The organism is Paraflavitalea sp. (assembly GCF_059502485.1).
Genome location: NZ_JCACET010000010.1, coordinates 2,595,220 through 2,652,890, shown reverse-complemented (window position 1 = coordinate 2,652,890; position 57,671 = coordinate 2,595,220). Strand labels below are relative to the sequence as shown.

Annotated in this window: 54 protein-coding genes (2 of these 54 only partly in view); 35 read left to right on the top strand and 19 right to left on the bottom strand. The window is 46.6% G+C overall.

The window, feature by feature from the left end; translation table 11 throughout:
• The 8 genes from AC5JBY_RS27780 to AC5JBY_RS27745 all read left to right on the top strand — a co-directional run.
• Positions 1 to 924: the 3' portion of an OmpA family protein gene (locus AC5JBY_RS27780; RefSeq protein WP_495907942.1), read on the top strand. Its footprint begins 723 nt before the window's first position; 924 of the gene's 1,647 nt are visible here — the last part of the coding sequence; the start codon falls outside the window, past its left edge; it ends in the stop codon at positions 922 to 924.
• 138 nt (positions 925 to 1,062) lie between these two features.
• Positions 1,063 to 1,890: an outer membrane protein assembly factor BamD gene (locus AC5JBY_RS27775; RefSeq protein ID WP_495907941.1), complete on the top strand. Its 828-nt coding sequence runs from the start codon at positions 1,063 to 1,065 to the stop codon at positions 1,888 to 1,890.
• Positions 1,865 to 2,206, top strand: coding sequence for a DNA-directed RNA polymerase subunit omega (locus tag AC5JBY_RS27770; RefSeq protein ID WP_495907940.1), 342 nt, complete (start codon positions 1,865 to 1,867; stop codon positions 2,204 to 2,206). The genes AC5JBY_RS27775 and AC5JBY_RS27770 overlap by 26 nt, the downstream gene beginning before the upstream one ends.
• Positions 2,207 to 2,282: 76 nt before the next feature.
• Positions 2,283 to 3,482, top strand: a complete 1,200-nt coding sequence (coaBC, locus tag AC5JBY_RS27765) for a bifunctional phosphopantothenoylcysteine decarboxylase/phosphopantothenate--cysteine ligase CoaBC (protein ID WP_495907939.1) — start codon at positions 2,283 to 2,285, stop codon at positions 3,480 to 3,482.
• Complete coding sequence (gene porD, locus AC5JBY_RS27760) at positions 3,472 to 4,395, top strand: type IX secretion system protein PorD (RefSeq protein ID WP_495907938.1); 924 nt, start codon at positions 3,472 to 3,474, stop codon at positions 4,393 to 4,395. Before coaBC ends, porD begins: the two co-directional genes overlap by 11 nt.
• A 68-nt stretch (positions 4,396 to 4,463) precedes the next feature.
• A complete protein-coding gene (locus AC5JBY_RS27755; protein WP_495907937.1) occupies positions 4,464 to 4,787 on the top strand; it encodes a DUF4296 domain-containing protein in 324 nt (107 codons plus the stop codon).
• 45 nt (positions 4,788 to 4,832) lie between these two features.
• Entirely contained in the window at positions 4,833 to 5,528 is a 696-nt protein-coding gene (locus AC5JBY_RS27750; protein WP_495907936.1) for a CoA transferase subunit A, read from the top strand.
• A gap of 96 nt (positions 5,529 to 5,624) precedes the next feature.
• Positions 5,625 to 6,284, top strand: a complete 660-nt coding sequence (locus tag AC5JBY_RS27745; protein ID WP_495907935.1) for a 3-oxoacid CoA-transferase subunit B — start codon at positions 5,625 to 5,627, stop codon at positions 6,282 to 6,284.
• 2 nt (positions 6,285 to 6,286) lie between these two features.
• On the opposite strand, the gene AC5JBY_RS27740 is transcribed toward AC5JBY_RS27745, so the two are convergent.
• From AC5JBY_RS27740 to AC5JBY_RS27720, 5 genes are all read right to left on the bottom strand, one after another.
• A complete protein-coding gene (locus tag AC5JBY_RS27740; protein ID WP_495907934.1) occupies positions 6,287 to 6,910 on the bottom strand; it encodes a hypothetical protein in 624 nt (207 codons plus the stop codon).
• A 223-nt stretch (positions 6,911 to 7,133) separates the two neighbouring features.
• Positions 7,134 to 7,790 (bottom strand): response regulator, encoded by a 657-nt coding sequence (locus AC5JBY_RS27735; RefSeq protein ID WP_495907933.1) that lies wholly within the window; start codon positions 7,788 to 7,790, stop codon positions 7,134 to 7,136.
• Between the two features lie 182 nt (positions 7,791 to 7,972).
• Positions 7,973 to 8,812, bottom strand: a complete 840-nt coding sequence (locus AC5JBY_RS27730; protein WP_495907932.1) for a sensor histidine kinase — start codon at positions 8,810 to 8,812, stop codon at positions 7,973 to 7,975.
• Between the two features lie 33 nt (positions 8,813 to 8,845).
• On the bottom strand, positions 8,846 to 9,430 hold the full coding sequence (locus AC5JBY_RS27725) for a hypothetical protein (RefSeq protein ID WP_495907931.1): 585 nt from the start codon (positions 9,428 to 9,430) through the stop codon (positions 8,846 to 8,848).
• A 172-nt stretch (positions 9,431 to 9,602) separates the two neighbouring features.
• On the bottom strand, positions 9,603 to 9,977 hold the full coding sequence (locus AC5JBY_RS27720) for a hypothetical protein (protein ID WP_495907930.1): 375 nt from the start codon (positions 9,975 to 9,977) through the stop codon (positions 9,603 to 9,605).
• Between the two features lie 890 nt (positions 9,978 to 10,867).
• Here AC5JBY_RS27720 and AC5JBY_RS27715 point away from each other — a divergent pair.
• Positions 10,868 to 11,527 carry a response regulator gene (locus tag AC5JBY_RS27715; protein ID WP_495907929.1) on the top strand — a complete coding sequence of 220 codons (660 nt, stop codon included), beginning with the start codon at positions 10,868 to 10,870 and terminating at the stop codon, positions 11,525 to 11,527.
• A gap of 135 nt (positions 11,528 to 11,662) precedes the next feature.
• Here AC5JBY_RS27715 and aspS read toward each other — a convergent pair whose 3' ends face one another.
• Positions 11,663 to 13,492 (bottom strand): aspartate--tRNA ligase, encoded by a 1,830-nt coding sequence (gene aspS / locus AC5JBY_RS27710; RefSeq protein ID WP_495907928.1) that lies wholly within the window; start codon positions 13,490 to 13,492, stop codon positions 11,663 to 11,665.
• 223 nt (positions 13,493 to 13,715) lie between these two features.
• On the opposite strand from aspS, the gene AC5JBY_RS27705 reads away from it, so the two are divergent.
• The 9 genes from AC5JBY_RS27705 (at position 13,716) to AC5JBY_RS27665 (ending at position 22,613) form a co-directional block, all read left to right on the top strand.
• Positions 13,716 to 14,555, top strand: coding sequence for a zinc-dependent peptidase (locus AC5JBY_RS27705; protein WP_495907927.1), 840 nt, complete (start codon positions 13,716 to 13,718; stop codon positions 14,553 to 14,555).
• Between the two features lie 218 nt (positions 14,556 to 14,773).
• On the top strand, positions 14,774 to 15,577 hold the full coding sequence (locus AC5JBY_RS27700; protein ID WP_495907926.1) for a zinc-dependent peptidase: 804 nt from the start codon (positions 14,774 to 14,776) through the stop codon (positions 15,575 to 15,577).
• Positions 15,578 to 15,758: 181 nt separating this feature from the next.
• Positions 15,759 to 16,112, top strand: coding sequence for an S-adenosylmethionine decarboxylase family protein (locus AC5JBY_RS27695; protein WP_495907925.1), 354 nt, complete (start codon positions 15,759 to 15,761; stop codon positions 16,110 to 16,112).
• 12 nt (positions 16,113 to 16,124) lie between these two features.
• Positions 16,125 to 18,029: a hypothetical protein gene (locus tag AC5JBY_RS27690; protein ID WP_495907924.1), complete on the top strand. Its 1,905-nt coding sequence runs from the start codon at positions 16,125 to 16,127 to the stop codon at positions 18,027 to 18,029.
• Positions 18,026 to 18,184 carry a hypothetical protein gene (locus AC5JBY_RS27685; protein ID WP_495907923.1) on the top strand — a complete coding sequence of 53 codons (159 nt, stop codon included), beginning with the start codon at positions 18,026 to 18,028 and terminating at the stop codon, positions 18,182 to 18,184. Before AC5JBY_RS27690 ends, AC5JBY_RS27685 begins: the two co-directional genes overlap by 4 nt.
• A 17-nt stretch (positions 18,185 to 18,201) precedes the next feature.
• Positions 18,202 to 18,405, top strand: coding sequence for a DUF350 domain-containing protein (locus AC5JBY_RS27680; protein ID WP_495907922.1), 204 nt, complete (start codon positions 18,202 to 18,204; stop codon positions 18,403 to 18,405).
• A gap of 18 nt (positions 18,406 to 18,423) precedes the next feature.
• Positions 18,424 to 19,926: a polyamine aminopropyltransferase gene (locus AC5JBY_RS27675; protein ID WP_495907921.1), complete on the top strand. Its 1,503-nt coding sequence runs from the start codon at positions 18,424 to 18,426 to the stop codon at positions 19,924 to 19,926.
• A 3-nt stretch (positions 19,927 to 19,929) separates the two neighbouring features.
• Positions 19,930 to 21,543, top strand: a complete 1,614-nt coding sequence (locus AC5JBY_RS27670) for a flavin monoamine oxidase family protein (RefSeq protein WP_495907920.1) — start codon at positions 19,930 to 19,932, stop codon at positions 21,541 to 21,543.
• Positions 21,540 to 22,613, top strand: coding sequence for a hypothetical protein (locus AC5JBY_RS27665; RefSeq protein ID WP_495907919.1), 1,074 nt, complete (start codon positions 21,540 to 21,542; stop codon positions 22,611 to 22,613). The genes AC5JBY_RS27670 and AC5JBY_RS27665 overlap by 4 nt, the downstream gene beginning before the upstream one ends.
• Here the strand turns inward: AC5JBY_RS27665 and AC5JBY_RS27660 are convergent, their stop codons facing one another.
• The 3 genes from AC5JBY_RS27660 to AC5JBY_RS27650 form a co-directional block, all read right to left on the bottom strand.
• Positions 22,614 to 23,054, bottom strand: a complete 441-nt coding sequence (locus AC5JBY_RS27660; protein ID WP_495907918.1) for a hypothetical protein — start codon at positions 23,052 to 23,054, stop codon at positions 22,614 to 22,616.
• Positions 23,055 to 23,163: 109 nt separating this feature from the next.
• A complete protein-coding gene (locus AC5JBY_RS27655; RefSeq protein ID WP_495907917.1) occupies positions 23,164 to 24,219 on the bottom strand; it encodes an NAD(P)/FAD-dependent oxidoreductase in 1,056 nt (351 codons plus the stop codon).
• Positions 24,220 to 24,281: 62 nt separating this feature from the next.
• A complete protein-coding gene (locus AC5JBY_RS27650) occupies positions 24,282 to 30,416 on the bottom strand; it encodes an alpha-2-macroglobulin family protein (protein ID WP_495907916.1) in 6,135 nt (2,044 codons plus the stop codon).
• Between the two features lie 210 nt (positions 30,417 to 30,626).
• On the opposite strand from AC5JBY_RS27650, the gene AC5JBY_RS27645 reads away from it, so the two are divergent.
• Entirely contained in the window at positions 30,627 to 31,421 is a 795-nt protein-coding gene (locus tag AC5JBY_RS27645; protein WP_495907915.1) for a proline and serine-rich protein 1 family protein, read from the top strand.
• A gap of 144 nt (positions 31,422 to 31,565) precedes the next feature.
• Here AC5JBY_RS27645 and sucD read toward each other — a convergent pair whose 3' ends face one another.
• A complete protein-coding gene (gene sucD, locus AC5JBY_RS27640; protein WP_495907914.1) occupies positions 31,566 to 32,441 on the bottom strand; it encodes a succinate--CoA ligase subunit alpha in 876 nt (291 codons plus the stop codon).
• 204 nt (positions 32,442 to 32,645) lie between these two features.
• On the opposite strand from sucD, the gene AC5JBY_RS27635 reads away from it, so the two are divergent.
• Entirely contained in the window at positions 32,646 to 32,963 is a 318-nt protein-coding gene (locus AC5JBY_RS27635) for a winged helix-turn-helix transcriptional regulator (protein ID WP_495907913.1), read from the top strand.
• Positions 32,964 to 33,033: 70 nt separating this feature from the next.
• On the top strand, positions 33,034 to 33,513 hold the full coding sequence (locus tag AC5JBY_RS27630) for a GNAT family N-acetyltransferase (RefSeq protein WP_495907912.1): 480 nt from the start codon (positions 33,034 to 33,036) through the stop codon (positions 33,511 to 33,513).
• Here AC5JBY_RS27630 and AC5JBY_RS27625 read toward each other — a convergent pair.
• The 3 genes from AC5JBY_RS27625 to AC5JBY_RS27615 all read right to left on the bottom strand — a co-directional run bounded on the left by AC5JBY_RS27625 (position 33,506) and on the right by AC5JBY_RS27615 (position 37,561).
• Positions 33,506 to 34,315, bottom strand: coding sequence for an ABC transporter ATP-binding protein (locus AC5JBY_RS27625; RefSeq protein ID WP_495907911.1), 810 nt, complete (start codon positions 34,313 to 34,315; stop codon positions 33,506 to 33,508). The genes AC5JBY_RS27630 and AC5JBY_RS27625 overlap by 8 nt on opposite strands.
• A gap of 7 nt (positions 34,316 to 34,322) precedes the next feature.
• Positions 34,323 to 35,063 carry an MlaE family ABC transporter permease gene (locus AC5JBY_RS27620; RefSeq protein ID WP_495907910.1) on the bottom strand — a complete coding sequence of 247 codons (741 nt, stop codon included), beginning with the start codon at positions 35,061 to 35,063 and terminating at the stop codon, positions 34,323 to 34,325.
• Positions 35,064 to 35,221: 158 nt separating this feature from the next.
• On the bottom strand, positions 35,222 to 37,561 hold the full coding sequence (locus AC5JBY_RS27615) for an NADP-dependent malic enzyme (protein ID WP_495907909.1): 2,340 nt from the start codon (positions 37,559 to 37,561) through the stop codon (positions 35,222 to 35,224).
• Positions 37,562 to 38,098: 537 nt separating this feature from the next.
• Here AC5JBY_RS27615 and AC5JBY_RS27610 point away from each other — a divergent pair.
• From AC5JBY_RS27610 to AC5JBY_RS27555, 12 genes are all read left to right on the top strand, one after another.
• On the top strand, positions 38,099 to 38,932 hold the full coding sequence (locus AC5JBY_RS27610) for an ABC transporter ATP-binding protein (RefSeq protein WP_495907908.1): 834 nt from the start codon (positions 38,099 to 38,101) through the stop codon (positions 38,930 to 38,932).
• 9 nt (positions 38,933 to 38,941) lie between these two features.
• Positions 38,942 to 39,796, top strand: a complete 855-nt coding sequence (locus AC5JBY_RS27605; protein WP_495907907.1) for a hypothetical protein — start codon at positions 38,942 to 38,944, stop codon at positions 39,794 to 39,796.
• 19 nt (positions 39,797 to 39,815) lie between these two features.
• The gene (locus AC5JBY_RS27600; protein WP_495907906.1) at positions 39,816 to 40,196 is read left to right on the top strand and encodes a GntR family transcriptional regulator; all 381 of its coding nucleotides are present in this window, start codon (positions 39,816 to 39,818) and stop codon (positions 40,194 to 40,196) included.
• Between the two features lie 9 nt (positions 40,197 to 40,205).
• Positions 40,206 to 40,931 carry a hypothetical protein gene (locus AC5JBY_RS27595; RefSeq protein WP_495907905.1) on the top strand — a complete coding sequence of 242 codons (726 nt, stop codon included), beginning with the start codon at positions 40,206 to 40,208 and terminating at the stop codon, positions 40,929 to 40,931.
• 1 nt (position 40,932) lies between these two features.
• Positions 40,933 to 41,844 (top strand): ABC transporter ATP-binding protein, encoded by a 912-nt coding sequence (locus tag AC5JBY_RS27590; RefSeq protein WP_495907904.1) that lies wholly within the window; start codon positions 40,933 to 40,935, stop codon positions 41,842 to 41,844.
• 2 nt (positions 41,845 to 41,846) lie between these two features.
• Positions 41,847 to 42,617 (top strand): ABC transporter permease, encoded by a 771-nt coding sequence (locus tag AC5JBY_RS27585; RefSeq protein ID WP_495907903.1) that lies wholly within the window; start codon positions 41,847 to 41,849, stop codon positions 42,615 to 42,617.
• Between the two features lie 31 nt (positions 42,618 to 42,648).
• Complete coding sequence (locus AC5JBY_RS27580; protein ID WP_495907902.1) at positions 42,649 to 42,867, top strand: hypothetical protein; 219 nt, start codon at positions 42,649 to 42,651, stop codon at positions 42,865 to 42,867.
• Between the two features lie 16 nt (positions 42,868 to 42,883).
• Entirely contained in the window at positions 42,884 to 44,038 is a 1,155-nt protein-coding gene (locus AC5JBY_RS27575) for a redoxin domain-containing protein (protein WP_495907901.1), read from the top strand.
• 230 nt (positions 44,039 to 44,268) lie between these two features.
• Positions 44,269 to 44,697: a hypothetical protein gene (locus AC5JBY_RS27570; RefSeq protein ID WP_495907900.1), complete on the top strand. Its 429-nt coding sequence runs from the start codon at positions 44,269 to 44,271 to the stop codon at positions 44,695 to 44,697.
• Positions 44,698 to 44,774: 77 nt separating this feature from the next.
• On the top strand, positions 44,775 to 45,206 hold the full coding sequence (locus tag AC5JBY_RS27565) for a hypothetical protein (RefSeq protein ID WP_495907899.1): 432 nt from the start codon (positions 44,775 to 44,777) through the stop codon (positions 45,204 to 45,206).
• A 184-nt stretch (positions 45,207 to 45,390) separates the two neighbouring features.
• Positions 45,391 to 45,909 carry a DUF1569 domain-containing protein gene (locus AC5JBY_RS27560; RefSeq protein ID WP_495907898.1) on the top strand — a complete coding sequence of 173 codons (519 nt, stop codon included), beginning with the start codon at positions 45,391 to 45,393 and terminating at the stop codon, positions 45,907 to 45,909.
• A gap of 52 nt (positions 45,910 to 45,961) precedes the next feature.
• On the top strand, positions 45,962 to 47,323 hold the full coding sequence (locus tag AC5JBY_RS27555) for an aldehyde dehydrogenase (protein ID WP_495907897.1): 1,362 nt from the start codon (positions 45,962 to 45,964) through the stop codon (positions 47,321 to 47,323).
• Between the two features lie 4 nt (positions 47,324 to 47,327).
• Here AC5JBY_RS27555 and AC5JBY_RS27550 read toward each other — a convergent pair whose 3' ends face one another.
• Together AC5JBY_RS27550 and AC5JBY_RS27545 are read right to left on the bottom strand one after the other, a co-directional pair.
• Positions 47,328 to 48,041 carry a LytR/AlgR family response regulator transcription factor gene (locus AC5JBY_RS27550; RefSeq protein WP_495907896.1) on the bottom strand — a complete coding sequence of 238 codons (714 nt, stop codon included), beginning with the start codon at positions 48,039 to 48,041 and terminating at the stop codon, positions 47,328 to 47,330.
• Positions 48,038 to 49,153 (bottom strand): sensor histidine kinase, encoded by a 1,116-nt coding sequence (locus tag AC5JBY_RS27545; protein WP_495907972.1) that lies wholly within the window; start codon positions 49,151 to 49,153, stop codon positions 48,038 to 48,040. The genes AC5JBY_RS27550 and AC5JBY_RS27545 overlap by 4 nt, the downstream gene beginning before the upstream one ends.
• Positions 49,154 to 49,446: 293 nt before the next feature.
• Here AC5JBY_RS27545 and AC5JBY_RS27540 point away from each other — a divergent pair, with 293 nt between their 5' ends.
• Entirely contained in the window at positions 49,447 to 50,796 is a 1,350-nt protein-coding gene (locus AC5JBY_RS27540) for a vanadium-dependent haloperoxidase (RefSeq protein ID WP_495907895.1), read from the top strand.
• A gap of 29 nt (positions 50,797 to 50,825) precedes the next feature.
• Here the strand turns inward: AC5JBY_RS27540 and AC5JBY_RS27535 are convergent, their stop codons facing one another.
• The 4 genes from AC5JBY_RS27535 to deoC all read right to left on the bottom strand — a co-directional run bounded on the left by AC5JBY_RS27535 (position 50,826) and on the right by deoC (position 55,127).
• The gene (locus tag AC5JBY_RS27535; RefSeq protein ID WP_495907894.1) at positions 50,826 to 52,643 is read right to left on the bottom strand and encodes a CocE/NonD family hydrolase; all 1,818 of its coding nucleotides are present in this window, start codon (positions 52,641 to 52,643) and stop codon (positions 50,826 to 50,828) included.
• A 101-nt stretch (positions 52,644 to 52,744) separates the two neighbouring features.
• Entirely contained in the window at positions 52,745 to 53,938 is a 1,194-nt protein-coding gene (locus AC5JBY_RS27530) for a M20 metallopeptidase family protein (RefSeq protein ID WP_495907893.1), read from the bottom strand.
• A gap of 59 nt (positions 53,939 to 53,997) precedes the next feature.
• Positions 53,998 to 54,420 carry an SPOR domain-containing protein gene (locus AC5JBY_RS27525; RefSeq protein ID WP_495907892.1) on the bottom strand — a complete coding sequence of 141 codons (423 nt, stop codon included), beginning with the start codon at positions 54,418 to 54,420 and terminating at the stop codon, positions 53,998 to 54,000.
• Between the two features lie 32 nt (positions 54,421 to 54,452).
• Positions 54,453 to 55,127: a deoxyribose-phosphate aldolase gene (gene deoC / locus AC5JBY_RS27520; protein ID WP_495907891.1), complete on the bottom strand. Its 675-nt coding sequence runs from the start codon at positions 55,125 to 55,127 to the stop codon at positions 54,453 to 54,455.
• A gap of 159 nt (positions 55,128 to 55,286) precedes the next feature.
• On the opposite strand from deoC, the gene AC5JBY_RS27515 reads away from it, so the two are divergent.
• On the top strand, positions 55,287 to 57,671 hold the 5' portion of the coding sequence (locus AC5JBY_RS27515) for an amidohydrolase family protein (protein ID WP_495907890.1). 696 nt of this gene lie beyond the right edge of the window; 2,385 of the gene's 3,081 nt are visible here — the first part of the coding sequence; the start codon lies at positions 55,287 to 55,289; its stop codon lies off the right edge, out of view.

Sequence of the window (57,671 nt, the reverse complement as noted above, 5' to 3'; positions counted from 1 at the left end):
GAGCCTTTCCGTCCTAACGTGAACTTTGGTCTTGGTATAGCGTTCAAACTCAACAAGACTTTGAGCCTTGCTATCGAAGACAAAGTTACACTGCCCAAAACCGATCTTTTGGATGGTAACCAATGGCAAGAGAACGGTACCGCTGCTATTGCGCAAACACGCGATCAGGATCTGTACAATTTCTTCTCAGTTGGTCTGAACTTCGCTATCGGTGGCAGCAAGTCTGTTGAACCACTGTGGTGGCTGAATCCTTTGGATTATGCTTACAACGAGATCAACAAGCCCCGTCACATGAAACTGCCTAAGCCAGTATTGGATGACGCAGACGGTGATGGTGTTACTGATCAATTTGATACTGAACCCAATACACCAGCCGGTGCACCAGTTGATTCTCATGGTGTTAGCCGCGATACTGATGGTGATGGCGTTCCTGATTACAAGGATAAAGAACTTATCACACCTACTCAGTGCCAACCTGTTGATGCTGATGGTGTTGGTAAATGTCCTCCTCCTGCATGCTGCGATTCTCTGTCTAACCTGATGAAGAATATGGTTCTTAAGCCAGCTTGCAATGTAGGCAGCCTGCCAAGCGTAACTTTCAAGGGTAAATCTGTGACGCTGAGCAATGACTCTAAGGCATTACTGGCCAGCGCAGCTCAGCAGATCCGCAACAACCCTGATTGTAAGATCGCTGTAGTTGGTTACTGCTCTACTAACAAGTCTGAACAGCAATTAAGCTGGGACCGTGTTAATGCAGTTATCACTTACCTGGTTGAAAAAGAGGGTATTAGCTCTGATCGCTTCATCTTCAAATACGGCGAAACCGGTGGTGAGTGCACTACTGTTGATCTCCGTGATGGAACTGGTGAAGAAGGTCCGAACACCGTACCTGCTCCGCATCCGAACTTACGTCGCAGAGGATAATACTTTTGCTGTCAACTTTATATATAATAACCCCTCCTTGTACAAGGAGGGGTTTTATATTTATCTTAACGACTTGTTTAGGCCCTTTTTACAATCCTTTCCTATTTTGCAGGTAATACCTTAACTTTGCCCACCTTTATGAAGTCAGCACTGATAGTTGTATTTTTAGCCCTGGGAGTCGTATCCTGTTCCAAGTTTGCCAAAGTGCAGAAGAGTAACGATTACGATTACAAGCTGAGAATGGCCGAGAAGTATTATGTGGCAAAAAAATACAATTATGCCAAGCAGTTGTATGAGGAGCTGTTCCCGCTGCTGAAAGGGCAACCTCAGTTTGAAGATCTTTTCTATAAGTTCGCTTATTGTAATTATTATCTCCGGAACTACATGGAGGCTGAGAACCTGTTCAAGCAGTTTGTAGAGGTTTTCCCAAACAGTCCCCGTGCAGAAGAGATGGAGTATATGCGGGCCTATACTTATTATCGACAGTCGCCCAAAACGCCGCTGGACCAAACGAATACGGAGAAGACGATCGGTTTGATGCAAACGTTTATCAATACGCATCCGGGATCGGCCAGGATAAAGGAAGCTACCGAGATCATTGATAAATGTCGTTTGAAACTGGAGGAGAAAGCGCATTTAAGTGCTGAACTGTATTATAATATGGGCAAGTACCGGGCTGCAGCGATAGCTTATACGAGCCTGATGAATGATTTCCCGGATTCACAGAAGAGTGATGAGTATAAGTTCCAGATCATTAAGTCTTATTACCTGTTTGCATCGAACAGTGTGGATGAGAAAAAGCCTGCACGTTTTGAACAGGTGGTAACTGAGTGTAATGACTTTGTGGACCGTTTTCCAGAGAGTAAGCTGACCAAGGAAGTGGAGCGTTATTCCACTTTATCCCGAAACAATATTAAAGAAATCAGTAAAGTCATCAATAATGAGCAAGTTAAGACGTCAAATTAGTGCTAACACCGCTAACACGGCTGAAACAAAGGATCTGAATGTGATCAAGGGTAAGACTGGTAATGTGTATGAATCCATTGCCATCATTGCCAAGCGCGCTAATCAGATCAATATCACCTTGAAAGAGGAGTTGCACAACAAGCTGGAAGAATTCGCCAGCCATACTGATAGCCTCGAAGAGATCCATGAGAACAAGGAGCAGATTGAAATTTCAAGGGCTTATGAGCGTATGCCTAACCCTTCTCTGCTGGCTACTCAGGAGTTCCTCGACGATAAGATCTATTATCGTAAGAACGAAGACGACCTGTTCAGCTAATTTGAGCTGTTCATGATATAGTTAAGCGATAGGAAGCCCCTGTCGCTTTTTGTTTTGAACAAGAAATTTATCCATCATGTTCCAGGACAAAAAGATCTTGCTCGCCATCACGGGAAGTATTGCTGCCTATAAGTCGATCCTGCTTACCAGGTTATTGGTAAAAGCAGGCGCGGAGGTAAAAATAGTAATGACTCCGGCAGCCCGTGATTTCGTTTCTCCCCTGACGCTTTCGACGCTTTCAAAGAATCCTGTAGTTATAGATCTGGCCAGTAATGAATCCTGGTCGAACCATGTGCAGCTGGGCCGCTGGGCCGATGTGATGGTGGTTGCTCCGTTGAGTTGCAACACGCTGGCCAAGATGGCGCATGGGTTGTGTGATAATATGCTGCTGGCTACTTATTTATCGGCTACGTGTCCGGTGGTAGTGGCGCCGGCTATGGATGAAGATATGTGGCATCATCCTACTACCAAGGCTAATTTGCAAAAGCTGGAATCCTTTGGCAACAAGGTCATTCCTGTAGGAAGGGGTGAACTGGCGAGTGGCTTGTATGGTGATGGCCGTATGGCTGAGCCGGAAGCTATTATGCAGTTTATCCAGGACCAGTTTTTTCAACAGCAGGACCTGGCGGGTAAAAAAGCGCTCGTAACAGCCGGGCCTACTTATGAGCCTATCGACCCTGTGCGGTTTATCGGTAATCATTCGTCGGGCAAGATGGGGTTGGCCATTGCCGAGGAGCTGGCCAAAAGGGGCGCTCAGGTACACCTGGTATTGGGGCCTTCTTCACTACACTCGGACCTGGCGGGTATCAAAATTCACCGGGTGCAAACGGCTGAGCAGATGTATGAGGCGTGTGTGCGTGAGTTTGTGAATACTGATATTGCTGTTATGTCGGCTGCTGTAGCGGATTATACGCCTACTGTCACCAATCCTGAAAAGATCAAGAAGGCTTCGGGTTCTCTCACGGTGGAGCTTACCAAGACCCGTGATATTCTGAAATCGCTGGGTCAGGAGAAGCGCAAGGGCCAGTTACTGGTGGGGTTTGCGTTGGAAACCAATAATGAAAGGGCCTATGCGCAGGAAAAGCTAACGGGCAAGAATGCGGATATGATTGTGCTGAACTCGCTGAATGATGAGGGGGCGGGCTTTGGCCATGATACCAATAAGATCACTATTTTTGAAAGGAGTGGTCAGGAAATAGCCTACGAGCGAAAACCTAAACAACAAGTGGCTCATGATATCGTTGATAGAATTGTAAATATGTTGTATGCGCAATAAGCTTTTTTTACTGGTTGTAATGTGTGGTGGCCTGCTGGTGCAGGGTACTGCACAGGAATTGCAGGCTCGTATTAGTATTAATTCCGGCCGTGTCAGTTCCCAAACTGATAAGAAGATCTTCCAGACCTTGCAAAACTCACTGAATACGTTCCTGAATAACCGCAAGTGGACGAATGAGACTTTTCAGACGAATGAAAAGATCGTTTGTCATTTCCTGATCAATATCAGCGAAGCGGTTGGGGGTAATGTGTACCGGGCAGCACTGACCGTGCAGGCGGCAAGGCCGGTGTTCAATTCGAGTTATGAAACGCCGCTGATCAATTTCCAGGACGAGTCTTTTGCTTTTAAATATGTAGAGTTCCAGCCTGTTGAGTTTAATGAAAACCGGGTATCGGGTTCTGATCCGCTGGTATCTAATCTCACTGCTACGCTCGCTTACTATGTATATGTAATTCTGGGCCTTGATTTCGATTCTTTCGCTTTGCGTGGTGGCGACCCTTACTTTCAAAGGGCTCAGGCGATCGTTAACAATGCGCCAGAGAACAGGGATATTTCGGGCTGGAAGGCTTTTGATGGTTTACGTAATCGTTACTGGCTCCTTGAGAATCTTACTAATAACCGGTATACGCTGATCCACGATGCTATTTATAATTATTACCGGCTGGGCCTGGATGTGATGTATGAAAATGAAGCAAATGGCCGGAATGCGATATTGAATACGCTGAATATCATCAATACGCTGAATACAGATATTCCTAATACGATGATCGTTCCTTTCTTTTTCCAGGGTAAGGCGAATGAATTGTCAAGGATCTTCAAGAAGGGTTCTCCAGAAGAAAAACAAAAAGCCCGGGAGATCCTGATGAAGGTAGATATTACGAATGCGAATACTTACAAACAGGAGTTGAAATGAGTGGTAGAAAACAGTCTACGGTTTTTGTGCTTTCGGTCTTTCTGACTTTCGGTCTTTTAGTTGCTTGTATGAATAAGGGCAAGATCCCTTCCGATGTGTTGCAGCGTGACCAGATGGAGAAGGTGATGTGGGATATGATCCAGGCCGACCGTTTTTCTTCTCAGTTCATGGAGCGTGATTCTAATCTTCAGAAGAATATTAAGATTGAAAACCTAAAGCAGTATGAACGGGTATTCCAAATTCATAAGATCACTAAGGAAGAGTTTGTTCGCAGTTTCAGGTTTTATCTAAGTCACCCCGAGATCAACCAGGTTCTTTTCGACACGATGTCTGCCCGTGCCAACCGCCGGCGGAATGAAGTGTATACGGGTAAAACAGACACGGCCAAGTAAGTGCTGTTTGTGCCGCCGCCTTCTTACATGACGAATTAAGACTTTATGAATAAAGTTGTTGCTAACGCTGATGCTGCCATCCAGGATATTCCCAATAGCGCCACCATTATGTTGGGTGGTTTTGGTCTATGCGGAATTCCTGAGAATTGTATTGCTGCGCTTGTCCGCAAAGGGATCAATGATCTTACGTGTATTTCCAATAATGCCGGCGTGGATGATTTTGGGCTGGGCATGTTGTTGAAGACGCGGCAGATCAGGAAGATGATGAGTTCTTATGTGGGCGAGAACGCAGAGTTTGAACGTCAATTGCTAAGTGGTGAGCTGGAAGTAGACCTGATCCCCCAGGGTACTTTGGCTACGCGTATTCAAATGGCCGGTATGGGTATCCCCGCTTTTTTTACTCCGGCCGGTTATGGTACCGAGATCGCTGCCGGTAAAGAGGTGCGCGAGTTCAACGGCAAGATGTACCTGATGGAGCATGCCCTGCATGCCGATTTTGCTATTGTGAAAGCCTGGAAGGGCGATCGCTATGGTAACCTGTTGTTCCGCAAAACCACCCGCAACTTCTCCACGTCTATGGCTAAGGCTGGTACCATCACCATCGCAGAGGTGGAACATTTGGTGGAACCCGGCGAGCTCGAACCTGATCAAGTCCATGTGGCCGGTATTTATGTTCACCGCATTTTTGAAGGCAAGGATTATGAGAAGCGCATCGAGCGGAGAACGGTGAAGATTAGTTGATAGGTTTATAGGTTGACAAGTTGAGAGGGGAGTTGAAAGGTTAAAAAGTTGAGAGGTTGATAAGGGAATACAGGTTTTACTTTTAAATAGAATCTTATGGCTTTAGATAAATTCGGTATTGCCAAACGTATTGCGCAGGAATTACGCGACGGGATGTATGTAAATCTCGGTATTGGTATTCCTACGTTGGTGTCCAATTATGTTCCTGCCGGTATTTCTATTATGCTGCAATCTGAAAATGGCATGCTCGGCATGGGGCCTTATCCCGTAGCTGAAGAGATCGATGCAGATCTTATCAATGCCGGTAAGGAAACGGTGACTGTTTTGCCGGGCGGTGTTTTCTTCGATAGTGCTGAAAGCTTTGGTATGATCCGCGCCGGTAAGGTTGATCTCACTGTGTTGGGTGCTATGGAAGTGTCTGAGGAGGGGGATATTGCGAACTGGAAGATACCAGGTAAGATGGTAAAGGGGATGGGTGGTGCGATGGATCTCGTGGCCAGTGCCAAGAATATCATTGTAGCCATGATGCATACTAATCCTAAGGGAGAGTCGAAAGTGTTGCCTGCCTGTACTTTGCCGTTGACAGGGGTTCGTTGTGTAAAGCGTATCGTATCGGACCTGGCTGTGATGGACGTATTGCCGCAAGGCGGTTTTAAGCTGATAGAGCGTGCGCCGGGTGTATCTGTCGAGGAAATCCGTTCCAAAACGCTGGGCAAATTGCTTATCGAGGATGATATTCCTGAAATGAAAATATAGGTTTAGCCAATCATTTTGTCTGTCTGCTCTTTCTTTGGCTGGGCAATGTAGGCTGCTATTATAAAGAAGATCATGCGTATATCGTTGATCACTGATAGCAGGATCATCTTCTCCTGCTGCAGCGCCTGTGTTCCTTTTCCTACAAATCCTGTAAGTATAAACATGCTGAAGTAGCAGATGCTGCCTCCTGCCACCCAGAAAAGGGGTGACTGGAAAATGAATACTTGTTTTTCTCTTATCAGTTGTAGTAATGCTATTACTGCTGTCAATAAAAGGAGAAAGGCAGCGATCATGTTCAGTACAAAGGAGTGGGCTTCTGTGCCGCGTAGCACATAGGTAGTAATGGCTATGGATGCAAAGGCAATGAGTATCGTGTGCATCACTTCTTTAACCCAGCCCTTGTCTATTACCATTTTGAACAGGTATAACAGTAAGGCAAATTCGCCGAGGCCAAAGATGCTGTTGATGAAGGTGGTGTTTACCGGCACCAGTTTGGGAACATATACCATCAGGTGCTGCATAAAGGAAAGCAGGCAGATGGCGCCCAGGAAGATCATAATATCTTGCTGCCAGGTGCGCCGGATGAAGATGATCAAAATAGGAATGACAGGCAACAGAATTGCCACTAAGGAAAGTATTTCTGGTATGCTAACACCGGTTTTTACCATCGTAATTGGTTCGGAAACCGGTTTTCCATAGAAGAAACTTTCTCCCGGTCTACTCCCGATAGTTCTGACTGGTAGGGGAAGGGGGTAAAAGTACTGGTTATGTTATTGAGATCTCATAGCTGCATATTCCAAGTGGGCCAACGATCAGTAGCCTGGGATATGTCAACAGCGGGGGCCAAAATTAGTCAATTAAGTTGTTTTTCACTGCAAAGAAAACAAGTCCTGCGGTGTTTTTTGCTCCGAACCGTTCCATCAGGCGGTCTTTGATGGCCTCAACGGTGCGGGGGCTCACTTCCAGTTTCTGGGCAATTTCATGGGCGGTGAACTCCATGCAGATGTATTTGATCACGTCGCGCTCGCGGTCGCTCAGGGTGATCTCGCTGGTTAGCGTAGGCACCACTTTCTGGCGGGCGTGTGATTTTTTCAGTAATATCCTGTTAACGAAGTTGTTGAGGTAGTATCCTTTGCTCATCACTTCCATGATGGCTTTTTTGATCTCTGCAGGGTCGGCGCTTTTGAGGAGGTAGCCGTTGGCGCCAATTTCCATCATGTGGCTCACGAATCGCTCGTCTTCATACATCGTCAATGCGATGACATGTATCTGGGGGTATTGTTTAGCTACTACTTTGGTTGTTTCAATACCATCTTTCTGGGGCATGCGAAGGTCCATCAGGATCACATCGGGCTGTTCCGGTGCTGAAGGGAGGGTGTCTAATAATTCCTGACCATTCTCTGCTTCAAAAACGAACTTGATATTGGTATATGGACGTAATGATAGTATAACCCCCTTCCGGAATATTTTGTGATCATCAGCGATAGCAACTTTAATGGGTCCCATTGTTTTTATGATATTGGCAACTACAATTTACTGAAAATCTTCCGTTATCTCTATTCCCACTGCTCTCTAAATCTATAAGATGGTGTTGATTTTCAATGTCTCACTTACTGATAACGGAACACAAATGTACTCAGATTTACTGGCTTCAATTACCGATTATTATATTCTTTAAGTAAAGTTACCTACTCGGCTGCAGGTTCCTCTTCCAGCTTCGGAATTTCTATCGTCACCTTATAATAGGTTTGTGACATATCTTTTTCAAAAAAGATACGTCCCTGCAGTAATTTAAGCCGGCTTTGAATATTCTTCAATCCCAGTCCCACATTGCTTTTATTGAGTTTCTCAAAGTCGTTTTGTGTGATGCCCCGGCCATCATGGTGCAGGCGAATGTATAGTTTATTGCCTCCCAGGTTTTGGGTGAGGTGTATAAAGCTGGCATTACTGTGTTTCAGGATATTATTTACCAGCTCCTGTATAACGCGGAAGATGATGAGCTCCTGGTCGGGATGGAGGCGTTCGCGGTAATCGTGGAAGCGGCAGCTGGCATTCATGCTGCCGGAGCCGCTGATCTTTTGGAAGAGGTCATTGACAGCCGATTCGAGCCCGAAGTTTTTTAAGGTAGGGGGCATCAGGCTGTGGGAGATATTACGGATCAGTTGTATCGTATCGTCGATAATCTGTTTGGCGTTGTAAATGCTCTGCAGTTGGGTCGTCTTGTCCAGGTTTACCAGGTTTTCGTTGAGGTAAAGACGGGCAGTAGCGAGGAGGGGGCCGGCATCGTCATGGAGGTCGGCGGCAATGCGCTGGCGTTCTTCTTCCTGCAGGCGGATGGAGGCGTTGAGCAGCATTTTTTGCTGTTCCTGCTCCAGGCGCTGGAGGCGCATCTGGTACCTGATCACTTTTCGCTGGTGGAAGATGATGAACACAATAAGCCCGATGGTAAGCGCCAACATGCCTACTGTACCGAAAAATAGTACCAGGGAGACAGGACTTTCAGGGTTATTGAGTTGCAGCAACAGCATGGTGTGCCTTGTGGCAGGGTTGGGTTTTATGGGTTAGTGGGCCGGTTCTTCATAGTCAAATATTCTGTCATCATAAGATTGTTCGCTCAAAGGGCGTGGCTTATGGTTAGGAATAATGAACGCAACAGTTAATAAAATATGTTTAATTAAGTTAGAAATCGAGTTGATGAACCAGTAGGAGCGTCTTTCTTCCTGTGAAACGAACTCGGCGGAAACGAACAGGAAGAAGGTTGCCGACATGTAAACGAGTATTGCTACGATGATCCAAAAGGTTTTGGAAGAATAGATGAATGATACTTCCATATCCCTGATCTGTTCGAAGAAAAAGCAAACAGAGAAAATAATGATGAGAATCGATTCCAGGGAAGCCGGAATGGCGTCAAAATAATTGGATTCGTTCTTATTGAGGATATAATAGGACACTACTATGTAAAAGAGCGGAATTGTCCCCAGGATAATCTTCTTTATTCTTGCTGATTTGAAATTAAGATAAAGGAAGATGGAAAACACCGTGTATTCTACTACCGTAAAAAAACTAAATAAATAGAATTTTACTTGTGAGTCTTTGGGTAAAGAAACGTTTGTATTATCGACAATAAAAGACAATAAGACATACACAAAAATTACCCATAGTTTTTTCTCATTATTTCTTTTAAAGAAGACAAGAAAAAAAACTATGGGTAAGATTCCCGAAAAGCCACTTAATATTTTAAGTAACAATGCCTTTTAAAGTTTCTCAAATATAAACGGCATTTGCTTAATAGTCAAGTAATCAGGAAAAAAGACTTTTTTACCAGCCGAAGATCCATTTCCACCAAGATTCGCCGTCGCCGTCAGTTCTGTCGCCAACGATACCACCTTCGTTCGTAATATTACCTTCGTTATTTACGGCTGTGTATTCGAAAATGTTCTTGCCGTCTTTGTCGATACCTACGTAAACCAGGGTCTTTTTACCGTACTCGTTGATTGCATTGTAGAAGTGAATGCCTTCACAGCCGGGTTGAGCCAGGATCTTTTCGATAATGTTCTTGCCAATTACGTAAGAGAGGGTCTCATTTGGATTGGCATTCCGGTAGTTAGAGATAAATTCAGTTCCCAGTTGATAGCCAACTTCCTCACCGATTTCAGCCATAGGACGCTTGGTGATGAGTTCATTTTGCATCATAGTAGTAAGTTTTTAGAGGTTTAGAATAGTAGTTTGGAGCACCAAAAAACCTCCAAAAAAAAAAGGTGGACAACGGGTAGCATGGATGGTTAAAATGGATTAAATTGCCTGCAATTCAATGCTGTAGTGGATTTGCGAGGATTCGGGTAGTAAGTGTACGAGACAAAAACGAGTAAAATCGCGAGAATAACACAGTATTTTTACTAACGTAGAATGCGCGCTTTGGGTAAGTAGAGTTACGAATTGAGTAAGGTTATTAACAAAGCGGGGTGAAATGTGGATAAGTATAAATACTTAGTGGTAAGTGGATTTTAAAAACGGGACTATCTCGTTGGATAAGCTACAAATATTGTGCTGTTTTTCTCTCCCCGGCTTTTAATGGTATATTTCCGGAAAGTGGCACTTGACATGGTGACCGACTGAGGGTAAGCTTCAACAAACGGCGAGGTAGGTTCAACGAACAAAAGAAAGAAGAAGTTGACTGATATTGGATTTGACTGGTTTTACATAAGATAAATTGGAAATTTTTTCTGGACGGTAACTCAGGACATTGGATATGAGAGGTTGCCTATCCTTCCACCAATCAACTTCAAAACAAAAATAACCGGATACTTTATATAGGTCAAGAGCACTTTTGCTCGTTTTTATGCGTTCAGTATTTACAGGGCTGAACGTAGAAGTTCAATATCCCCGGTTCGAAAAACTCCGATTGATAAAAATCAACTAACTATTGTTGTGTCGATCAGGTAATTTTTTTACACGAAATTGCCTGTACAGGGTCGCCTCGTGAGTTTGCAACGGATAACCCCCTGGCAATTGGAGTTGTGTACCATAATCCAAATATTTATGTAGCCTAATAACCCGTTAATAAGCCAAACCCGCCTACAACTATGAGTGCTGAACTGGTAATCAAAGTTTCGCTCGCGGATGACCACAAAATCTTCCGTGATGGTATTAGAATGGCTCTGAAAGGTAAGGAGTACCTGAGAATCCTTTGGGAAGCCGAAGATGGCAAAGACCTGATGCACAAAATGCAATTGAAGAAGCCCGACGTGCTGCTAATGGATATCCGGATGCCTGAAATGGATGGAGTAAATGCCATCGGTATTCTCCGCAAAGAGTATAGTGATGTAAAGATCATTGTGCTTACCATGTACGACGATCAGGAAATGATCACCAAGATGATGGAAATGGGTGCTAATGCCTATCTCACCAAAACATCAGACCCTGAAGAGATCTACCAGGCCATTCTGACGTGCATGAATGATGACTTTTATTTCAACGACCTGGTAAACAAAGCTGTTTTATCGAAGCTGCAAACCAAGAAACAGGTGAGGCAGTTTTACCCCAACCCCGTTAAGTTCTCAGAGAAAGAAGTCCGTATTTTGAAACTGCTGGCCGAAGACAAGACGACTGAAGAGATTTCCAAAGAGATATTTCTGAGCCCCCGGACTGTAGAGACGATCCGTCAGAACATGAAGTCCAAAGTAGGTGCTAAAACAATCGCCGGCCTGATCATGTATGGAATGCGCAACAAACTAATCGACTAAACTATAGATACTATTTACTTTTCTATTCTTATTGCTCAAAAGAAAAAGGTACAAGGAGTGTTACCTGCTCTTGTACCTTGTATGTTGTAAGTCTTCTTATCTGTTTCTAATAACCCCTTCTCCCGCCTAAACCGTTCAGGCTTTCAAGTTCAACCTGATCTGTAATTCGTCCAGTTGTTTATTGTCGATAGACGATGGTGCATCGAGCATTACATCGCGCCCGCTATTGTTCTTGGGGAATGCGATGAAGTCACGAATGCTTTCGCTGCCACCGAGGATAGCACACAGGCGGTCGAAACCGAATGCAATGCCGCCATGTGGAGGCGCTCCGTATTCAAAGGCGCCGAGCAGGAATCCGAACTTGTGCAGGGCTTCTTCTTTGCTCATGCCCAGTGCGGCAAACATCTTTTCCTGCAGGTCGCGTTGGAAGATACGGATGGAACCACCACCAATTTCATTACCGTTCAATACCATGTCGTAGGCGTTGGCCTTGATATTGGCGTAAGGATGCTTTAAGTATTCTGCTGCATTCTCGATAACGGGGTTGTTATCGATCATGGTAGCTATCTGATCGGGCTTGGGTGCTGTGAACGGATGGTGACGGGCTACCCAGCGGTTGTCTTCTTCGGCGTATTCAAACAGCGGGAAATCGAGTACCCACAGTAATTTAAACTCATCTTTCCTGCGCAATCCCAGTCTTTCGCCCATTTCGAGGCGCAGCTCACTCATTGCTTTACGTGTACGTTCTTCCAGCCCTGCCAGTATCAATACCAGGTCGCCTGCTTTGGCGCCGGCAGCATCGGCAATGGCTTTCAGTTTGTCTTCGGTAAAGAACTTGTCTACGCTACTTTTATAGGTGCCGTCTGCATTGCATTTGATGAATACCAATCCCTGCATACCGATCTGCGGGCGTTTTACCCAGTCGGTCAGCTCATCTGTTTGCTTGCGGGTATATTCTGCACAGCCGGGAACAGCGATAGCTACTACCGTCTCTGCATCGTTGAATACTTTGAAGTCGACACCGGCAATCAGTTCTTTCTTTGCCCGTGCCTCATGTTCTTTGGAGAAGGCTGATTTGATGTTCAGCAGTGACATGCCGAAGCGGATATCGGGTTTGTCATTGCCATATTGCCACATGGCGTCTTCCCAGGTCATCCGTTGTACTGTCTCTGTATAGTCGATGTTCTTAACAGTTTTGAAGATATGCTTGATCATGCCTTCAAACATGTTGAGGATATCTTCCTGCTCCACGAAGCTCATTTCGCAGTCGATCTGCGTGAACTCCGGTTGGCGGTCTGCACGCAGGTCCTCATCGCGGAAGCATTTTACTACCTGGTAGTAACGGTCGTAACCGCTCACCATCAGGAGTTGCTTGAAGGTTTGGGGTGATTGGGGCAGTGCGTAGAACTGACCGGGATTCATGCGAGAGGGTACCACGAAGTCGCGGGCGCCTTCGGGCGTACTCTTGATGAGGAAGGGTGTTTCCAGGTCCATGAAGTTTTGTTCATGGAGGTAGTTCCTGGCTGCCCTGTTTACTGCATAGCGCAGTTCCAGGTTCTTTTTTACCGCGTTGCGGCGCAGGTCGAGGTACCTGAATTTCATGCGCAGGTCATCGCCTCCGTCCGTTTCGTCCTGTATAGTGAAGGGCGGTGTTACTGATTTATTGAGGATGGTGAATGACTTTACCTTGATCTCTACATCACCGGTTGGCAGGTTGGGGTTTTTATTGGTGCGTTCTGTTACCTGTCCCATAACTTGTACTACGAATTCACGTCCCAGCGGCTGTTGATCCAGCAGGGGATTCAGCTCTTCCGCAAATAACAGTTGGGTAATGCCGTACCGGTCGCGCAGATCAGCGAAGGTGATGCTGCCGAATTTCCTGACCGTCTGTATCCAACCGGCGAGGGTTACTTCCTGACCGGCCTGTGCTAACCGCAGTTCGCCACAGGTATGCGTTCTGTACATCCTATTTTTTATTTAATGTTTTTGCTGGTTACAATGAATACTGAAATGAAACGTTGTTTACTTTCTGCCGGACCGGGATGCCGGTGAGACATCTGTAAACGGTTAATATTCAATATTCAAATTTCAATTGGTCACTTTTGAACAGTGAGCGGCAAAGGTAACAGAAAACAGGCATCCTTGCGCTGCTGACCGGGGTGACCGGAAATGATTATTTTAACGGGGCATGCAGCAGGACATTGGTTATATTTCTTTCTGGGTTTTTGGGCTTTTTATAGCGTTGATGCTGGTCAGCCTGGTGTTTCCGGGCGTATTTCAGCGTCTGCGCCTTCTTTTTTATTCCCATAAGGCTAAAGGTGTTTTTGAAGACCGCCAGCCTGACTATCATGCTATCCTTTTGCAATACCTGCCTTACTACCGCAATCTGCCTCCTGCCGAACAGGAGAGGTTCGTGCGCCGCACCGTGGTGTTCATGACTACCAAGCAGTTTGAATATGTAGAACTCGTTGCTGAAGAGCGCATGGCGCTGCTCATCAGTGCTACTGCCGTGCAACTTACTTTCGGATTGGAGCATTACTTAATGGAGCATTTTGAAAAGATATATGTGATGCACCATGATTATCATTATGGTTTCAACAGTGTTCCTTTTCAGGGACATGTGACGCATGATGGTATTTACTTGTCGTGGAGTAATTTCCTGAAGGGTTACGATAATTACCAGGATGGTGATAATGTAGGGCTTCACGAGATGGCTCATGCGCTGGCGTATGTAAACTTCAATGTGAGCAATGGCCGTGATGATGGTTTTCATGACAGGTTCATTCGCTTTTCGGAAACCGGCCGTGCTGTTTTCGAGGATATGCAATTCGATCACACGGGTGGATTCCTGGGGCGTTATGCTGCTACGCGCTACGAGGAATTTTGGGCCGTGTGTGTAGAGAATTTCTTCGAGCGTCCTACCTCTTTCAAGATACAATTGCCTGAATTATATGCAGCTATGTGTGTATTGTTAAATCAGGATATTCTAACTGGTAATGTTCTCCTAAGTCCGGTAGAAAATGTTTAGCATCAGCGTGTTATAATATATCCATAAAATTTGGCGGAAGGGCTTTCATTTATGAACTATTGTTTCTATTTTGTAACCGGTTTATAGTCAGATCACGATCTGATCTCCCCAATTATCTATCAAATCTATCTCCCGAAAGACCGTTTTTTCTAATCCAGACTTTGTGAAACCAATCCGTGGCTCGCGTACCTATTCACAGAAAGAAAAAATGGACCCTTATGGAAATTTTGATCATTTTCCTGGTGGTTACAAGCATCCTCATTCTCCATAATCCGGTGGGTGAGTGGATCAACCGCCTTAACGTTAAACGTCAGTACAAATCGTTCCTCGCACAAGAAACGTTTTATCATTCTATCATTTCGCGTTACTTCCGTTATTACAACAGGTTGAACCTGGAAGAACAACGTAAATTCCTGTTCCGCACTTATTTGTTCCGCAAGGCCAAACGCTTCCATTATATAGAGGTGAGTGAGAGTGCTGAAATGCCTATTCTTATCAGTGCTGCTGCTATACAGCTCACTTTTGGATTGGAGAAGTATTCATTGAATTACTTCAGGGATATTTTTGTAATCAAGGATGATTATCATTACGGTTTTTATTCCCGTCCGTTCCAGGGGCATGTAGACCTGAGTGGTATTTATTTATCCTGGGATAATTTCCTGAAAGGAATCAAAGGTGAATCTACCAACTGTAATGTTGGTTTGCATGAAATGGGTCATGCATTGGCGTGGGTAAACTTTGTGACCAAGACCGAAGAGGATAAGCACTTCAAAAAAGAGTTCAAGAACTTCTCTAAAGTGGCGCGTCCTATTTTCGAATCGATGCAACAGGGCGCCAAGAATATTCTGGGTGAATATGCCGGCAGCAATTATCATGAATTCTGGGCGGTGAGTGTAGAGGTATTTTTCGAGAATCCTATTCGCTTGCGTCATGAGTTGCCGGAGCTGTACAAGGCGATGACGCATTTGCTGCGCCAGGATCCTTCTGTGATCGTGAATACTGCCAATAAGATTGCAGCTTAATAATAGAACTGACTTTTTTTGTTTTTGGTTTTACAGATGTTTTATATAAGAGGTGATACCTTCCGGGTGTCACCTCTTTGCTTTGGACCCTTCGACAAGCTCAGGGTGACAAACATGCCTTTCATTTTGCCACTATCGTTTTTCTCTATAGATTTATCCTTTCTCAGCGGAATCACCCAACATGAATTATCAACCTGGCTTACACATCATTGCAGAGATATCCTCTTCTCAAAAGCACCTGCTTGAAAGATCCGCAGCTGTAAAAGCATTACTGGATACACAGGTAGTAAAGCACGGCCTCAGCAAGCTGGGAGAGGTGTACCATGATTTTGAGCCCGGTGGTTTTACGGCGGTGATCTGCCTGAGTGAATCGCATATTTCCCTGCACACCTGGCCGGAATATGAGCGGGTGAACCTGGACATTTATTTGTCCAACTACCAACGTTACAATGATGATACGGGGCGGCAGCTGTTTGATGAGCTGGTAGCGTTTTTCGGCGCGGGTATTATTTCCTGTCAACAAATAAAACGATAACAGTACGGCCCCATGTCATTAACCCTTCATACCTGCCCCTCCTGTTCATCGGTACTTACTTTTCGTTCGCGCGATACCAATTTGATCGTATGTCATCAATGTGGCAACCGGCTGCAGCGATGGGATGATGGCGTGTTGAAGGAAAAGCCGCTAATGGTGAAGGCGCAGGATACGTTTACGCCTATCCAGATCGGCACTACAGGTGTATGGAGCGGAAAGAAATTCACTGTTATCGGACGGGTGCGTTGTTTGTTTGAAGAGGATTATGCCAACAACTGGAGTATTTATTTTGAGGATGGCACACTGCATACGCTGGTAGATTGTTATGGACAGCTGGCTGTTTATGAAAAGATACCACCTGATCCCAAGATGCCTTACTTCAAAGTTTCCGGGCTGGGCATTGGTGAAGGTTCTCTGGAGTCGATCGATAATAAGTGGTACATACTGGAGCGCAAAAGCAAGTGTAAAAGTATAGAGGTAGAAGGCGAGACCTGGGTATTCGATTGGAATGGTGAGTTTACCAGCCTGGAAATAGCCAGCGAAGGTGGCGATAGGATTGAACTGCTGAACCTGGAGAATCAGGTTTACCTCAACTTCCGTATTCATTACGTGGCGTTTGAAGACTTCAACTTTCAACAGCTGCGTCAATTACAGATAGGTAAGGTTACTAAAACATATACTTGTACGCATTGTAATAAGCCCGGCGAGTTAAAGTCCTTTCCGCTATCACAATCATGGAATTGTAAGCATTGCGGAGCAGCCTTATCTTATGTAGAGGGGCGGGTGAAGTTTCGCCGGCGGATGAAGCACGATAAAAATCCGGCGATCCCTTTATACACGAAGGGCGTGCTGAAAGGGATAGAATATGAAATGATCGGTTTTGCGGTGAAGCAAGACGCGCATGGCTGGTCGTGGAGGGAATATACTTTGTTTAATCCTGTACGGGGTTATGCTTTTCTTTCTGAATATAACGGGCATTGGACATTTCTGCGGGAAACGGCGGTGGCGCCGGTGATGAGGAAGTCGCAGAGTGATTGGTTGGTCTATGGTACGGATGAATTCCAGTTGTACAATGGTTATCATTTTAATATTTCCGATGCCTATGGCGAGTTTCCGGGCGATGTGTTCGAGCATGATAATATAGGTTGCCGGGAGTTCATCTGCCCGCCTGAACTGTGGGCGCGCGAGTTGCATCCCAATGGCCTTTGCTGGTATCATGGAGAGCATATCGACTGTAATGAATTGTATGCGGCTTTTGGTCAGGAGGTTTCGTTGCCTTATCGATCGGGGATTGGCGCTATACAACCGGTAAGGGGTGTTGTAAATCCTGCTTTTCTGCGGGTGTCGGTGATTGGCGTGGTGCTTATCTTTCTATTTGTGTTCCTGATCGGTAATGTTTTTCTGCAAAATAAAGTGGTGTACGAAAATACCTGGTACCTGGAAGATACATTGACCAGCCACAAGGTTGTTACACCTAAGTTCAAGCTGGACAAATCCCGGGCAAACCTGCTGGTGACGTTGCAGGCGCCTGTTGTCAACAACTGGTTTGAAGCCAACATCACGCTCGTCAATGCTGATAATGGAACGGAATATACTATTGAAGAAGGCGTAGAGTATTATAGTGGTTATGAAGGTGGGGAGTCATGGTCGGAAGGCAGTACCGAAACGGATGAGTTTATACAATACCTGCCGAAGGGTACTTACTTCATGGAGATCATGGCTACGAAGCCTGTGGGTAATTCGCCTGCTTACTATACTATCGAGGCGAAGTATGACGTAGCCATGTGGCGCAACTTTTTTATTTTCGTTCTGATGGCTATTATTCCTGGCTTGGGTGCATTCCTGTATGCGCGCAACCGTGAAAAGATCCGATGGGAGAACAGTGCTTTTTCACCTTATTCAACCAATGACGAATGATCAATAATCCCAATGTAAAAAGGCTTGGATGGTATTATATCCTGGCCCTGCTGCTGGCAGGAGGTATGACGTATGCCAATTATACCGGCTGGCGTATATTTTCATTTGGTTCTCAACAAGCGTGGAGTTCCAGCGGTCCCGGCTATCATAAATAACTATTTAATTTATCTATATGCAAACAGCACTCGTAAACTCGCTGCTTTATTCGTTTCTTGGGATCGCTGTGCTCGTGATCTCTTTTGTGATCATTGAGAAGCTGACTCCCAAACATAATCTCTGGAAAGAGATCGTTGAAAAGCAGAATATCGCGCTTGCCATCGTGGCGGGCTTCTTTATGCTGGCCATTGCTCTTATTGTGGCGTCGGCTATTCACTAATCCGGGTAATTACTTTGTATGCAGTTGCTGTTGTTGCTGGCGGTTTTTGTTATTGCCACCTGTGGATTGATTTATGAGTTGGTTGCTGGTACCCTCGCCAGTTACCTGCTGGGTGATTCTGTTACGCAGTTCTCCACGATCATCGGTGTGTATCTTTTCTCCATGGGGGTGGGTTCTTTTCTTTCGCGTTATTTCAACCGGAACCTGTTGCGTTGGTTCATTCAAATTGAATTACTGGTGGGGTTGATCGGTGGTTTCAGCGCCATGTTGTTGTTTATCGTATTTCCGCTGTCCGCTTCTTTCCGTATTGTATTGTATGTGCTGGTATTTTTAACTGGCGCTGGTGTGGGACTTGAGATACCTATCCTTATGCGGATATTGAAGGATAAGGTGGAGTTTAAAGAGTTGGTATCCCGAGTGTTTACTTTTGATTATATCGGTGCATTGCTCGCATCGTTGCTGTTTCCGCTGTTATTGGTGCCTTACCTTGGTTTGATGCGTACCTCCTTGTTCTTCGGTATGCTCAATATTGCCGTGGGTTTATTCCTGGCGATCAAATTCAGCAAGGAGATCAAAAGGCCCGGTGTGTTACGGGCGATGGCCATTGTCCTCATTCTGGCGGAACTGGTGGCCTTTGTGTTGTCCGACAGGATACTTAGTTATTCCGAAACGCTGGTGTATAATGACCGCGTTGTGTTTGCTACTTCTTCTCCTTATCAACGTATTGTTCTTACCCGCAATAAAAAGGAAACGCGCTTATTTCTGAATGGCAACCTGCAGTTCAGTTCGGCCGATGAGTACCGCTATCATGAAGCGCTGGTGCATCCCGGCCTGCAGGCCGTACGATCGCCTAAGCAGGTATTGGTGCTGGGCGGTGGTGACGGGCTGGCCATTCGTGAAATACTTAAATACAGCTCGGTGGATTCGATCACGCTGGTTGACCTCGATGCTGCCATGACAAAGTTGTTTACTTCCAACTCCATGCTGGTGAGTCTTAACCAGCGTTCTTTGCTCGATAGCCGGGTGCATGTGATCAATGGGGATGCTTTCTCCTGGTTGCGGGATAACAGGCGGCAGTTTGATTTTGTGGTGGTTGATTTCCCAGACCCTTCTAATTTCTCGATTGGCAAATTATACTCTAATACTTTTTATAAGCTGCTGTACCAGGCGTTGAAGCCGGAGGGAATGGCGGTGGTGCAATCTACCTCTCCTTACGTGGCACCGCGCTCTTTCTGGTGCATCGATGAAACCATCCGCTCGGTAGGCTTTCATACAGCACCTTATCACAATCTCGTACCTTCTTTTGGAGAGTGGGGTTATATACTGGCTATGAAGGATAGCGTGTATCATGCGCCTACGGCTTATGTGCCCGGGCTGCGATTTATCAATGCTGCTACGGCACAGCAGATGTTTGTGTTTCCGCAAGACATGCGCACCACGAAGCCGCTTGCTGTGAATAAACTTAATAACCAGGCGCTGGTAGACTATTTCGAAGAGGAGTGGAGTACTTACCTGGAATAATTTATGCAACGCCGAAACTTCATACAACAGGTAGCTGCTTTAACTGGAACAGGGTTCCTGCTATCGCAATGTCAAACGACGGGGCAGCACAAAATTCCCGGCCGTATTGTTGGTGCGTCTGCAAAGGTGGGACACCTGTTGCGCGATAAGAAGATACAAGGGGCTCCGCAAAGCACTACACAGGCCGAAGTGGTGATTGTGGGCGCTGGTGTCAGCGGTCTTTCGGCAGCCCGTCATTTATATAAACAGGGCGTGCAGGACTTCCTGGTGCTGGACCTTGAAGAGCATGCAGGGGGCAATGCTGCCGCCGGTGAAAATAACGTAAGCCGTTATCCCTGGGGTGCTCATTACGTGCCTATTCCTAATAACGATCTCAAAGATTATTTATCCTTTCTGCAGGAATGTAATGTGGTCACTGGTTATAATAATGAAGGGCTACCTGTTTACAACGAATATCATTTGTGTTTTGATCCGGAGGAGCGCTTGTACATCAATGGCTCCTGGCAGGAAGGCCTGGTGCCGAGAAATGGTGTACCCGCTGAAGAATTGAAACAGGTACAACGTTTTCTCGATCACATGCAACAGCTGCGCTACGAAAAGGGGCAGGATGGCAAGGAGACATTTGCCATTCCGGTGAATCACTCTTCTGCTGATGAGCAATACACGCAGCTGGATACCATTACCATGAAGGAGTGGTTAGTGCAACAGGGATATACTTCCGAATACCTGCACTGGTATTGTAATTACTGCTGTCGCGATGATTTTGGTACGCGCTATGATGAAACGGCCGCCTGGGCTGGCATTCATTATTTTGCAGCCCGCAAAGGAAAGGGGGCTAATGCCGAACACCAGGATGTATTGACCTGGCCGCAGGGCAACGGCTGGCTGGTGGAGCAATTACAAAAAGATTACCGCGATAAGATAAAGCTCAATAGTCTCGTTACCAGTATACGGCCAACTGACGGAGGCGTAGACGTGTTGTATATGGATGTGGCCACGGGACAATTGCAAGCTATCCATGCAAAGCAGTGTGTTGTAGCCATACCTCAGTTTGTAGCGCAGCGCATGCTGGCGCCTGAGCTCAACAGGCAACAGCTGGTACAACAATTTTCTTATGCGCCTTGGATGGTGGCCAATATCACTGTGCAGCAACTGAAAGAGCGGAGAGGGGAAGCATTGAGCTGGGACAATGTACTGTATAATAGTGAATCGCTGGGTTATGTGGTGGCTACGCATCAATCCATAAAGCAACGTGAGCCGGTGAAAGTGCTTACGTATTATTTGCCGCTTACGCAGGGGGATGTGGTCACTGCGCGGCGGGAGGCTGCGGCCATGCAGCATGAGCAATGGGTGGATATTATTTTGAACGACCTGCGTAAAGTGCATGAGAACATCGCCGCTGCCGTAACGAATATCGACGTTATGGTATGGGGCCATGGCATGATCAGGCCGGTGAAAGGTTTTATTCATGGTGAAGCAAGAAGGTTGTTGAACAAGCCTGTTAATGACGTTATCTTTTTTGCGCATACCGATCTTGCGGGCATCTCTATTTTTGAAGAAGGGTTTTACCAGGGCCTGCAGGCCGCAGAGGCTATATTGAAAACACGGAGCGCATGAAACAACCATGGATATATTCGTTGAAGCTGGACAGCATCTTTATACTGTCGCCACCGTTTATTTCCCTGCTGATCGTTTTCCTTTTCCCCGGTTTATTTACCGCTTCATCGGGCATCCCTACAGCTGCCTGGGTGATACTGGTGGTGTTTATCGATGTGGCTCATGTGTATAGCACATTGTACCGCACGTATTTTGATAAAGACACTTTTCGTGAACAGAAGAATGTATTGATCGGTATTCCGCTGGCGGGTTTTGTTGTAGCAGTATTGTTGTATTATATCGATGCGATGCTTTTCTGGCGGGTACTTGCTTATCTCGCTGTGTTTCACTTTGTGCGGCAACAGTATGGTTTTATGCGTATCTACTCGCGCAAAGAGCCTCACAATAAATGGTATTACCGCATCGATCAGGTGGCTGTTTATTATGCTACTATTTATCCGTTATTATACTGGCATCTGCATGCGCCCCGCAACTTTCATTGGTTTGTGGACGGCGATTTCTTTTACTTCCAGGCAGCACCTGTTGCAGCTGTTGCCGTTGTTGTTTACCTGTTGGTAATTGCTGTGTATATAGTAAAAGAAATCGTGTTTGTTTATAAGGAAAAGTTCTTCAACTGGCCGCGCAACCTTGTAATAGCCGGCACTTTTCTCTCCTGGTTTTTCGGCATCGTATACTTTAATGGTGATATGGCTTTTACACTGCTTAATGTAGTATCACACGGCGTTCCTTATATGGCGTTGATCTGGATATACGGACGAAAGAAAAGCACACAAGCTGGCAACAAGTCCTATGGCAAGCTGGTGAAGCAATTGTTTACCGAGTACGGCGCCGTATTGTTTGTATTGAGTATGATGCTATTGGCTTATGTGGAAGAAGGCTTCTGGGATGCGTGGGTGTGGAAGGAGCATGATACTGTGTTCAGTATTTTCCAGTCGATCGCATTCAATCCTGATAAGGATATATTGGTGTTGCTGGTACCTTTACTGGCGCTTCCGCAGATCACGCATTACCTCATCGATGGGTATATATGGAAGGTTTCCAAAGGGCATATCCCTTATCGGAATCAATGATTATGCTTCCTTCGCCACCACAACTACTTCCTGCTGCGCCGGTGTCACCTCTAAAGTCGTCGAAGCATTTTCTTTCCGGCGCTGCATGGGGGCATAAATGAGATAATAGTATAGCAATATCAGAATACCTAACGAGAAGGGGATAATACAATAGGGTTTTACTTTTTCATCTACCGCATAGAACTCGGCTACCATCCACATCGAGTTGGCCATGATCCAGATGGCAATGGCAGCATTGTGGGCCAGTTCGGCAACGATATGCCTGTTCTTCCAGGTGATCCAAATGGCTACCAGGAGGGTAGGGGCGATCATGATCATACCCAGCGGTTTGAACAAGAGGCACCAGCACAGGTCTTTTACAAGCCAGAAAAGAATGTGCAGGTTTTCCATTTTGCGAAACTTAGCGGGAACTACATACAGCTCCTTAGACTCCTGAGACACGGCAATAAGTTTTAATGACTGAGGATGGTGAACGGTGCAAAAATATAAAACCCACCCAATAGTTGACCGCCCAAAATGAGTGATTGGTTACCGATTGTTAGTGAATGGATTATCTCGCCAGCACGCGCTGGAAGCGCTTCACGTCTGCCTCCGGGGATAAAGTTCCTTCCCCTTTGAGCGATTGTACCCACTGATGGGCAAACCAGGGGGCCAGCGAACAGCCTTTGGTGCCCATGCCATTGAAGATACCTATGGCGGGGTGCTGGGGATGAAACCCTACAAAGGGACGACGCTCAAGGGTAGCGGGCCGCACAGCAGCTTTGTGGTCGATGATGTTGAAAGGCAGCTTAACGGTTTGCAACAACCAGTTGTGGGCAAACTGCCGGAAACCGGGCGTTGGGAGGTCGTTGTCGAACTCCCACAGGTAGGTAGAGCCCAGCCAGAAGATGTTGTCCTTCCACGGCACCAGGTTGAAGCCCTTTTTGAAAATGTGCGTCGCTGGCAGGTCGTTGATCTCCACCCAAACAGCTTCGCCTTTGTTGGGGGCAAAAGGCAGGTTCCTGAAGTAAGGGTTTTGAGCGGTGGCAATACCATCACTGAAGATGATGCGGGAAGCGGTGATGTCTTTGTAAGTAATACCCTCAGGCGTTACCTGCAGGTGATCTATCTCAAATAATTCTTCGCGCAATAATTGTTGCTGCTCCAAATGGGTACGGTAAGCCGGTAAAATATCCTGTAGCCTGATGAGGTAGCACGGATCGATCTCTCCATAGCCAAAATCGTAATTGAATAAAGGCAGCCAGCTATGATGATCTTCCGACAGCGACAGGTATTGTGTATCTTCTGCATACCGTTTGGCAAAAGCATCTCTCATTTGCGGTGTGGCAAAAAAGTCGACGATGCTCTTTTGCTCAAAAGCCGTGATGTTGAGTGCCTGGCCCAGTTCCGAATAAGCCTTGTGTGCAAACGGCATGACCTCGTCGATGAGCCATGTTTTCACAATACGCCTGCCGGTGACCGGGTTGATGATGCCGGCCGCTACTTTGGAAGCTGTATTGGATTGAGGCTGATCGATGACCAGGAAAGAAAAGCCGGCCTGTTGCAGGTACCAGCTTAAGAAGGTGCCACAAATGCCCTGGCCTACGATGAGGAAGTCGATATGCATGCTGCAAAAATAAGCCGGTCACCCTTTCAAAGAGTGGCCGGCGTAAAAGATGATCCTTTCTTTTATTGTTTCGCTTCTACATTCACTTTGATGCCCTCGGAGTGGCTGGTAAATTCAGGAGCATACATGCACTGAATGCTGGTGATGCCATTGCTGAACGTACCGGTATGGGTTACAAATAAAGGATATTCAAACACCCAGGTGCCCTTGGGCAGGTAACCGAAGAAGAAGTTGGTGCTCGCATCTTTGGTGCTTTCATAATAACCCAGTCCTCCCTGCCATTTGTAGCTGCTCAATACATTGACGGGCTCCATGCAGGCGGCACGCATGTCTTTCATGTGCACGTATTCCATGGCGCGATCTACCCGCAGCTCGATACGCACTTTCACTTTGTCGCCTACCTGCAGTGCATCGCCTTCATTGATGGGCTGTAATACCGGACCGCGGTCAGTGAGCTTTTCTACAAACAGCTTCTTGCTCAACTGTAAAGGAGTTGCGGCCGTAGTGATCTTATCCAGGTTCTCGAAATACTGCCAGTATACCGAACCCCAGGATACAGATTCACCTGCAGCAGGAGTGGTAGAAGAAACGGTTACTTTAATGTTGCCCATCTCCGGTTTCACATCTTTGCCGTCGACTACTTTTTTGAAGTATCCCGTGCCGGCTTCTGCCTGCTGGTCGGCAGAACGGATGGCATAGTTGCCGAGGTTGATCTGTACTTCGGGCGTGTTGGCCAGCCAGTCGGTACCTTGCAACAGCAAGGCGTAGCAGGCATCGGCAGTGGCTTTTGTTGTTTTCCAGTTCTGCGTTTGCTTTTGTTTCAGCAGCCAGGTCTTCATATCGGCCACTGCTTTCATATCCTTCGATACTTCAGTAAAGGCTTCTATCAGCAAGGCCTGGTTTTCGATGGGGCTTTGGTACCAGTAGTAGCCCGGTGTGGCTTTCCAGTACATGCCCATCTCTTCGCTCACCAGCGCATTTTGTTTCAGCGATGCCATAATGCTGGTAGCTGTTTTAGTATCGCCGGTGCGGTGTTGCGCCAGTGCGATCATGCCTTGCATGTACTTGCTTTGCTTCACCCAATGAGCCTGCGCCTGCTTTCTGAAATACTGATAAGCTTTCTGGGAGGCAACAGTTACATTGTGTTCCGGGAAGAAGCTGCGCATGTACAGGTATTGGATCTGAATGCTGCTGAGGGCTTCTACAGGTTCTTTGCCTTTATTGGTCTTCAACAGATCATCATAATCCTTTTTAATAGCGATGTCAAGGTAAGGGATTGCATTTTTGATAACCTCCTTTATGGCATCGCCTTCTTTCAGGGCTTTCAGTTTTCTGAGGTGGCCGATGCCGGTGAGGATGTATTGTGTGATATACCGGTCGTCGCGGCCGCCCTGGAACCATACAAAACCGCCATTGGAAGTTTGCAGGTCCTGCAAGTGGCTGAGGGCCGATGTCTGCTCTCTGCTCATCCTTACCATGTCGAACAGCAGGGCGATATTTTTCTTTTGTTGTGCTTCCGATTTTGCTTCCAGCACCCAGGGCGTTTCCTGCAGCAATACGGATTTCAGTTCTTCATTCTTCTGCAGGTTGCTGAGCAGGGCAGCTGTGTCTGCCGTTTTCCAGTGTTCAAAGATGGCCTTGATGCGGGGTGATGCGTTGGCAATAGAAGTAGCCAGTGTATTGGCATAATACCGGTTGAATACCTGCTCGGCACACTCATACGGGTATTCCATCAGGTAAGGCAGTGCCTGTACGGCATACCAGGCCGGGTTGCTGGTGAACTCGACCGTTAAGGCATGCTGATTCAGTGTTTCACTTTCCCCACTTTTCAGCAGCTTGGCGAAGGTGAAAGTTTTGGTGGCATTGCCGCGCACCGGTAAAGGCAGGCTTTCCGTCACCAGCATACGGTTGCTCACTACCGGGAGCATGTTCTCCTCTCCATCGCTCAGCGCGGTTTCATTGGCGCCTGCTTTGGTTGCTGCAACGAGGCGATAGGTGAGCGGCTTGTTGTATTGATAAGGTATTTCCAATGAGAAGGTAACCGGTATACTTTGTCCAGCCGCTACCGTGAAGAACTGGTTGGGGAATACATTCCTGAACCAGCCATCTACCGATTGATTGGTTGTGGGATCGATCAGTTGTAATTCTACCTGTCCGGTAAGTTCCTTACTGCTCAGGTTCACGATCTTGCCGCTGAAGTCCATGCGGTCGCCTTCGCGCATGAAGCGCGGCGCGTTGGGCTGCACCATCAGTTCTTTTTGTGTGATGATGCTCTTCTCGCTATAACCCATGGCCAGCTCTTTGGTGTGGGCCAGGATCATCCATTTCCATTGTGTCAATGCTTCGGGCATCGTGAAAGAAAACTCCACGTTGCCTTCCGCATCTGTATGCAGGTCGGGAAAGAAGAAAGCTGTTTCGTTGAAGTTCTTACGGGGTTGTGCAGCGGGCGCATCGGACGTAACCTTTTTAACCATGGTACCTTGCACATACATTTCTCCCTGCGCTTTCTCTGTAACAGTACCATCTTCATGCTGTGGAACCGAATTCCCCTCAAAGCTAACTTCTTCTATCCGCGTGGTCGGTTTTCTTAAGGTTGCACTAACTGCTGGCGCTGCCATTCCCCGTACTGCCATCTCTGTTTTCGCCAGCTTCATATGACGTGCGCCTCCACCGGAATATTGATCACTACCTATCAATTCATCATACGATTTGTTGAAGGAGGCATACTCGTCATTCCGGTCGGGTTTTTCACGCGATTGCACCGTCTCGAAACATGGGCTGCCATCCCAGTTTGCACGAAGGTTAAAATTATGCCATAGGTAAGGCTTGTTCCAGTTGTGTGGACTGAACTGGTCGAGCGAAGCATCATACATAGCGGTCAGCATTTCGGCTGCTGCCTGATCACTCTTTTTACCACTGATCTTTACTTTCCATTTTTCTGCACTTCCGGGCAATGTTTTATCCCGGTAAGTAGTATAGGAAATAGTGAGCTCTTTATTTGTGTAGGGAACAAGCACAATGGCGCCATTGCTGTAAATACGGTTGTGCTTTACGAAAGCGATCTGCAGCCCCAATCCGCCACGATCATTTTCCGTGACGGGTAATGTATATACAGGGCTATTGCCATTCAGGGTAAGCAGTTTTCTTTCTTCTTTATCACTCTTTCTGCCAATATCGTGTATAACAAATACATTGTTTAGGTTGGTGACCAACTGGTAGGAAGCTGTTCCGCCTGGTTCTAAAGCATCATTATACACCTCGATATCAGCATAGCCCATCGGATTTTGACTGCCGGATTGATTGTACAATTCTACATACCGGATGGCTTTTACCGTTTCTCCAAACTTGTCTTTGGTAACGGCTTCGATTACATACCAACCCGCTGTTAATGCTTTGGTTGAATTGGCCAGTGCCGCAAGTTTTCCGTTGGCTGCCGTAGTATCTGTTACCTCCAATACTTTTGCTTCCTTTTCCCAGGTGCTTACTTCGTCTTCATTCTTATAAATATCGTAGGGGAATGCGGCCTGGTATTCCTGCAATGTCATCACAAACTGGTCGGGCTGTTGCCAATACCGGCTGCGGAAAATGCGTCCTGGTGCTTTCAGCTTGTGCATGGTCAGTGTAACCTTCGCTTGCTCAAACAGATCGTTGAAATTGGTAGTTGTTACCTGCAGGTTCTTGATACTGTCGCTGTGCAATTTGTTGGGAGCAACTACTTCCATACGCAATGCCTGATAAGCTACAGATATGGTTGTGCTGCCACTGCGGGTTTCTCCATTAATATCAGTTACGTCGGCACTTATTGTGTATTGAAACGTAGGCTGATCTTTTTTATCCACTTGCAGGTCGGGCAATGCTTTGAAAGTAACAGAGAAAGTTCCATCGGCCTGTGTAGTGGCAGTGCCATGGGCTATTTCTACTTCCTGATCGCCATACGGAGGCCATGATCTTTTGCCATAGCCATACCGCAGGGGCATAATAACATTGCGTACTACCCGGTACTTAACGGAGGCTCCATCGATGTTGTTGCCGGCGTAGGCTTTGGCTGTTCCGGTCACTTTGATGCTATCGTTCAATCGGTAGCTACCAGCCGGTTTGGCAATCTCTGTATAAAACTTGGGGCGTTTATATTCTTCCACAGAAAAATTGGCAAAGCCGTCTGTTTGCTCATCTCTGATATTGAAAGTGCCGTTCAGTGCATTGGAGGGCAGGGTAAACTTACCGGAGTAAGAACCATAAGCATTGGTCGTTACCTGAATAGAATCTACCTGCTGGTCGTTCACATCCAACAATAGGATCCTGGTTTTTAAATTTTCAACTATGGCATGCTGATTCGATTGACTACGGCTATTGATTACGATTCCTTTAAAGTATACGGTTTGACCAGGTCGATAAATAGAGCGATCGGTAAAGAGATAACTGGTGTTACGGCTCTTCTCCTGTGTTTGAGGATAATTATAACTATACTCATAATCGGCCATCGACAGATGATCTTCTTTGGTAGATACTTCTATACGGGAATAGTTTTCGTTGTTGGTTTTGGATGGTGTCAGCGTAAAATATCCGTCCTTATCGGTAAATAGGTTTTCTCCCTTGCGTTCTACATAGTCGCGTACTTTGCTGTCGTAATTGCGGTACCATACCTGTACAGTGGCTCTGGGCACGGGGGCGCCGGTTTCCCGGTTGAGTACAAAGTAGTCATTGCTTTTATTGATATAAGCGAGGTTGGAGATGTAAAAAGCCTGCACGGCCAGTACGTTTTTGCCAAGACCAAAATCACTGTCGGCACTGACAAGGTAAGCATACTCGCCTACTGGCAATGCCGGTGCTTTGATCTCTGTGCGGTGTTGTTGATAGTCTTTGGTATCGGGCAGCTGTTGGGTGAATGTGCTCAGTACAGGTAAGCTGGTCAATTTCTTCCAGTAGGCATCGCTCCACGTATCCTTACCCAGGTTGTCCATCGTTTTTTTGTCCATCTTCACTACCCTGAAATGCAGGGTGGTTATATTGCGCCAGGTAACCAGTATCCTGAATGGCTGGTTGGGTACATTCACTTTTTCCGTTTGCAGTAGTATATGCTGTTTCAATAGCGTGTTCAGCATGTTCTGGCAATTGGCCTTGCCTTCGCTGGACTCTTTTTGAGCAATTACTTTTTCACAGATCTCTTTTGTTTTTAATAATGCATAACGATGCGTAGTATCTTTTAACGGATCGTAAGAGCTTCCTTCATCGAAATAAGTGTCGGCCAGTAAATACCAGGCTTGTGCAGCAACAGGGTGATTGTTATAAGTGCCGGTAACCTGTTCAAGCGCCTTCCGGAATAATTCCTTTTTATCGCTCATCACAGCGTACATATTCACAAACGTGAGCCGGTTGATAGTTGCGTCTATCAGTGCATCTGGTTGTGCGTCGGTCAGGTGGAAGCTGATCAACCGTTGGTACAGTTGCAGCGCTTTGGCATGTAAAGAGGTGCTGTCGGTAGTCCTGAACTTATGCGTGGCAAACGTCCGGGCATCGGCAAAGGCCACGGGGTCATTGATCTCGAAGGCGTCGCCTGCTTTTTTAATATCCCTTTCGCTCGATTGGAAGTAGGTCAGCGCATGATTGGCCAGCAGGTCAAACAGTGTTGGACGCAGGTGCCGGACATTACCTTTAGTGATGATGGGGTCGAAAGGTTCCAGCTTCGTATGTTGTAATGACTTCTCCTCTTTCAGGGACGCGAGGTATAACTCACCAATCCTTTTATGAAAGTCTTCACCACCCCAGGTGGCAATATCCGCTTTATTAAAATCAACAGTGGCTGTTCGATTATATAGTTGCCAGCGGTGATTTTGGAAGTAATTCCAGTACATGCTGGCTGTAATGTTTTGCAGCACGGCGCGGGCCGCTCCCGAAGTTTGGGTAATCTCTGTTTCCAGTTCTTTGATGGTATTCAGTTGCGGTTCTTCTTCTTTGATGTCCCGTAACTGCGCGCGATAGATCAGCGCTTTGATCAGTTGAGCATCGTTCTTCTCTTGTTTTGCCTGGGTATAGATCTTATTCACTTCTGTGAGGGCCGATTGTGGAAGCCCTTTTATCTGTATCAGACTATCGATCTTCTTCCAGGCTTTGTCATACGTGTTCATCTTTTGCTGTGCGGTTGCGGTGATCAGAAATAAGCTACATAGGACTAAGAAAATGACCTGTTTAACGGACATACGTTCTAATTTTAATACAAGTTATACAATCTGCAATATTTTGCCTCTTCGGACGTTTTTAAATGCGTGCTACCCTGTTATGATGCAGTTTTCGATCCGTTTTCACAGACTATTGATCTCTATGGCTGAAATAGCAATCCTTTAACATATTCCCGCTAAACGATCTATGCATCTTAGCATCAAACCCTAAACAACCAACAGGAGGCCTATATGAAAAAGATTTTTACCCTTGCATTACTGGTCATTACTTATTCGGCTTTTGCCCTTCCCAATGATGGAAAGATGAGTATTACCAACCTCAGTAATCAACGCATCGTTGTAGAGGTGGATGGTAAAAAGTTTACCGACCGTATCAACAACAACGATAACATCGTGCTGGTTCCTTCGCTGCCAATCGGCTATCACCAGGTGAGGGTATATTCCATACCGATGGACCGTAACAATAATACTGCCATGGGTATCAGGAAGCAAACCCTGATCTTCCAGAAGAATGTAAACATCAGGGCGCAATACCATGTAGATATTGTGATCAACCGTTTTGGTAAAGTGTTGTTCGATGAGCTGTCGATGAATGATCGTAACTATGTTGATATCGATAACGACAATTGGTACAACAATCCTTACGATGATCGCAATAATCCACGTGACCCACGTGATCCACGTAATAACCCACGTGACCCTAATCCCCGTGATAATGATTATGGTTACAACAACCGTCCTATGAGTCCGCAGTCGTTTGCTGCTTTCAGGGATGCGGTTGTTAAAGAGCGGTTCGACAATTCAAGGGTTACCATTGCCAAGCAGGTGATCGACCAGAATTTGTTTACTACCGATCAGGTAAAGCAACTGTTGCAGGTCTTTACTACCGATAGCTACAAGCTCGATCTGGCTAAGTATGCTTACAAGAATACCTTGAATAAACAGGATTATTTTATGTTGTATGAAGTGTTCACCTTCAGCAGCAGCAAAGAAGACCTGGCTAATTATATACGTCAGTATAAATAAGAAACTGTTTCTGCGTGTTTAAAAGTGATGGATTAAAAACTAACGGCCCTGGCTTGCACCGGGGCTTTTGGTTTTTATAAGGTATATAAAGCAAAGAGGCGACACTTTTGAAGGTGTCGCCTCTTTGTCTATAAATTAGAACAATTACTTCTTGATGATAGATGCGATAGTAGCACCGATATCAGCAGGGCTTTTCACCACTGTGATGCCGCATTCTGTCATGATAGCCATTTTAGCTTCGGCAGTATCTTCTGCACCGCCAATGATGGCACCAGCGTGACCCATACGACGGCCGGGAGGAGCGGTTTGTCCGGCAATGAAACCAACTACAGGCTTCTTTACCTTTTGCTCTTTATACCAGCGTGCAGCTTCTGCTTCCATACCACCACCGATCTCACCGATCATTACGATGGCGGCAGTTTCGGGGTCGTTCATGAACAATTCGAGGGCTTCTCTGGTAGTAGTACCAATGATGGGGTCGCCACCGATACCTACGGCTGTAGAAACACCCAGACCGGCTTTGGCTACCTGGTCGGAAGCTTCGTAAGTGAGGGTTCCTGATTTGGAAACGATGCCGATATTGCCTTTCTTGAATACAAAGCCTGGCATGATACCCACTTTGCATTCGCCGGCAGTGATTACGCCAGGGCAGTTGGGGCCGATGAGCCTTGTCTTGGTACCTTGCAGGAACAATTTGGCTTTCACCATGTCCTGTACAGGAATACCTTCTGTGATACAAACTACGAGGCCAATACCTGCTTCAGCAGCTTCCATGATAGCGTCGGCTGCAAAGGGAGGTGGAACAAAGATGATAGATACGTCGGCGCCGGTGGCTTTCACGGCTTCTGCTACCGTATTGAAAACCGGACGGTCGAGGTGGGTTGTGCCGCCTTTGTTGGGCGTAACGCCACCAACCACATTAGTACCATATTCGATCATTTGACTCGCATGGAAAGTGCCTTCCGTACCGGTAAAGCCTTGCACCAGTATCTTTGATTGCTTGTTAACTAATATGCTCATAGCTGTGATTTATAAATTCAAGAGGGGCAAAAGTAATGCATAAAGTGCATAATTGCAGTAGTAAAATCTGAAGGAAGAAATAGGATGTGGGAGGTAAGAAATAAGTAATCGGATATACGGGTAACTCAGTGGCTATGAATCAGATGCAGGCAGATTAGAAACCGTTAAAAATATAATCCTTTAAATTAATTTAATACGCAAGCCATGGCCGCTATTTATAGTCCTATCGACACTTTTTTGCAGGTGATCAAGGGCAAGTACAAAGCGAAGATATTGATCTACCTGTCTGACAAGAACCGTCGCTACAGCGAGATCAAACGTAAGTTCCCGCTCATGAGCGAACGTATCCTCATCAAACAGCTAAAAGAACTGGAGCTGCAGGGCATCATTGCCAAAGCGGTCACTGGCCATAAACCACCCCTGAAAGTGCAGTATTCGATCACGACGTATGGCAGCACTGTTTGTCCCATTATCAAGCAAATGTGGTTCTGGGGTGAAGCGCATGAAAGACAGTCCCGGTAAACCATCACCATTTGTTCGTTATTGGAGGCCATTATAGCCACCGGTAATTTTGCATTAAAATGATGACGTTATGCTTACAGCAGTAGACCAACAGTTGCAGATAGTGCCTTATGAATCCGCTCATCGTGATGCGTTCCGCCAGTTGAACCAGGCATGGATCACCCGGTACTTCCGGTTGGAAGAAGCCGACAACCGTGCGCTCGATGATCCCGAAGGTTATATACTGGCCAAAGGTGGATTTATTTTCATGGCCTTGTGGGAAGGAGAAGCAGTAGGCGCCTGTGCGTTGATAAAAGTAGATCAGGAGGTATTTGAACTGGCTAAGATGGCTGTAGATGATAAAGTACAGGGCAAGGGAATTGGCTATGCGCTTGGCAAAGCCTGTATCGACAAAGCAAAATTGCTGGGCATTAAGAAAGTTGAATTACTCTCCAACACCATATTGCAACCGGCTATTAATCTCTATCGCAAACTTGGTTTTGTGGAAGTGCCTTTACCGGCCACAGAGTATGAGCGGGCGAATATCAAGATGGAGTTGGAACTTACTTAATCAATTCGTCCATATTCCGGTCGTTGTCGATCTTACCGGTTTGCTCCAGCATACGCATGTCTTTGGCGTCTTTTAAGAACTCGGAAGCAAAGATGAACTCGTTCAGCAGTTCATTTTTGCTGAAGATGATCTCCTTGTTGTTGCCTTCCCATTCTTTGAGGCCCTGATGCATGTAGATGATGTGGTCACCGATCTCCATTACGCTGTTCATGTCATGCGTATTGATGATGGTCGTAATGTTGTACTCGGTAGTGATCTCTTTGATCAGTTTGTCGATAATGAGGGAGGTCTGGGGATCGAGGCCCGAGTTGGGCTCGTCGCAGAAAAGATATTTGGGATTGAGCACGATGGCGCGGGCAATACCTACCCGTTTTTTCATACCACCGCTCAACTCGGCAGGGAACTTTTTATTGACGTCTTTCAGCTTCACGCGTTCCAGCACTTCATTCACGCGCTTCAGTTTGGTAGCATAGTTGTCTTTGGTAAACATGTCGAGGGGGAACATGATGTTGCGTTCCACCGTCAAACTATCAAACAACGCTGAGCCCTGAAACAGCATGCCGATCTGTTTGCGCACTTCTTTCCGTTGCTCATCGTCCATGGTGAGGAAGTTCGCCTTGTCGTAAATGATCTCTCCTTCATCGGGTTCAAAAAGGCCTACGAGGCATTTCATGAACACGGTCTTTCCACTGCCGCTGGCGCCGATGATCAGGTTGCATTTGCCTGCTTCCATTTTCACGCTGACGCCTTTCAGCACCTGCTTTTCGCCAAAGCCCTTCTTTATGTCTTTTACTTCAATCATAAAACCCTTAGCTTAACAACAGTTGAGACAATAAATAATCAGCAAACAATATGGCGATACAACTTACTACTACCGATTTTGTGCTGGCCCGGCCTATTTCCAAAGCGCCGCCATTTACATGGTAACCATAATAGGCAGGGATGCTGGAAATGATAAAAGCAAAAGTATAGGCCTTTATCAAGGCAAAGAATACGTTGTACGGCACAAAAGCATTCAACAAGCCGGTATCAAACTCCTGCGGAGAAAGAATGCCGGATAAGGTGCCTGCCAAACGGCCACCCCAAATACCCAATCCGCCTGCAATAATGATCAGCATGGGGATAGTGATCAACGCTGCCGCGATCTTGGGAAGTATGAGGTAAGTTTTAGTATTGATGCCCATGATCTCCAGTGCGTCGATTTGTTCGCTTACCCGCATATTGCCCAGCTCACTGGCAATTTTACTGCCGATCACACCCGCCAGTACGATACATACGAGCGTGGGGGCAAACTCCAGGATGATCGTGTCGCGCACGATCTGTGCAATGGTGCTTTTTGGGATGATAGGACTTACCAACTGGTAAGCCGTTTGCAGCGTAGATACTGCTCCTATGAAGAAAGAGATCAGGGCAACGATGCCCAGTGAGCCAATTCCAATTTCACCGCATTGGTGCATGAACTCCTTCCAATACATCTTGCCGTTCTCTGGCTTGGAGAACATGCCTTTAATCATCAACAGGTATCGGCCAAATTCGGTAAATAGTGTCATAAAATCTTGTACAATAATACGCCAACTAACTGAGTATTGACCAATTTGAACCTTATATCTGCCTGGAACCCACGGAATGGGGTAAGACCTGACAGAGCTTGTTCTTGCGTCGGGAACGAAATCTCGTGCACGGGACAAGCTCTGTCAGACCTTTGTTATTAAGCGTTCTTAGTTTCCTTTTTTCCCTTCTTCCACCAGTGTGTTCTTACAGCCTCGGCTTCATTGCTCTTGCATTTCAACTGAGCATCGATCACCGTGATCAGTGCCATGTTGTAAATGCTTCTTACCGAACTACCGAGTTGCAGGATGTGCACGGGTTTCTTCAGGCCAAGCAGGATAGGGCCAATAGCATCAGCTCCACCTACTTCTTTCAATAAATTATATGCCACGTTACCGGCGGCCAGGTTGGGGAATATCAGGGTATTCACTTCCTGGTCTACCAGTTCACTGAAAGGATAGCTTTCTTTCAGCAGTTCCTGGTTGAAGGCCGTGCTGGCCTGCATTTCACCATCCACGATGAGCGTGGGGTCTTTCTGCTTCACGATCTCACGCGCCTGAGATACCAGCTTAGCTTCGGGCGAATCGCTGCTGCCGAAGTTGGAATAGCTCAACATCGCAATACGGGGAGTGAGGTTGAAGTTGCGCACTTCCTGCGCAGCCAACATCGTAATATCAGCCAGTTCTTCAGCGGTAGGGTTGAAGTTGACAGTCGTATCGGCCATGAAAATGGGGCCACGCTTGGTGAGCAGCAGGTACATACCGGCAATCTTCTTTACACCCGGCTCTGTACCGATCACCTGCAGCGCAGGGCGGATGGTTTCCGGATAGTTGCGGGTAAGACCGGAGATCATGCCATCGGCATCACCAGTGTCCACCATCATAGTACCGAAATAGTTACGGTCCTTCATGATCTTGGTAGCTTCGTAGCGGTTGAAACCACGGCGCTTTCTTTTCTCAAAGAAGGCATCGCCATAGATCTTGCGGCGGTCTTCGTAATCATCACTTCGCGGATCGATGATAGGCATATCGTCGATATCGATCTTATTGGTTTGTGCTATTTCGCGGATCTTCTTTTCATCACCCAGCAGGATGGGGTAGCAGATGCCTTCTTCGAAAGCGATCTGTGCAGCCTTTAATATCTTCTGGTTGTCGGCCTCTGCAAATACCACACGCTTTGGATCGCGGCGGGCCCTGTTGCCCAGGATACGCATCACCTGGTTGTCCTGACCCAGGCGTTTTTCCAGTTCCACTACGTAGGCTTCCCAGTTGTCGATCTGAATCTGCGCCACACCACTTTCCATCGCAGCTTTAGCTACAGCAGGTGCTACGGTGCTCAACAGGCGTGGGTCAACAGGCTTGGGAATGATATATTCAGGGCCAAAAGCCAGGTTGTTCTGGTTATAGGCCAGGTTCACAATATCAGGTACGGGTGTGCGTGCCAGTTCGGCCAGGGCTTTTACAGCTGCCAGCTTCATGGCTTCATTGATCTGCGTGGCACGCACGTCGAGCGCGCCGCGGAAAATGAAAGGGAAACCCAGTACGTTGTTCACCTGGTTGGGATAGTCACTGCGGCCGGTAGCCATGATGATATCCTTACGGGCGGCAGTAGCTACTTCGTACATGATCTCGGGATCGGGGTTGGCCATGGCAAACACGATAGGGTTCTTGGCCATCGACTTCACCATTTCAGGAGAAAGTACATTGCCCTTGCTGAGTCCGATGAATACGTCTGCATCTACCAACGCTTCAGCAAGCGTGAGGTTTTTGCCGGTAGACAGGAACTCTCTTTTCATGTCATCCAGGTCGGTACGGCTTTCGTGAATGAGCCCCTTGCTATCGAACATGCGGATGTTCTCTGTTTTAGCACCCAGCGCGATGTACAATTTGGTACAAGCCATCGCAGAAGCGCCGGCGCCGTTCACTACAAACTTTGCCTTCTCGATCTTCTTCTTCTGGATCTCTACGGCGTTCAGCAAGGCAGCAGCGCTGATGATAGCGGTACCATGCTGGTCGTCGTGCATCACGGGTATCTTCATCTGCTCCTTCAGCTTCTGTTCGATGTAGAAGCATTCAGGCGCTTTAATGTCTTCGAGGTTGATGCCGCCGAACGTAGGTTCCAGCGCTTTTACGATCTGTACAAACTTCTCGGGGTCCTTCTCGTTGATCTCGATATCGAATACATCGATGTCGGCGAATATTTTGAACAATACACCTTTTCCTTCCATCACGGGCTTACCGGCTTCGGGACCGATATCACCCAGGCCCAATACAGCCGTACCATTGCTGATAACGCCTACGAGGTTTCCTTTGGCGGTGTATTTATAAACAGTTTCAGGATTGGCTTCGATTTCCCGGCAGGGTTCTGCTACACCGGGCGAGTAAGCGAGGGAAAGGTCTCTTTGGGTTTTGGTCTCTTTAGTGGGGATTACTTCTATTTTGCCAGGTCTGCCTTTAGCGTGGTACTCCAGCGCCTGTTCTTTGATGAATTCTTTTTTCATACTATTTGTTTAATCAACTGGCTGGGAAGGTGGTTTGGATATTTGGTTGAGTTCTTTCCCGCCATGAAACAGGCGTGCAATTTAAGGGAATTATGCTATCCGGGTGCTAATCTGCCAGTTAGGTAAAAACAAGGGTAATATTGGTAAGGGGGCGTTCATGATTTTCGGTAAGATGTAAGCTGCTAAATTCTCTCATCTTAGGGTCATCCTAGGGTCATCTTAGGGTTTTTGTTGGGTTATGGTAGGCTTTTAACCCTAAGATGACCAAACAAAAACCCTAAGAAAAACTTACGATCAATAGACTCACAGAGGTAGCAACAACCCTGAATCCTGGTTAGCAACAAAAGCCACCAAGTCCCAACCATCCCACTGCGCCACGCGGCGATAAATAAACCTGTAATCGTATAAGAGGTTGATTATTAATAAGTATTACTTGTTCAAATAAAAACTGTAAAGAAAAAACACAAAATGCTTGGAGGCGATTAGCTGTATTGGTATGTTTGTGTACTATTAAAGTAGTACACTAAAACACCGAACATGGTAGACATTCAACAATTGCACTTCGGCTACCGTAAGAAAAGAGTCTTTACGGGATTGAGCCTGCAGTTACAACCCGGCCATATCTACGGGCTGCTGGGCAAGAACGGAACGGGCAAGTCCACCCTGCTGCGCAACATTGCCGGCCTGCTGTTTCCCGACCAGGGCAGTATCAACGTAATGGGGTTTACGCCCGGCAAACGACAGCCAGCCTTCCTGCAGGAAGTATTTATGGTGCCGGAAGAATTTTACCTGCCCAATATTCCTTTGCAGCAACTGGTGAACAGCTTGTCGCCCTTTTACCCCCGTTTCAACCAACAACAGTTCGATAAGTATATACAGGAGTTCGAGATCCCTGTAGACAACAAGCTGGAAAGCATGAGTTATGGCCAGAAGAAAAAAGTGCTGATCAGCTTTGGCCTTGCCTGCAACACTTCTTTGTTGTTGATGGATGAGCCAACCAATGGTTTGGACATCATGAGTAAAAGCCAGTTTCGCAAGGTGATGGCCGGGGCTATCGATGAAAACAAATGTGTGATCATCAGTACGCACCAGGTAAAAGATCTGGAGAACCTGATCGATCGTATTACTATTATAGATGAAGGTGCTATCCTCTTCGATCAAACAATTGAAGCTATTGCCCGTAAGCTGTCTTTCCGTATCTCATTTGATCATGAGGAGGTAAAGCATGCTTTGTACAGTGAATCTTCTCTGCGCGGCAGTGCGATCATCACTAAAAATACCGATGGCGAAGAAAGCAGGATCGACCTGGAGCTGTTGTACAAAGCCATCGTCACTAACCGTCAACCCATTCAATCCGCCTTTAATTCTTAAATAACTATCATGAACCAGGTTTTTGATTTTTCCCGTTGGGGATTGCTGGTGCGGAAGCACTGGAGTGATAACCGGAATAAATACACGCTTTCGCTGGGAGCCATTGGCGCCCTGTTATTAATGTGGTATGGCTTTCTGCTGCTGGTGGATGGTCGTGGTGCAATGAACAAGGAAGGACAGATTATTACTTTTTATGTAGGCCTTTTCCTTACCGGCGCTTTATTTGCCAGCATGCTCTTTGGTGATCTGGCCAATAAACCCAAGGCCATCAATTTTTTATCTGTACCTGCATCGCAATTGGAGAAAGTACTGTGCATGGCGCTGTATTGCATACTGATCTTTTTTGTTTGTTATACCGTTATCTTTTATGCCGTTGATTTTATCATGGTGAAAGTGGCGAATGCGGTTAATCTATCCCGGTGGAAAGAACATAATGCGGAAGCATTGTTTGTGCCGGAAACAGTAGCCAATGTTTTTACTACCATGAAATCAAGTGATAATGGCAATCCGTTTAATGCACTTACTACGGTATTGCTGCTCTTCTTTGCTATACAAGGTGCTTATGCATTAGGATCAATTTACTTCCCGGCTTATAGTTTTATCAAAACAACCATTGCGTTGTTATTGATCATCCTGTTCTTCATTTTCCTGCTCGCCAAAGTGCTTGCCCCGATCCTGCCGGAAGGTGGCTTTGCTTCGAGCCTTACTATATTCAATCTGCGTGGACCCGGCAACGAATGGGGAGTGCGGGTCATTCAATTGCCTTCCTGGACTGATGATGTATTTTTTGGGTACTTCAAGTATGTATTGACGCCGGTGTTTTGGGTGATTACTTATTTCAGGCTGAAGGAAAAAGAGGTTTAACCTACGTAAACAAATTATTATGCAATTCAGAGAATCGCAAGCTATATACTTACAGATCGCAGATTATGTCTGTGAAAAGATATTGCTGCAGGAATGGAAGCCGGAGGAAAGGGTGCCCTCTGTACGGGAACTGGCCGTGCAACTGGAAGTAAATCCCAATACCGTGATGCGCACGTTCGAGTTTCTGCAACAACAAGAGATCATTTACAACCAGCGGGGCATTGGCTACTTTGTATCACCCGGTGCCGTGCAGCAGGCTATCAAATACCGTAAGGTTGAATTTACGGAAAAAGACCTGCCACAGGTTTTTCGCAACATGTACCTGCTGGGCATGACGCCGGACGACCTGAAGCCCTGGTATGAAAAGTATAAACAACAACATTTCACAAACCCTGCATAACTCAGTAACATGAGAACGAGTAATAAAATTTTAATAGGCCTGTTGCTTACCACTACCCTGGTATTTACCAGTCTTTTTGCTGCCGTAAGGATCAAATATTCCAACGGTGGTATCGTGACCCGCAAAGAAGGTATCAATAATACCTGGAGCGATGTGCCGCAGATAAAGGAGCCTTTCACATCGGTAAGGATCGAGGGAATGGGTAATGTGATGATCATTCCGTCCGACTCTGTACGATTGGAAATATGGAAAGATGGGCCCGGTGCAGAATGGAAAGTAAAAGATGGTGTATTGCATATAGGCCCCAATCCTACGCTAAAAGGGGAGGGGCAGTCAGCGCCTAAGTCCTGGACGCATGTCGAGCTTTTCCTTCCCAAGATGGACAGCATTGCTATTATTTACAGTGAAGTTACCATCAGGAATATTGTCGATTCCGGCAAGTTGCAACCTTCCTTCAATTTGTACCTGAATTTTGCAGAGCTGACAGTTGACAATGGCCGTATTGAACAGCGACCTACTTTTTATGATAAACTGAAAGTGGATGCAAGGAATAATGCTGGCTTGCGGATCAGTAGAGATGTTCACGTGAACGAGCTGGATGCCCGCTTCATTGGAGCCAGGTTCGAAGAAGATAATACGGAATTTGGCAAACTGAGTATACAAACAGATAGTACTTCTGAGATATCTATAAAAGGTAAAAACCTCCGCAAAGCAACGATCACTTCAACAGAATAAAATGAGTAACTATATTATCGAGACCCGTCGACTGGACTTTTTGTTCCGGTCCGGACAACCCATCCTACATCAGTTGAGCCTGCAGATACCAGCCGGCAGTATCTATGGCTTTCTTGGCCCGAATGGCGCTGGTAAAACAACCACGCTCCGGCTGATCCTCGGCCTGCTGAAAAAGCAGGAAGGTTCCATCACCCTGTTTGGCAAAGAGCTCGCAGGCCATCGCCTGGATATTCTTGGCCGCCTGGGTTCACTTATCGAACAACCTTCTTTGTATCTGCACCTGAGCGGGCGTGAGAATCTGGAGATCTTCCGTCTCTCGTATCAATGTCCAAAGAAGCGGGTCGATGAAGTATTGGAGATCGTACGGCTGAAAGATGCCGCCAGTAAAAAAGTGAAAGCTTATTCACTGGGTATGAAGCAACGCCTGTCGATCGCCATCGCGCTGCTGCACGATCCGGAACTGCTGATACTGGACGAGCCTACCAATGGTCTCGACCCAAGCGGTATCATCGAAACACGTGAGTTGATCAAATCTCTGAACCGCGAGCATGGCAAGACCATCATGGTGTCGAGTCACATGCTGGCCGAAGTGGAGAAGATGGCAACGCACGTTGGTATCATCAATAAAGGTAAGCTGGTGTTTCAGGGAGCGTTGCAGGAACTGCAGCAACTGAAATCAAAACAGTCAGCCATCGAGATTGAAGTAAGCGATACTGCCAAAGCACAACGGGTATTGAATGGTCATTTCCCGGTGAAGGAAGTGAATGGCTCGCGCCTGCTGGTGAATTTTGAAAGCAAAGAAAAAACAGCACTGCTCAACAGAACGCTGATCCAGCAGGATGTGGAAGTATACCAGATGGCGCTTACACAGAACGACCTTGAAAATTTATTCATCGAAATAACCTCCGAATAGTTATGGCCACTTTTATTATCAATACAAAAGCCGAATTGTGGAAATGCCGTAAAACGGCCGCTTATTGGATCACATTGATAGCAGGGATATTTATTCCCTTCGTGATGTGGTTGATGATGACCCTCGATGCCAAAGAATTTGTGCGGGATTTTGGGAATGACGCATGGCAAACGTTGATGAGGGCCTGCTGGCAACCTACGGCAGCATTCTTAATGCCCATGTATGTAATATTGGTGACCAGCCTTGTGGTACAGATTGAATACCGCAACAATACCTGGAAGCAGGTGTATGCTTCTCCCCGCAGTTATGCCGATATTTTCTTTTCTAAATACCTGGTCATTCACGGGTTGATACTGACAGCCCTGCTGCTATTTAACCTGTCTATACTGGTGGCAGGGTATGGTGCGAATGCAATACATGGCACGTATAAATTTTTCGACACGGCTATTCCCTGGACAGATATGCTGACCGTGACTGGTAAAATGTACACTGCTATCCTGGCCATGACTGCCATTCAATACTGGATCAGCCTGCGCTTTAAGAATTTTATAGCGCCCATAGGTATCGGGCTGGCCCTGCTGATCACCGGCATCATTATCCTTCAATGGAGACATATTATTTATTATCCCTACGCTTATTCAGCACTCACTTATTTTAAGAACCTGAATAAAGGAAATGCCGGACTTGTTCACCTGAACTATTCCTGGATATGGTTTGTCGGAGTAACCCTGCTGGCATTCTGGGATACAGTGAAGCGTAAGGAAAGAGGATAAAACAAATTTATAAAACAGTAAAGTGTTAGTTATGAGATTCCTGGTACCAGTCGCCGTGTTGTTGGCCACTATGCTGCTGATCTCCCGTCAACCGAAAGGAGCCGTTGCTGAAGAAGTGATTGTGCATCCCATTTTTTCCATCGAAATGGTGGAAGCTCCCGCCCCCACTAATACGGAGGCCGATACGGAGTATGATGATGTAGTAGAGTCGTCGGGCTTGCTGAACAGATTGGAATTACTGGATTTTTAACCCGCTAATAATCGACATGTTTAAACGTAGCACCTATATACTGGCCGCTTTATTGTCACCTGCCTTGCTGTTGGCACAGGAAGGAGCCTATTCGATCAAAGGCAATATAACCGGACTTGATGCGCCAGCCATAGCTTACCTGGCTTATAAGAAAGATGGCGGACAGCGGGCTGATTCATCGCTGATAGTTAAAGGTGCATTTGAATTGAAAGGCCTGACTGACCAGCCTTTTTCTGCCACGTTGGTGATCGATCGTAAAGGTGTGGGCATTCAAAAGCTGGATCGCAGAGATGGAGTAGATATGGTGAAGTTGTTTGTAGACAAAGGCCAGATTGTGATCACGGGTAAGGATTCCGTGGCCACGGCTTCCATGAGCGGATCAGTACTGAATAAGGATTACCAAATGCTCCAGACCTTAATGAAACCAGTAGACGATCGTCATTTGGATTTTTCTATACGGTTACGCGCTATGACACGCGAGCAGGCAAAAGCACCTGGCTTTAGTGATAGCCTCAACCGTGTGCAGGATACTTTGCGGATGCAACGCCAGCAGATCGCTATGGATTTTATTCGCCGGCATCCGGATAGCTATATCAGTCTGTTTGCACTTGAAAGCTATATACCCGGCGCCTTCCCTGATCCTGCTACACTGGAACCCTTGTTCAATACTTTATCTCCGGCTGTCCGGGAAACAACTGGCGGACAGGCATTCCTGCGCATGCTGAATAATATTCGTCTGGTAAAAGTAGGCGCTGCTGCACCAGACTTTGCAGAGAAAGACGTGAAAGGACAGCCTGTGTCACTGTCGCAATTCAAGGGTAAGTATGTATTGATCGATTTCTGGGCTTCCTGGTGTGGCCCCTGCCGGCAGGACAATCCCAACCTGGTGAAACTCTATGACCGCTTCAAGGATAAAAATTTTGTAATACTGGGCGTGTCGCTGGACAAGCCCGAGGGGAAAGCGGCCTGGTTAAAGGCTATTAAAGACGACCAGCTGACGTGGCCGCAGGTAAGCGATCTGAAAGGTTGGGAGAGTGGCGTGCCGAAACTGTATGGTGTGAGGGCCATTCCTCAAAACTTCATCATCGACCCGCAGGGTAAGATCATTGCGGCGCAGCTGCACGGTGAGGAACTGCAGCGTTTTGTAGAGCAATTACTGGCTGCTAAATAGTGGCACACAAACGGTGCAGCAGGTGTTTTTGCACGATAGGCCGGGCAGGTGGTTCACTGATTTTTTTGACCTGTTAAAAACCTTGTCTGTCAGCCATTGGGCCGGGTTGGTGTAAATGATGCCGGATTTTTTTTAAATAGCTGTAACCTGCAGCCTGAACGGGTTGTCCAAGTGCCGGTTAATGGCGCAGGTCCCTGATAAAAAAACATATTAACCAAAAAAGTATAGCCATGAAAAAGATGTTCTTGTCTTTCCTTGTCCTGCTGCTCGCCGGATCGGCCGCCATTGCCCAATGTGATAAACACGTCGTGTACCATTCCGATAAGCAGGAGAGGATCAGCGCCGAAGGTGATGTTATGGACACAAAAACAGATGTGTTGTCTATCGAATTTACCAAGGAGACCATTACCGTGAATGTCAGCGACAAACCGGAAGCCCTGAAAGCTACTATTAAGGGAACTACCTGCGAGTGGAAAGAGATCTACAAAGAAGGTAAAGCTGTGTACAAAGTGTTGTTCCAAAAACCTGATACTGGTGAAACGAATGAAGGCTCCATGACGGTGGAAGCCAAAGATGGGAAACTGTACCTGTTGGTGGAGATGGAACGCCTTGAGGGCAAGAAAATAAAAGTACTGATCAATAAATACGAAGAGAAGTAATAGAACATCCTCAACCAGTATCCTGCAAAGACTCATTCACTTTTGACCACTTATTATTCATCCTTAATTCAGTCAACATGAAAAAAGAGATTGTGGATTATATCGGTTGCCTGTTGTTTGGCAATGGTGCCGGCAACCATGAAGGACAATTACAGCTGCACAGTGAAAGACAGTTCCGGGTGGGGCCTGATGGCCGGCTGGATAATACTGCCTCTGTGCTTACCAATATCCTGGTTGATAAGGAAGCTATTTACCTGCATTATCAGTTGCCTGATGGACGCGAGGTGCGTTTTGCCAATGCCGTGAAGCAGGTGGATTGCACAATGAACAGTGATTATACCATCCGTAGCATTGTGTATGAGACGGAGCCGGTAAAGTGGGAGCAGACTGGTCAGGGCAGGCCACGCCTTTTGTTTACCCTCCAATGTGAAGAGGATGGTGTAAAGTTTTATGAGGATAATGAAGGTGTTGCCGGAACGGGCAACAAAGTGTTGTTCGAAATATGTTAGACTAATAATTTCTTTTTTTCTATACGCAGTAATCTTTGTGATACGGGGCGGGTTTCTACCTGCCCCTTTTCTATTTTAATCCCCTTCGTTTCCTACGCTTCTTAACCCAAGTCAACGTTTCCCGCCTGGTCGCTGGTCTAAGTTTGCATTGTAAATCAATCTTAAATAGTTAAAAATTTTCACAATGGAATTTACCATGCAAAACAAAGCACCGAACCTGCTTCCATCAAAATCACTGGTGATGGCGAAAGCCAACCGGGACGTGATCTTCAACACGGCCAACTTCCTGGAGATCTATAGTCGGTTAACCAATCTACAGGCAACTGCTCAACGGCAGTGGGGTAAAATGACCGTGATTCAAATGTTAAATCATTTAAAAATTGCCACAGGGTCTGGGCTTAAGGTGTACACGCTCAAAGATGAAAGCTCATTCCTGTCACGAGGTATTATCAGGTTTATTGCACTGCGTGTACTTAATCAGCTCCCCAAAAATGTAAAAGGACCCAAAGGGTTTGAGTTTGAAATGAATGAGGCAATCGATTTCAATGCCGAGAAAGAACAGGCATTGATCATGCTGAAGAAAGCGCATTTGTCTGCGCAGGCTTCTTACGCTCACCCAATGTTCGGTACTATGCCGAGGGCGCTATGGGGCAGATTGATCTACCGCCATTTCGATCACCACCTGCGCCAGTTTGGTGCATAAGTCTACATCATTCATCTAATCATTTACAAGAACATACTTAAAAACATTTTTTATGAAAGCGTTAATCGATCAACAAAAGCAATATTTCAATAGTAATGCTACGAAACCGTTCTCCTTCAGGATAGAGCAGTTAAAGAAACTGAAGGCTGTTATCAAAAGTTATGAGCAGGAGTTAACGGAGGCTGTTTATAAAGATTTCCAGAAAGGGAAGTTCAATACATTCCTGACCGAGTTCGCAGGTGTATATGTAGAGCTCGATAAATCCATTAAGCATATGCGCAAATGGGGTAAGGTAAAACGGGTGGGCACCAATATGCTCAATTTCCCTGCACGCAGCTACATCGTGCCCGAGCCATTGGGTGTTTGTCTTGTTATCGGGCCCTGGAATTTTCCCGTCAATCTGACTTTAGCGCCTGCGATCGCAGCTATTGCTGCCGGCAACACGGTCGTGATCAAGCCCAGCGAACTGACGGTTCATACCAGTACTGTTTTATCAAAGATGATCAGGGAAAACTTCGACCCGTCTTTTATAGCTGTAGTAGAAGGAGGCATTGAGGAGACAACGCAATTATTGGAGCAGCCATTCGATAAGATCTTTTTTACAGGCAGTGTACCTGTTGGGAAAATTGTTTACCAGGCAGCTGCCAAGAATCTGACGCCAGTGACACTGGAACTGGGCGGTAAAAGTCCACTGATTGTTGCGCCCGATGCCAATTTAAAGGTCAGTGTCAAGAGGCTGGTATGGGGAAAATTTATCAACGCAGGGCAAGTGTGTATTACCCCTGATTATGTGCTGGTGCACAAGAGCATTGAAAAGGAGTTTCTGGCAACGCTTAAGAAAGAGATCGAGTTGGCGCAGTTCTCTCTTACCAATCAAAACTATGCACAGATCATCAGTGAAAAGCATTTTGATCGGCTGGTTAGCCTGATTGAACCGGGAAAGGTGTTTACCGGTGGATCGTATGACCGGTCAAAGCGTTTTATAGAACCCACTGTACTTACCAATGTTTCGGTTGATGACAAAATAATGCAGGAGGAGATCTTTGGGCCTGTTCTGCCGGTATTGGCCTACGACGATCTTGACAAGGCTATAGTATTTATCAAATCGAAGCCTAAACCGCTGGCCCTGTACCTGTTTTCTGAAAGCAGCGCGTTGCGTAAAAAAGTACTGCGTGAAGTATCATTCGGCGGAGGTTCGAGCAATGAAGTATTGATGCATTTCTCAAACGATCATTTACCCTTTGGTGGCGTTGGCCACAGTGGCATTGGCAATTACCACGGAGAAGCGGGTTTCAAAACGTTCTCTCACTTCAAGAGCTTCATTCAAAAGCCTACGCTGTTTGAGTTTCCGTTTAAATACTTCCCTTACAAGGGTTGGAAGTCAACCATGATCAAAAGGGTGATGGGTATATAGTCAATTAGTAGGACTGCAGCTTTTCCATGACTGCCTGCTTATATAATCTTCCAATGGGTATTTCCGTTTTTCCTAATTGTACGGCGAAACCATTGTAGCCTGATATCTTACCCAATGATACCATAAAAGACCGGTGGGTACGCACAAACTTGTGTTCCGATAGTAAGTTCTCCATGGCACTGATGGATTGTTTTGCCAGCAAATGCTGACCATTTACAAAAAAGACTTTTACATAGTCTTTCCAGCTTTCGATATACAGGATATCATTGATAATGACCTTTTTCATGTCGCGGTCAACCTTCAGGTAAACGAACGGGACAGTAGTGGCAACTTCGCTGGTATTTGTTATGGATGTTTCCTGTCCCATCAGCCGGTTCAGTCTGGTAATGGCTTTGAAGAAGCGTTCGAACGAGACAGGTTTCACCAGGTAGTCCACCGCGTCCAGTTCGAAACCGTCGACTGCATATTCTCTGTAGGCGGTAACAAATATGACTTTGGGCGGATGCGACAAGTTTTTTAAAAACTCGGTGCCAATGATGCGGGGCATCTTTATATCAAGGAATATTACATCTACGGCTTTATGTTTCAGCACATCGAGGGCTTCGATAGCATTCCCGCACTGCCCCGCAATTTCCAGTCCATTGATAGAAGTGATATAACTGGTCAGCACTTTCAGGGCTGGCGGTTCATCATCTATCAGCAGACAGCGTAGTTTCATGCGGAGATGGTTTGTGGGGTCACCGGGAAAACGGGTACGGTATTATAATCGGTTATATCGCCTGTTAATTTGACCAGCATCGAGATCACGAAGAAGTTTCCCTCGTCGTTGATCTTTAGTTCGTATTTGCCGGCATAAATAAATTCCAGGCGCTTCTTGACATTGTTGATGCCGATGCCATTGTTGTTATAAGGTACATATTCGTTCTTGCTGTTGGCGATCTTACATCGAAGAGTATTGTACTTTACGGAAATATCCACGCCCAGCCAGGGTTTTTCTATTTGCTCGGAGGTGCCATGTTTAAAAGCGTTCTCCAGGAAGGGCAGCATGATCAGGGGCGCAATAAACTTGTCTTTTATATCACCTTCCACGCTCCAGGATATTTCGATCTTATTGCCATAGCGCTCTTTTTCCAGGTCGATATAGTTTTTCATGATCTCTATTTCTTTTTCCAGCCGTACTTCTTCTGCTTTGCAGTCGTAGAGCATGTAACTGAGCAATGAAGACAATTTTAAGATAAGGCCCGGGGTTTTGGGCGAGCCCTCCATTGAAAAGGAGTAAATGTTGTTGAGTGTATTGAACAGGAAATGCGGATGTACCTGTGCTTTCAACAACTGCAGTTCGGCTGTTATTTTTTCCTCTTGTGCACGTATCCAGTCACGCTGTTTAATAGACCATAGCTTGAAAAACTTTATGATCATGGGGCTTGCTGCCGAAGTGGTCATGCACAGGTAGCAGAAGGCTAATGGCCCTCTCGGAATGATGTTCTTCAATCCCATTGCTTCCTGTGCAGGTATCAATACATAGCTCCTGTAAGCCACATCCATATAAAGGCCCAGCGCGCCCCAGCTGAGGATAGCAAGTAAGAACTGGACTACTTTGCCTTTCAACAGCAGGTATGGGATGGCTATATATACCATTGGATAACTGAAAAATATAAAAAGCGGAACCCACATGGTCATATTCAATAGATAGCGGGCATAGGAACCTGGTGCGCCCATGATCACCCAAAATGCAGCCCATATTGTAATATGAAACGACCAATACAGTATATGCCTCCACACACGATAGCGGGAGGAAAAAATAAACTCATTGTAGAGGAAGGCATTCATGGATCTCAACTACTACAAATTAAGCAATCGGCCTGACTATTATCCCGCAGGCAGCGGAAAATAGACTAAAGGCAGGGTTTTCCGATAAACGGCAGCTTCCTCCCTCCGGGAGCTATTGATCTGTGGTGCCTGTCTTATTTCTGAAAACAAATGCATTGAGCGATCGCCTGGAAAAAGAGTTACGGCTATCGCTATTTTGGTGCTGCGTTACCGGTTAACCAGGAATCATCCGCCCTTTGTTACTGCTGTTATCGATCCCTTACTTATTGTATAACGCTTAAACAACTACAACTATGAGTAATAGAATAGGGCGTGTATTGCTGCTTATTACCGTGCTTTATCTGGCCGGTGTAGCCTGCAAGAAAAAAAATGAGAATGATATACCGCAAGCTAAAACCTATCCAGCTGATGTGGTGGTGAAATGGCAGGGCGTGCAAACCTCTATGCTGAACAGGCCATCCGGCAATCCTTTCGGGTTTAATCCTGCCCGGTATATGGCTTATTGCGGTATCGCTTTGTATGAATCAGTATTGCCGGGTATGCCTGCCAACCGGTCGTTGTATGGACAGCTTACTGACATGCCTGCGATGCCGGCTGCAGACCCCGGGCTTCCTTATCACTGGCCCACCTGTGCTCATTCGGCGCTGGCTGTTTTGACGCGTAAGTTTTTTAGTGCAGTTCCAGCTGCTTATAATGAACTGGCTGTTACCAGTCTCGAAAATGAATTGAATACAAAACTCCAGGCAGAAGCGGGCAATGATGTTTTCCAGCGTTCTGCTGCGTTTGGAACAGAAGTGGCCAACAGGATCTTTGCGTGGGCGCAGACTGACAATGCCAACTGGCCAACAACAGCTTATCAATTACCTGCTTATTATCCTGGCATGTGGCAGCCCGAAACCGGTGCTCCTGTAAATCCTTATGGTGGGTACAACAGGTTGCTGGTTGCCGGTAGTTTGGATAATGTAGCCTCTCCTCCACTTACTTACAGCACCAATCCTGCTTCTCCTTATTATGCACAAATGAATGAAGTGTACACGGTGTCGAAGAATCTTACGCATGAGCAAAAGCTGATCGCAAAGTATTATAATGATTCGAATCCTGGTTATCCCGCAGGGGCACATTATATTTCCGTGTTGAAGCAGTTGATGGAACAGTTAAAGCCGGCATTGGATAAAGCGGCGCTTACGTATGCAAAAACCGGCATTACTTTGTGTGATGCTGTTACCGGGTCCTTTAAAGTAAAGTATACACATTTGGCTGAAAGGCCTTTCCAGTTTATCCGTGCTACCATTGCGCCCGGGGCTAACCCGGTATGGCAGCCTTTTCTGGCAACACCCGGTTTCCCTGACTTTCCTTCCAATCATGCAGTGTTCAGCAATAGTGTGGCCTACGCACTCACCAGTATTTATGGCAACCAGACTGCCCTTACTAATGCTACCTATGAAGGTGTTATGGCTGATATTGGCAAGGGTCCTGAAAATTTAGGTTCACGCCGCTATGCTTCTTTTGATGCCATGGCGGAAGAGATCTCTATTTCAAGATTATATGGAGGCATTCATTATCGCTATTCCTGCGAAGAAGGCGCAAAGCAAGGCAGGAAGACAGCGCAAAATATTGATACTAAGCTAAAGTTCCTCAAGTAAGGATACCGTATTGTTGGACAGCCTGTATGTTATCTGATCACCGATAGTTCAATATGCGAAGGCAATCCTGCTGTGCGATAGATCATGTGGGTTGCTTTTTGGAAGTCTGACTCCTTTGCTTCGAAAATATTGGGTACATATTTTTGCGGGTTGCGGTCTATGATAGGAAACCAGGTGCTTTGTATTTGCACCATGATTTTATGGCCTTTTTTAAATACGTGGTTGATGCTGTGGAGGTCGATGTTATAGTTTTCTACTTTGTTGGGTGTAATGGCTTCGGGGTGTTCAAAGCTTTTGCGATAACGGCCACGGAACACATCGTTGGACACCATGAACTGGTAACCGCCCATCTTGCGGTCTTTGGGATATTCGGCCGGATATACGTCTATCAGCTTCACAATCCAGTCGGCATCGCTGCCGGTAGTAGCGGCAAAGAGCCTGGCCCATAGCTGACCGGTTACTGTTACATCTTCCTGCAATACTTCCGTTTCCCAACTCAACACATCAGGCCGGTTGTGCACAAAGCGCTGGTCTTCGGTGAGCCAGGTGCGCCAGCGGGAGCCGGGACCATAAGTTTGTTCGATGGGCCTGGTGCGATAAGGCACCGGGCGGGATGGATCAGATACATAGCTGTCGAAAGCAGGAGCAGCAGACACAGGTGGTTTATCGAAAGAGAGTTTACCGTTGCGGTGGAAATACAGATTTTGTTTTACAGCTTCAGCCGGTGGCCATTGGTTGTAATTCTTCCAGGTGTTAGAACCTGTTTGAAAGGTAATGGCTTCTGCAAAGTTGCCATCTCCTTTGCCTTTGAGGTGGTAGCCAAACCAACGGGCTTGTATGTCTTTCCGGAAAGTAGGTCCTGTACTCGTATCAAAATTGATATTGCCCAGCGTATTGCCTGCGCCTCCTGCCCAACCCCCATGATTCCAGGGACCGGCCACGATATAGTTTTTGTTGCTGCGGTCTTTCTTCTCCAATACCTCATAAGCTTTCAGCGGGCCATAAAAATCTTCCTGGTCCCACCAGCCGGCTACGTGCATGGTATATACGCGTGGCGAATCGAGACGATATGCCAGTGATTGCTTTTGCCAGAAGGCATCGTAGTTGGGATGGCTGGCAAAATCATTCCAGGTGGGGATATGGTTGTGGAAGTATTTTTTATTGACGTTGGAAAGTGATCCTAATTGGAGATACCAATCGTAAAGGTCGTGCATCCCGAAAGGGAACAGGCTATCTGTTTTACCAGCCTCCTCCATAAACGCATATTCAAAACCATAGCTAAGGCGGAATGCGCCGTTGTGGTGAAAGTCGTCGCCCAGCCACATGTCGGAAGGAGTAGCCTGTTCTGAAACGGCTACCAATGCTGGATGCGGATCGATAGCGCCTTGCATGGTGGTCCAGCCATCGTAGGATATGCCATACATGCCAGCCTTGCCATTGTTATTGGCGATGTTTTTTAATAGCCATTCAAACGTGTCGTAAGTATCGGTACTCTCATCGATGGCTTTGAGGTCTTTCTTGTTGCGGCTGAAGCGTTGCATCTCGAACTTGCCTTCGCTCTTATAGCGGCCACGGATATCCTGGAATACGAAGATATAGCCATCATCGGCCAGGTCTTTGGTATAAGCACTTTTATCCGGTGCTCCGGCTCCGCTAACGCCATACGGTGTACGTCGCAACAGGAAGGGATATTTTTCACTCGCTGCTTTCGGCGTAAAGATGACCGTATTGAGCTTTACGCCATCGCGCATGGGGATCATGATCTCCTGGCGATCGTATTTGCTGTCAGCAGATTGGGCGTATGCCAACGTTGTCAGGAACAGGAATAAGGTAGTGAGACGTAGCATATGTAAAGTTCTTTGTTGCAGGTTACAAGTTTCAGGTTGCAGGGAAGAATGTCGGGCGGGTTTTATGCCCTGTAACTTGTGTCCTGTCACCTGTAACTGATCTAACTGTCAAGGCTCGCATTCGCTCCCAGCCAGGCCATCATACCCATACCTGTTTCGATGGCGCTTTCATCGATGTTGAAGGTGGGGGTGTGTACACCAGAGGTGATGCCTTTGGCTTCATTCATCACGCCCAGCCGGTAAAAGCAGCCGGGTATCAGTTGTGTATAATAGCCAAAGTCTTCCGCGCCCATCCGCATTTCAGTAGTTTCTACATGCTCTGCGCCCATGTAGTCTTCTGCCAGTTTCCGGGCCACGTTGTTCAGTGCTTCGTGGTTGTATACAGTAGGATAACCTACGTCGATGTGCAGGTCGATCTCTCCACCCATGGCGTGCACCAATTGCACTGCGTTGTTGCGGATCAGTTCATGTGCTTTAAAGCGCCAGGCTTCATCGAGTGCACGGAAGGTGCCCATCAGCTTTACTTCACTGGGTATTACGTTGGTGGTATGTCCACCTTGTATAGAGCAAATGGATAATACGGAAGGGGAGAGTGGGTTCCTGTTGCGGCTAATGATCTGTTGCAGGCTCACGATAAGATGTGAGGCGATAAGAATGGTGTCGACCGTCAGGTGAGGTGCTGCAGCATGGCCACCCTTTCCTTTGATGGTGATGTAGATCTCATCGGCGCTGGCCATTACCTGTCCGCCGCGGAAGCTAAGTTGACCCACTGCCAGTTGCGGATGCACATGCAATCCGAAGATAGCTTGTGGGGCGGGGTTGGTTAGTACTCCTTCTTTGATCAGGATGCTGGCGCCTCCGGGGTTGCGTTCTTCACCGGGCTGGAAGATAAGTTTCACCGTTCCTTCCCATTCATCTTTCAACTCCTGTAATATTTTAGCGGCGCCCAGCAGGCAGGTGGTGTGCACATCATGACCACAGGCATGCATGATGCCGTCGCGGGTTGATTTATAGGGAACATTGTTTTCTTCGAGGATGGGCAGTGCGTCGATATCGGCACGCAGGGCCACTACCCGTTTGTCGGGATTCTTTCCTTTGATCAGTCCAACTACGCCGGTAGTGGCCATCACCTGATAGGGGATACCAAACTCCTGTAGTTTTTGTTGTATGAATTGGGAAGTTTCTACTTCCTGGTAGCTTAGTTCCGGATGGGCATGTAAGTGATGACGGATGTCGATAAATGCCGGTGCATAGGTATTGGCCAGGTCTTGTACTTTTTGTTTCAGCGTACTCATGGCCCAAATGTAAAACATCTGGACGGAATAGATGAGACGTGAAGCGTGAAAGTAGGGGCTTAATTGGCCGCTGGATCTGGATTTACTTCAATAGTATCTCGTATCACATAAACACCGGAACTGAACAACTTCTGAATGGTAGGCAGGAAGTCGTCAGCATCTTTGCGTTCCTTGAAGTTCCCTGCTTTCAGTTTGTAGAAGGGGGCCTGGTACATGAGGTATACGTTCAGGGAAGGAAATTCCTGGTATAGCTTTGATTTAGCGGTAAGGGCTTTGTTGCGGTCATTGGTATTTACCACCAGGATGCGGAAGCCGGGTACAAAACGCCTGGCATTGCGGGTGGTTACCTCGTTGATCTCGATCTGTTTTTTTACCAGCAGGTCTATGCGGGGATCTTTGTGTACAACGATAGAATTCGTATCTGCCTGTGCAAAAGCCTGCACACTGATCAATGATATGAGTATAACGATAAGCCTTTTCATATTGCGTTGAGTTATCGGATCCTTCTTGTTTATTAATAACCGCTGGTGTTGCTTTCTTTTTCGCCTGTTACAATTGCTACGCTGGCACTGGCTCCCAACCTCGTAGCGCCAGCCTCGATCAGTTCCTTTGCAAAAGCATAGTTCCTGATGCCTCCGGATGCCTTGATCTGAATGGTAGACGGTAAATGTTTACGCATCAGTTGCACCGCTTCCACGCTGGCTCCTTTTTCGGCGTAGCCGGTAGAAGTTTTAACAAAATCTACATTGGCTGCGGCGTACAATGTACAACACTGTATGATCTCTTCTGCAGACAATATGCCACTTTCTATGATCACTTTCACCAACCGCCCTTGTTGGTGAGCCAATGTCACAATGGGTTCTATCTCCGCTTCGAGCAAGGCCGTAGCGCCGGCCCGTAAGGCAATGAGATTGATAACCATATCCAGTTCATCGGCTCCATCCTCGATGGCCTGTTCTGTTTCTGTCTGTTTGGCAGCCGGTGCCGAATAACCAAAGGGGAAGCCTATTACGGTAGCCACTTTAACGTTGCTGCCCGCTAAATATTTCTTTGCATGCATTACCAGGGGCGGCGGCACGCATACAGCTGCAAAGCCGTACTGCATTGCCTCGTCGCATAATTTTTTTATTTCATCTAAAGTGCTGGTAGGCTTCAACAGCGTATGATCAATATATTGGGCAATATTCATAGAAAAATGAGCAATTTTAGTCATTTGTCAGCAGGAAACAACGGCTATAAGCGTCTTATGGAGGTTATTTGCCGGTCAGGCAAATTTTATGGGGTCTAAATTAGTGCATTTGGTTAAATTGGACCTTTTTCGGCTCGAGATTATAAAACCAACCAGCATATGAGAAAACTCAGGCTTAGCCCCCGAGGGAAATCGCTTTCCCTGATGGGGTTGTTACTTGCTATTAAATTTTCCGCACTGGCCCAGGCCACTTTCCCTGTGAATGGAGTGGCTGATCCCAAAAACGGTTATTACGCTTTCACCAACGCTACGATTGTAAAAGATGCCCAGACTACGGTTGCCAATGCTACATTGGTGATCAAGGATGGCAAGATCGTTTCCGTAGGCGCCAACGTGGCCGCTCCCAAGGATGCGGTGGTGATCGATTGTAAGGGCAAATTCATCTATCCCTCTTTTGTGGATGCTTATTCCGATTATGGTATTACTGCTCCTACACGTCAGTTAGGTGGTGGTTTCAACTTCAACCAACCCGCCCAGCTTACTTCCAACCAGAAAGGTGCTTTCGGTTGGAACCAATCCATTCACAGTGATGTGGAAGGTGGCAAACTGTTCAATGCCGATGAAGCGAAAGCCAAGACGCTGCGTGATATCGGTTTTGGTACGGTGCTTACCCACCAGAAGGATGGCATTGCCCGTGGTACCGGTGCTGTGGTGACGCTGGCTGATGTAAAGGAAAACTTTACCATGGTAAAGGAAAAGGCTACTGCACATTATTCATTGAATAAAGGTTCGTCCACGCAAAGCTACCCTGCTTCCATGATGGGAGTGATCGCTTTACTGCGCCAGAGCTTTATCGATGCAGCCTGGTATAAATCCAATCCAGCTAAAGAAGGCACTAACCTCACGCTGAAAGCCTGGAACGACAACCAAAGCCTGCCACAGATCATGGAGGCCAACGATAAATGGAATGTATTGCGTGCAGACCGTGTAGGTGATGAGTTTGGTGTTCAGTTTATCTTCAAGGCTGGAGGTAATGAATATCAGCGTATCAACGAGATGACTACTACCAAGGCTGCTTTTATCCTGCCGCTGAATTATCCCGCGGCAATGGATGTAGATGATCCCAACGATGTTCGTTTCACCGGCCTCGATGATATGAAGCATTGGGAACTGGCGCCTGGTAATGCTGCTGCTTTTGAAAAAGCTGGTATTACTTTTTGCCTTACTACTTCCGATCTGGGCAATGTGGGCGAATTTCTCGCCAACCTGCGCAAAGCGATCGAGTATGGTTTAACGGAGACCAAAGCGCTGGAAGCGTTGACCAAAACGCCTGCTACTTTGCTGGGTGTTTATGATAAGACCGGTAGCCTCGATGCAGGCAAGCTGGCTAACTTCCTCATTACCTCCGGCCCCATCTTTCAGGAAAGAACAGTGGTGTACCAAAACTGGGTACAGGGTTACAAATATGGAGTGAAAGAAGATGGTTGGTACGATGTGAAAGGCACCTACAAACTCGTAGCTAACACTGCTGGCGGTACTAAAAATTATACAGTTGAACTGAAAGATGGCGGTACTGCTACTTTCACTGAAAGAGATACCCTCACTGGTAAATATACCTATGATGGCAAACTGGTGAAGCTGAGCTTTACAGAAGGCCGTGGTCCACGCGCTACTGAAACAGTAATGAGTGGTGTGGCCAGTGGCAATGTGTGGAACGGTGCAGGCCGCGATGGCGGTGGCAACAAGTTTACCTGGACTGCTACTTTGGAACAAGCAGCTGTTGCCAAAGCTGATTCTGCCCGTCCTAAAATGCCTTTGCAACTGGGCAAGGTTACTTTCCCCTTCCTCGCTTATGGTGCCGAAGAAATGCCTAAGCAGGAAACTATCTTAATTAAGAATGCTACAGTTTGGACCAATGAAAAGGATGGCAAACTGGAAGGTACCGATGTATTGGTAACCGGTGGTAAGATCTCTAAGATCGGTAAGAACCTGTCTGCTACTGGTGCTAAAGTGATCGACGGTACCGGCAAGCATTTAACGCCGGGTGTTATTGACGAGCACTCGCACATTGCTGCTGCCTCTATCAATGAAGGTGCACAAAGTGTTACTTCTGAGGTGCGCATTGCTGATAACCTGAACCCTGAAGATATCAATATCTATCGCCAGTTGAGTGGCGGGGTAACTTCTTCTCATATCCTGCACGGCTCTGCCAATACGATCGGTGGTCAAACGCAGCTGATCAAATTGCGCTGGGGTGCTGATGATGAAGGATTGAAGTTCAAAGGTTCTGATCCTTTCATCAAGTTTGCCCTTGGTGAGAACGTAAAGCGCAGCAGCTCTCAAAACAACAACCGTTTCCCCGATACGCGTATGGGTGTGGAGCAGGTATTGGTAGATGCTTTCCAGCGTGCAAAGGATTACGAGAATGCCATGAAGGCCAAGAAGCCTGGAGTGCGTCGTGACCTGGAGCTGGATGCACTGGTTGAGATCATGAATAAAAAACGTTTCATCACGATGCACTCTTATGTGCAAAGTGAGATCACT

Coding starts and splice junctions, on each gene's coding strand:
- AC5JBY_RS27775 (WP_495907941.1), top strand. CDS start 1,063: ATGAAGTCAGCACTGATAGTTGTATTTTTAGCCCTGGGAGTCGTATCC.
- AC5JBY_RS27770 (WP_495907940.1), top strand. CDS start 1,865: ATGAGCAAGTTAAGACGTCAAATTAGTGCTAACACCGCTAACACGGCT.
- coaBC (WP_495907939.1), top strand. CDS start 2,283: ATGTTCCAGGACAAAAAGATCTTGCTCGCCATCACGGGAAGTATTGCT.
- porD (WP_495907938.1), top strand. CDS start 3,472: ATGCGCAATAAGCTTTTTTTACTGGTTGTAATGTGTGGTGGCCTGCTG.
- AC5JBY_RS27755 (WP_495907937.1), top strand. CDS start 4,464: ATGAATAAGGGCAAGATCCCTTCCGATGTGTTGCAGCGTGACCAGATG.
- AC5JBY_RS27750 (WP_495907936.1), top strand. CDS start 4,833: ATGAATAAAGTTGTTGCTAACGCTGATGCTGCCATCCAGGATATTCCC.
- AC5JBY_RS27745 (WP_495907935.1), top strand. CDS start 5,625: ATGGCTTTAGATAAATTCGGTATTGCCAAACGTATTGCGCAGGAATTA.
- AC5JBY_RS27735 (WP_495907933.1), bottom strand. CDS start 7,790: ATGGGACCCATTAAAGTTGCTATCGCTGATGATCACAAAATATTCCGG.
- AC5JBY_RS27730 (WP_495907932.1), bottom strand. CDS start 8,812: ATGCTGTTGCTGCAACTCAATAACCCTGAAAGTCCTGTCTCCCTGGTA.
- AC5JBY_RS27720 (WP_495907930.1), bottom strand. CDS start 9,977: ATGATGCAAAATGAACTCATCACCAAGCGTCCTATGGCTGAAATCGGT.
- AC5JBY_RS27715 (WP_495907929.1), top strand. CDS start 10,868: ATGAGTGCTGAACTGGTAATCAAAGTTTCGCTCGCGGATGACCACAAA.
- aspS (WP_495907928.1), bottom strand. CDS start 13,492: ATGTACAGAACGCATACCTGTGGCGAACTGCGGTTAGCACAGGCCGGT.
- AC5JBY_RS27705 (WP_495907927.1), top strand. CDS start 13,716: ATGCAGCAGGACATTGGTTATATTTCTTTCTGGGTTTTTGGGCTTTTT.
- AC5JBY_RS27700 (WP_495907926.1), top strand. CDS start 14,774: ATGGAAATTTTGATCATTTTCCTGGTGGTTACAAGCATCCTCATTCTC.
- AC5JBY_RS27695 (WP_495907925.1), top strand. CDS start 15,759: ATGAATTATCAACCTGGCTTACACATCATTGCAGAGATATCCTCTTCT.
- AC5JBY_RS27690 (WP_495907924.1), top strand. CDS start 16,125: ATGTCATTAACCCTTCATACCTGCCCCTCCTGTTCATCGGTACTTACT.
- AC5JBY_RS27685 (WP_495907923.1), top strand. CDS start 18,026: ATGATCAATAATCCCAATGTAAAAAGGCTTGGATGGTATTATATCCTG.
- AC5JBY_RS27680 (WP_495907922.1), top strand. CDS start 18,202: ATGCAAACAGCACTCGTAAACTCGCTGCTTTATTCGTTTCTTGGGATC.
- AC5JBY_RS27675 (WP_495907921.1), top strand. CDS start 18,424: ATGCAGTTGCTGTTGTTGCTGGCGGTTTTTGTTATTGCCACCTGTGGA.
- AC5JBY_RS27670 (WP_495907920.1), top strand. CDS start 19,930: ATGCAACGCCGAAACTTCATACAACAGGTAGCTGCTTTAACTGGAACA.
- AC5JBY_RS27665 (WP_495907919.1), top strand. CDS start 21,540: ATGAAACAACCATGGATATATTCGTTGAAGCTGGACAGCATCTTTATA.
- AC5JBY_RS27655 (WP_495907917.1), bottom strand. CDS start 24,219: ATGCATATCGACTTCCTCATCGTAGGCCAGGGCATTTGTGGCACCTTC.
- AC5JBY_RS27650 (WP_495907916.1), bottom strand. CDS start 30,416: ATGTCCGTTAAACAGGTCATTTTCTTAGTCCTATGTAGCTTATTTCTG.
- AC5JBY_RS27645 (WP_495907915.1), top strand. CDS start 30,627: ATGAAAAAGATTTTTACCCTTGCATTACTGGTCATTACTTATTCGGCT.
- sucD (WP_495907914.1), bottom strand. CDS start 32,441: ATGAGCATATTAGTTAACAAGCAATCAAAGATACTGGTGCAAGGCTTT.
- AC5JBY_RS27635 (WP_495907913.1), top strand. CDS start 32,646: ATGGCCGCTATTTATAGTCCTATCGACACTTTTTTGCAGGTGATCAAG.
- AC5JBY_RS27630 (WP_495907912.1), top strand. CDS start 33,034: ATGCTTACAGCAGTAGACCAACAGTTGCAGATAGTGCCTTATGAATCC.
- AC5JBY_RS27625 (WP_495907911.1), bottom strand. CDS start 34,315: ATGATTGAAGTAAAAGACATAAAGAAGGGCTTTGGCGAAAAGCAGGTG.
- AC5JBY_RS27620 (WP_495907910.1), bottom strand. CDS start 35,063: ATGACACTATTTACCGAATTTGGCCGATACCTGTTGATGATTAAAGGC.
- AC5JBY_RS27615 (WP_495907909.1), bottom strand. CDS start 37,561: ATGAAAAAAGAATTCATCAAAGAACAGGCGCTGGAGTACCACGCTAAA.
- AC5JBY_RS27610 (WP_495907908.1), top strand. CDS start 38,099: ATGGTAGACATTCAACAATTGCACTTCGGCTACCGTAAGAAAAGAGTC.
- AC5JBY_RS27605 (WP_495907907.1), top strand. CDS start 38,942: ATGAACCAGGTTTTTGATTTTTCCCGTTGGGGATTGCTGGTGCGGAAG.
- AC5JBY_RS27600 (WP_495907906.1), top strand. CDS start 39,816: ATGCAATTCAGAGAATCGCAAGCTATATACTTACAGATCGCAGATTAT.
- AC5JBY_RS27595 (WP_495907905.1), top strand. CDS start 40,206: ATGAGAACGAGTAATAAAATTTTAATAGGCCTGTTGCTTACCACTACC.
- AC5JBY_RS27590 (WP_495907904.1), top strand. CDS start 40,933: ATGAGTAACTATATTATCGAGACCCGTCGACTGGACTTTTTGTTCCGG.
- AC5JBY_RS27585 (WP_495907903.1), top strand. CDS start 41,847: ATGGCCACTTTTATTATCAATACAAAAGCCGAATTGTGGAAATGCCGT.
- AC5JBY_RS27580 (WP_495907902.1), top strand. CDS start 42,649: ATGAGATTCCTGGTACCAGTCGCCGTGTTGTTGGCCACTATGCTGCTG.
- AC5JBY_RS27575 (WP_495907901.1), top strand. CDS start 42,884: ATGTTTAAACGTAGCACCTATATACTGGCCGCTTTATTGTCACCTGCC.
- AC5JBY_RS27570 (WP_495907900.1), top strand. CDS start 44,269: ATGAAAAAGATGTTCTTGTCTTTCCTTGTCCTGCTGCTCGCCGGATCG.
- AC5JBY_RS27565 (WP_495907899.1), top strand. CDS start 44,775: ATGAAAAAAGAGATTGTGGATTATATCGGTTGCCTGTTGTTTGGCAAT.
- AC5JBY_RS27560 (WP_495907898.1), top strand. CDS start 45,391: ATGGAATTTACCATGCAAAACAAAGCACCGAACCTGCTTCCATCAAAA.
- AC5JBY_RS27555 (WP_495907897.1), top strand. CDS start 45,962: ATGAAAGCGTTAATCGATCAACAAAAGCAATATTTCAATAGTAATGCT.
- AC5JBY_RS27550 (WP_495907896.1), bottom strand. CDS start 48,041: ATGAAACTACGCTGTCTGCTGATAGATGATGAACCGCCAGCCCTGAAA.
- AC5JBY_RS27545 (WP_495907972.1), bottom strand. CDS start 49,153: ATGAATGCCTTCCTCTACAATGAGTTTATTTTTTCCTCCCGCTATCGT.
- AC5JBY_RS27540 (WP_495907895.1), top strand. CDS start 49,447: ATGAGTAATAGAATAGGGCGTGTATTGCTGCTTATTACCGTGCTTTAT.
- AC5JBY_RS27535 (WP_495907894.1), bottom strand. CDS start 52,643: ATGCTACGTCTCACTACCTTATTCCTGTTCCTGACAACGTTGGCATAC.
- AC5JBY_RS27530 (WP_495907893.1), bottom strand. CDS start 53,938: ATGAGTACGCTGAAACAAAAAGTACAAGACCTGGCCAATACCTATGCA.
- AC5JBY_RS27525 (WP_495907892.1), bottom strand. CDS start 54,420: ATGAAAAGGCTTATCGTTATACTCATATCATTGATCAGTGTGCAGGCT.
- deoC (WP_495907891.1), bottom strand. CDS start 55,127: ATGAATATTGCCCAATATATTGATCATACGCTGTTGAAGCCTACCAGC.